Raw genomic sequence first — 47,212 nt, 5'->3', positions numbered from 1 at the left:
TGAACCAGGCGGTTCTGTCGTCTATGCGGTATTAGTCATCGTTTCCGATGGTTATCCCCCGCTGAAGGGTAGGTTTCCCACGTGTTACTCACCCGTGCGCCACTCACGTCAAGAGAACAAGTTCTCCGTCAGTGCGTTCGACTTGCATGTATTAGGCACGCCGCCAGCGTTCGTCCTGAGCCAGGATCAAACTCTCATAATTGATTGTTTGAGCTTTTGCTCATTACTATTCTAGCTTTGTTGACCTTTTTTAAACTGGTGGTCGTCCAGCGAAATTGTTTGGTTGTCTGTTCCGTAGAACAGATCCCCTTACACATTTGGTGTGTTTATCTTTGTTCAGTTTTCAATGAGCTTTCGTTGTCGTTTTGTTGAACAACAACTTTTATAGTTTATCACGTTCGCGTTGTGGTTGTCAACACTTTTTTAAAAAGTATTTTCAACTCCGTCTCGAAGTGATGTCGTTTGTTTTAACAACTTTTATAGAATATCACAGTTGTGACTCGAAGTCAACAACTTTTTTGAAGTTTTTTAAATAATTTTCAAAACTATTTAACACTTCGTTGTGATGTTGTCGCTGTTTGGCGACTTACATATCTTATCATGCGGGCTATATTGTGTCAACAATATTTTTTCACTTTTTATCAGTGCTGCCTCATTTAATCGTTGTCGCAAATGACAACTTTTAAATAGTAACATGTTTGATATGGTAGTGTCAATCACTTTTTTCACTTTTATTATTTCTTTTTTAAAGTGACGTGATCTCAAATGACAACTTTTATATCCTATCATGCTTCGAGTAATCTGTAAAGCATTTTTTGAAACAAATGTGTGATTCGCTCCAATAGTTGTAAGCGCTACACATGTTGTAGTAGCAACTTATGTTATATTATCATCGACGAATCATTTCGTCAATACTTTTTTCGCTTTTTTGTAAAGTTTATGTAAATTTTATGTAACCTTACAAAGTTATCGCCAAACATTGTTACAACGTCTCGTGACGACAAGTGATAATATACCATGGGTTGCTGTATAGTGTCAACACTATTTTGTACTTTATTCATAATTCTTTATTTCTATTGTAGCTTTTAACTTTTGGAATCACTTTCTACTATATAAAGTCTAATATTATTGTATAATGTATTATACTCTTAATTCAAAGGAGGATTATAGTGAAGATACAAGAGAGTTACTTTAAACTTGATCAAGTTCCTGGCTTGTGGCTTAGTACTGTTGGACTTGAGCGAGAATCTTTACGTGTTAACCATGTTGGGAACATATCTAATCACCTTCATTCTTCTGAATGGGGAACTCGTAAACAACAACCTTATATACAAACTGACTTTGCAGAAAGTCAATTAGAATTAATTACACCCCCTACTGTGTCAATCAGTAAACTACAAGATTGGTTAAGCTCCTTCCATCAGATCGTCGCAACGACGAATGAAAAGAACGGAGATTTATTATGGCCGTTTAGTACACCGGTAATTATCCCAGAGAATTCTGAGGATATTAAGATTGCTCAGTTAGAGAAGATTGAAGAGTATAATTACCGGGCATTTCTAGCCGAACTATACGGTAAGCATGTCCAATTAATTTCTGGAATTCATTATAACTTCCAGATTAATCCTGATATCGAACATGATTCATTTGAAGCTCAGTCTGATTATGACGATGAATTACAATTCAATAATATGATTTATATGCATTTAGCTAGAAATTATTTCCGCTATCGTTGGTTACTAACATATCTCATAGGCGCTTCACCTTATGTTGCTCCTAACTATGCGACAAACTTATATGGTAAACCTCATGCAGAAAGAATGCGTTCAATTAGACAAAGTCGTTATGGTTATCAGAATAAAGAATCTGTTGTGATGAACTATGATTCTTTAGAAGACTTTGTTACTTCTATAGAAGATGCCATTGATTCTGGTGCTCTTTCTTTAGAGAAGGAATTGTACCGTGATGTGCGTCTCCGTGGAGGAGCGAATGCCCGAGAACTTTTAGATAAAGGGATTAGTTACCTTGAATTTCGTAACATCGATTTGAATCCTTATCACCCTCATGGGATTGATGATGAAACAATCGCATTAGTTCGTCTTTTTTTAATTACACTTTTATTTATCCCAGATGTAAAATACGACACTGAGATCGTAAAAGGAACTAAGATGAATTATGCAACTTCAGAAGCGGACGCTTTAGATGCTCCAATGGACATAGATGAAGCTAAATGGTTAGTCACTGCTATGCGCGAAGTTGCCGATCAATTATCTAACACAGATAATGTCTCTTCTATAGTAGATAAAGTTGAAGCTTCACTTGAAGATCCTTCATTAACTTTAGCTGGACGCATTGTTGAAGAAGCAACTGACTATGATAGTTTCCTTGAGATGGGCTTACGCCTTGCCAAAGAACATCAAGAAGTTTACTTAGATAAACCCTACTTACTACATGGCTTTGAAAATCTCGAGTTATCAACACAAGATGTGCTTAAAGAAGCAATTAAAGCGGGTATTAAAGTAAGAATCATTGACAGTGAGGAAAATGTGATCGAATTATCGTTCCAAGGGCAAACTGAATACGTCAAAAGTGCAAATATGACTCGCCTTGATTCTTTAATCAGTTATTTCTTAATGGAAAATAAAGTCGCAACAAAAGTTTTACTCGATGAAGCGGGTCTTAATGTTCCATCCGGAACGTCATTCAGTCATATTGAAGAAGCAAAAGCATACTACACTTCCCTACCCGACAAAGCCATTGTTGTTAAACCTAAGAATACAAATTACGGTTTAGGTATTACTATCTTTAGAAGCAATCCAAGTGAAGATGATTATATTGATGCTTTGAACTTTGCCTATAAGGAAGATCATACAGTTTTAGTTGAGGAGTATATAGAAGGAACTGAATTACGCTTTTATATTCAAGATAATCAAACTATGGCAATTGTTGAACGTCGCCCAGCTCATATCATTGGAGACGGAATGTCTACCATTGGCGAGTTAATTGATGAAGTGAACAAAAACCCCCTACGTGGACGTGATCATAAAGCACCTTTAACAATCATTGAAAAAGGTGAAATCGAGACCCTTCAATTAAAAAACTATGGATATACTTTTGATTCTGTACCAGAAGATGGTAAGACAGTATATTTACGTGAGAACAGTAATGTGTCGACCGGTGGAGTTTCAATTGATCGTACCGATGATACGCATGAAGGTTATAAGAAGATTGCTGAAAAAGCTTCTCAATTACTTGAAGCAAGCTTCTGTGGTGTAGATATCATTATTGAAGACTACACTAAAGAACCTACTCAGGATAATTACGGTATTATCGAAGCAAACTTTAATCCGATGATTGCGATTCACCGCTTCCCAGGCGAAGGAACACCTCGTCTTTTAGGAAAAGCAATGTTAAATCAATTATTCCCTGACGTTTATAATAGAGGGTAATATTACAGTCGCACGTTTACATAAATTTTACAATTCCTTTATTAGAGCGTATGCTTCACTGACGTATAATAGCGTTAGTGAAGTATTTTTTATAAAGGAGCAGATTGGATGATGAAGTATTTGAAATATGTCGTAATCGTATCACTAAGTCTCACTGGCTTAAGTGGAGCTACACCTGTTTTTGCAGAGGACGTTAAGTCTTTAGCAGAAGAAGAGAATAGCGTTTTCGTTGATGCTATGCTTAACGAAGAAGTTTATTCAGTAGAAAAATTACATGAAACCTTTGGAGAGCCTAGCTCAGAAGAAGAACTTGATGATTCTACTTCGCGTCAATTTTTCATTTTAGAAAGAGAAGATGAAGCGACAAGTTTAGAAGTGATCGCGGATATCTCAACTGAAGATGCCGAAGAAGTGATTAATCTGACATTTAACATCGATTTCGAAGATGTCGTATATGAAGATGCGGATGCTTTTTCCGATACCTACTCTGAATTAGTTGATCATGCTTTAGTGTTGCACAATGAAGGAACCGTGATTGAAAGAGATCAAGTGGTTGAAACGTTGGGTGATCCAACTACAATTACCTTAGCTGGTTCTTATGAATTATTAGTTTATTCAGTTGGTGATAGTGATTCAAGTACTGATTACATCGTTGTGTTATTAGACGATAAAGTCTACGCTTTAAATGAACATTCGAATGCCGATGATAATCTCGAGAAAGACTTTGGCATTACACCATCTCAATTGAATCAGCTTTCATACACGAGTGGAGTGACTTATAACGAAATGGTTGATCAAATTGGACAACCAGATAGTATCTATCATGACTTCCCTAAATCTGTTATAACTTATGTTTGGTATTCAGATACCGATGAAGATTTCTCAGAAATCAGCTACATCACTGACTTCCGTGATATTATGGTTGGTATTGGACATCAATTACAAGATGAATAATTAAAAACAGCCCCGCTGATTTGTTTTAATGCAAATCAGCGGGGCTTTCTTTAAGTTTTATGCGAAAATTAAGTTGACAATCTCTTCTAAAGTCGTATTTCCAAAATATTTATTCACATCAACATCGGCTAAAGCTTCTGTCACTGCTTGGCGTTCATATCTTACGCCATTTAATTTCTCTTCAACATCTTTGATATTACCTAAACCAAAGAAGTCTCCATAAATACGTGCATCTTTAATGACACCTTGACTCACGTTAAAGCGAATATCAACAAAACCGAATGGGAATTTATGACTTTGTTCAAAATCAAAGTCCGGTGATTTACCATAATTCCATTCCCAATTACCCATACGTTCTTCACGCAGTTTATACACGCCTTCCCAAATCTCATCGGTTAATTTAAATTCTGGGACATCTTCACGTTTATCCACTCCGAAGATTTCTAAAAGAATTAAATCTCTAAACTCTTCTGTAGATAAATCGCGGTATTTTTCATCAACGTAAGGTTTGATATTTGTGACACGTGAGCGTACCGACTTGATTCCTTTTGATTCAATTTTAGCTTTTCTTGGTTTTAATACATTATTAGTCTCGTCTAAATCTGAATCAAATAAAATAGTTCCATGAGCAGTCATTCGACCGTCTTTAGCGTACATAGCATTTCCAGAGAATTTCTTCCCATCAATAAGTAGGTCATTACGCCCTTCTAAAGCTGCTTCCGTTGCTCCCATCTTATGTAGAGCTTCGATGATGGGTTCGGTCACACTCTTGAAGTCGCGGAAAGTTCCATCATCATCCTTAATAAAGCAGAAACAAAAGTTTCCCAGATCATGATACACGGACCCACCACCAGACATACGACGAACAACTTGCACATTATGTTCGTCAACATACGATTGGTTAATTTCTTCCGTCGTATTTTGATTACGTCCAACGATAATTGAAGGTTCATTAATATAGAATAGCAGAATCGGTTCGTCAACTAGACGATTTTCTACTAAATAAGTTTCTAGTGCAATATTTAAACTGGCATCATAATTATTACCATTATCCACAAAAATCATAGTTGTTATCCTCTTTCTCTAAACATTTTCTTTAATTGTCGCAACAGTTTCTGTATTTAACTCATCTAAAATTGCTGTCACTAGACGAACTGTATTCTTGAAGTCATCTTCATGAATCACTGAAGTAGTTGAATGTAAGTAGCGAACCGGAACAGTAATCGCGATTGAAGGAATTCCTGCTTGAGCTGTATGAATCGATCCAGCGTCTGTTCCTCCACCTGGAATAAATGTATATTGGAATGGAATGTCATGTTTTTCAGCAATGTTTACTACAAAGTCACGTAAACCTTTGTGAGAAATCATCGACGCGTCAAAGACAATAACTTGTGGCCCTTTTCCTAATTCACTATCCGCTTCTGCTTTAGTCATGCCTGGCGTATCACCTGCAGTACCTGTATCTAAGGCGATCGCGATATCTGGTTGAACTAAGTTCGCAGCTACTTTAGCACCGCGCAAGCCAACTTCCTCTTGAACATTCGCCCCAGAATAAAGTACTGTTTGATGGTTTTTTTCTTTGGCGTGTTTTAAGACTTCTACTGCTACCGCCACGCCAATTCGGTTGTCCCATGCTTTCCCTAGTAGGAATGGTGTGTCGTTTAGGCGACGAGTTTTAATTAACGGTGTAATCATGTCACCAGGACGGATGCCCATTTTTTCAATGTCTTCTTTTGATTGTCCTCCAACATCGATAAAGATATCTTTCATATCAATTGGTTTTTTACGCGCCTCTGCTGTCAATACGTGAGGTGGTTTTGATCCAGTAACCCCTTCGATTTCTTTACCTTCTCTTGTTGTAATAACAACTTCTTGTGCGAGTACAACTTGACTCCACCAGCCACCAATCGTAACGAATTTGATGAATCCTTTATCAGTGATTTCACTGACCATGAAACCAACTTCGTCCATGTGAGCTGCCATTAAGACTTTAGGTCCCTCTGCATCTCCGATATGTTTACCGAAGATCCCTCCTAAACCATCTTGAACGAATTCGTCCACATAAGATTCTGTTTCTTTCTTGAAAAGTTCACGGACTTGCGTTTCATTTCCTGCAATTCCATTAACTTCAGTTAAATTTACTAATAATTCTTTATTCAATTCCATACATTCATTTCCTTTCTGATTTTCCTTCATACTGAATATTTTAACACGTTTTCATTATAAATAGTGGTTATAACACTTAATAATTTGATGTTTTCTATATAAGTCATTACTCACTGATTTTGACGATTATTTTCCCGATATTTACGTTGTTTTCCATCATTTGATGCGCTTTTGGTAGTTCTGAGAAATCTAGTACTTCATGAATAATTGCTTTGATTGCTCCTGTTGCAAAATACGGCATAACGTTCTTCACGAACTCTTTCGTCAACTCTCCTTTATATGCATTACTTCTTGGCGTCAGGAGCGTTCCTTTTAGGTGAATTCGTTCTTGCATAATATCTAAAATATTAAATTGCTCTACTTCAGATCCGCCTAGTGTCCCAATCAATATCCATCTCGAATCAATTTTGGCACTTTTAAGATTTAAGTCGTAATATGATGCTCCAATAAAGTCTAAAATAACGTCAACACCTTCGTCATTTGTTTCTTCAAGCACCCGTTTGGCGATATCTTCTTCTTTATAATTAATCGGAAAGTCAGTTCCTAATTCTTTCATCTTATCTAATTTCTCTTTGCGACTGGATGTCGAGAAAATTTTGGCATCGCTCAATTGCTTAGCCATTTGGATTGCGGCTGTTCCTACTCCACTAGCTCCAGCATGAATTAAAATACTTTCATCTTTTTTCAAATCGCCTAACCAGTATATAGTTTGGTAAGCAGTTAAGAAAACTTCTGGTATCGCTGCGCCTTCTTCGTAAGTGAGATTCTCAGGTAAAATCATCGCGAACTCCGCAGGCATGACTGCGTATTCTTGATATGATCCTTGAATCACTAAGCCAGCTACACGTGTTCCCGGTTCTAAATCAGTTCGATTTGAGCGGTTTTCAATAATTTCCCCGGCAACTTCAATTCCTAAGACTGGATACGGCGCCTCTAATTGTTTGTTCTTACGCGTCAGAATCTCAGTTCGGTTAATACCGAAAGCCTTTACTTTAATTAACACTTCACCATTTGTGGGTAGTGGAGTTGGGCGTTCTTCTTGAATTAAATTATCTACGCCACCCGGTTCAGTTATTGACCATGCTTTCATGTTATTCCTCCTAAGTGATTGCCTTTTCATGGATAAGTTGTTCGTCCTCTCCCCTATGATATCAAAAGTACTAAGAAGAACAAAAATCTTAGCTCAAAATAAAAAACCGCTATAAAATAGCGGTTTGGGTTTGAATATATTATTTTGCTTTTAATGCAGCCATTGTGATGTAGTTGTAAGGTTGGTTGAAGTGAGGTAAGAAGAAAATATCTGTTAACTTCAACGTATCTATCGTTACTTTTTGTTGAATGGCTAATGAGAACATATGAATAGTTGCTGACATGTCATAATGTGAAGCAATTTGAGCTCCCACAATACGGCGAGTTCCTTTTTCAAAGACGATACGGATCTTAACTGTTTCATTATCGCTCATGTAAGGTGATTTTTGAACATCTTCATGCTCAACATAATCCACATCAATACCAAAACGTTGACAAGCTTTTACTGAGTATCCCGTTGATACTAAGTTTAAACCAAAGATTGAAATACCGTTTGATCCTTGAACACCCACGTGTTCTAAGTCAGTTCCAGCAACGTTATGTCCTCCAACGATTCCTGAACGAACAGCGTTACTTGCTAATGCGATGTAAGCTGTATCTTGTAATGCATTAGAGTAAACTGTCGCACAGTCACCAATTGCATAAACATCTGGATCACTTGTTTGTTGGTGACGGTCTACTAAGTAAGCTCCATTCGCAAATAATTCTAAATGGTCTTGACCTAAGTCATTGTTTGGACGGAAACCAATCGCGTTAACTACTAAATCAACGTCATAGTGACCTTTATTTGTTTTAATTGCTTTAACACGACCTTCTTCACCTTCATAAGCTTCAGCTAATTCGTCAAAATGTAAGTCTATGCCATTGTCAGCTAAGTTTTTATCCATTATTTGAGCAAACTCTTCATCATAGTAGTTTGATAATGATGTAGACATTGCATCAAATAATAATACTTGTTTACCTCGACGTTGAATTGCTTCTGCAATCTCAACACCAATATAACCAGCACCGATAACAGCAACTTTTTCAATCTTGTCACTATTTAACTCTTCATCAACCGCTTGTCCTTCTTGGAATAATTTAAGGAAGTGGATTCCGTCTAAGTCTTTACCTGGTACATTTGGTTCAATTGGTTTAGAACCAGTAGCTAAGATTAATTTGTCATATGACTCTTCAATCTCTTCACCATCTTTTGTTACAGCATGAACAACTTTATTATCGTAATCAACACGATCAACCGTTGTTTCCATTAAGATTCGAGCACCTTTATCTTCAAAATCTTTACTCTCTGTATAGAATAAATCATTACGATTTTCTACTTCGCGAGCAACCCATAAAGCAGTACCTGCTCCAACATAACTAATGTTATCATTTTTCTCAATTAATACTACTTCATGACCTTCGTACTCATCAAGTAAAACATTCGCTGCAGCAATCCCCGCATGGTTAGCACCAATAATTACAACTTTCATCAATTATTTCCCCCTAATATACCTTTTTAAATCTAATAAGTACATCATATCACAAAGTAATTTAAAATTTAAGTTAAAATATTATGAGTAACTTTGTGAAAACAGCTTGAATATTGGCTTAACGGAGTTTCCATCCTATTCAACATCCTTATAATAATTGCTTATAAGCTTGTGAAAATTGAATTTAAGTTTTTAACCGCTGTTCCAAAATCCTTTTATTCCAAAGTTTATAATCTTTTAATTCATTATTTATAGGCAATTCCAGAAATTCGGGTTTGTAAAAATTTGCAAGTTAGCGAACACAATCAATAGTTTGTGAAATAGATTATTATGAAATGTTAAACTCAATATGTAACAGAGTTGGCATTGGCTGTGAATTTTGGAATTATGGGGATTTAGGTCCTTGAGAATTTCTCAAAGATGGTTTTTCGCAATTTGGTGCCCTGAAATTTTCTCAGGGACACAATTATCATTCCAATTCAAAAAAGCGCCCAACATTGTTGAGCGCTTCCCTATTTAATCTGTCTGTTTTTTGTACCACCATGGTACATATAAGAATATCATCAACATCGCCACTGCGATCCAAGCCATAATAATATAGGCTAACTGAAGTGTTAGTGGCTGAGTCATTACAGCAATCACTGCATACACAAGCAATTGAATAAAGGCAATGACCAAAGATGTTCCTTGAAATGCCTTAACAATAGACCCTTCTCGGTTTGGATAAATAATTTGAAAAGGTTGATTACTATATAATTTCATCAATGGAACTAGCTGGATAAACGTGAGTACATGACTCAAGATACCCATTCCTAATAACATCCAAATATTACTTGTCATCATGATCAGTACTGAAATAAATAATGTTACGCGTAGCCAAACACCACTGTATGCATTATTTCTAAATATAGCTCTCAAGAATAAGAATGAATAGCGGTTATTATTCAAGTTCTTCATGAATGACAGTACCCCATCTAAATATGGACGGCGTTTAATCGATGGTCTCAAGTGAGGTACATCCGCAAAAATCGAAATCCACTTATATAAACTTGCCTCACGACGCGTCTCTTCTTCCACAATATGATCAAAAGCCACCCAGCGGTTACTTCTTTGAGTCATCGCCCAGGCGATATAAACAATCAAGAGTAAAAGTATCACCAAAGGTATGTATATATTAAATGTCACAGGTAAACTAAACGTTATGAATAACGCGACTGCAACTAATAAAGTATGATGCCATCTGGATAGAGGTCGCCCAATAATCTGAGCGAAGCCTAAATTAAAAATATCTAAATACAGTAACGAAAAGCTGACTGCTTTGAAGGCAAGCATATAAAGAATCAGCAACCAACTTTGGCTCAAACTCCAAACAGAAATCAAATCTAGAAACGGCATAATCATTGCTGTTCCGAGTGAAATAATAATCGCTGGTAAGACTAAAGATACTAAAGCACCTTTCAACCAATAACTATGCCACTCTTCTCCTCGAGCAAACAAATAACTTTTGTCAGGATCCTTCGTAAACCACATCGGCTGTCCAAATTGAAATATCGTTGCCAACCAAATGACAACACTCAGGATAATTACCCAACGAATAACACTTAAGTCTAAAGCTTGTAATTGAATCAGTAATTCACGGTAATACAATGCACCAAAAGCTAAGATCACTAGCATAATAATTGAAAAGTGATCATTCATGATTAGCCTTGCATACTTACCAATTTCCTTTAAATAATTTGAAAAGCGCTGTTGCCATAAGCTTTTGAAGTCACCCATTAAAGCGCCTCCTCTTGCTCAGTCATCGCGATATAAATATCGTCTAACGAAGCTTCCGGCATCATAAATTGCTCTCTCAACTGCGAGACATTACCTTGACCGATTAAAACTCCTGCTCTTAACATTAAGAAGTAATCGCACAACTCATCCGCAATACTCAACACATGCGTTGTGAATAAGATAGCTGTTCCATCAGCTGCACGCTCTTTTAATAAATTAGTAAAATCACGAATCGCAATGGGATCTAAGCCTAAGAATGGTTCGTCAATAATTAAGATTTTTGCATCTGTAATTAATGCACAGACTACCATCACTTTTTGTTTCATTCCTTTTGAAAAATGCGTTGGGAACCAGTTTAGGTTCTTGTCAAGTCTAAACATCTTCAATAAAGGTTCCGCACGCTGCATGGCGACATCAACAGGAATGTTATATCCAAGGGCCGTCATTTCAATATGCTCTCTTAAAGTCAATTCCTCATATAAAATCGGTGTTTCTGGAATGTAAGCAATATTTTGTGCATAATCTTTATGGCTATCAACAATTGATTGGCCGTTAATCTTCACTGACCCTTGTTGTGGTTCTATTAAACCAAGAATAGTCTTTAATAATGTTGATTTTCCGGCACCATTTAATCCGATTAAACCAACGATTTCTCCAAATTTAATTGAAAAATTAACATCTTTCAATACAGGCACTTGTCTGTACCCACTAAATAAATTATCTACTTGTAGTGTCATTATACTCTCCTTTATCGAAGTAAAGTTACTTAGTCATTATATCATATCCATCCGAACTTAAGATGAACTGACAGCGACTAATTAGTTGTATGGTTTGGGTCAAGAATAATGCGCCAAATTTTTAAAGAAACATTTAACTTAGAACGCACAGAAATTTCTTCATAAGTTCCATCTGCTCCAATCACTAATACTTCATTATGCGTCGAGTTAAAACCAATGCCTTTATTTGATACATCATTAGCAATAATCCAATTCGCATTTTTCTTTCTTAATTTACCTGAAGCATACTCAGATAAATTCTCAGTTTCAGCCGCAAAGCCAATTAAAACTTGATTCTTCTTCTCTTTACCAAGTGTTGCGAGGATATCTGGGTTCTCAGCGAAATCAAGTTGGAATGAATTATCATTACCTGCTTCTTTCTTAATCTTTTGATCCGCACGGTTAAGGACACGATAATCGCTTACTGCTGCAGCCATCACGACATAATTCGTATCCAAAAAGTATTTATTCAACTCTTGTTGCATCTCAACAGCAGAGTCCACATAAACTGCTGTAATATTATGAGGCACCTTTAAATCACGTTTAGTTGAGATTAAAGTAACGTCCGCTCCATAAAAACTTGCCGCTCTAGCCATCGCATACCCCATCTGACCAGATGAATCGTTTGAAATGTAGCGTACAGGGTCAATTCTTTCAACTGTTCCACCGGCAGTTACCACAACTTTTTGTCCTTCAAGCCATTGTGGAGAATTATGACACATATATTGGTACTCAACCATCTCAACAATGTCTTCTACAGACGGCATACGCCCTTTTCCACTATAACCTTCAGCTAAAAATCCTTCGTCAGGTTCCATAACGACATAACCAAAAGACTCTAAGCGACTAATATTCGCTTGAGTTGCTGGATTATCAAACATTTTAGTGTTCATTGCCGGAACGATCACACGTAAATTATTTACTGCCATTAATGTACTGGACACAGCGTCATCTGAAATACCATTAGCCATCTTTCCTATTATATTCGCTGTTGCTGGTGCAACTAAAGCAAGATCTAACCAATCAGCAATATTAATATGTTGAATCGATGCAGGATCATGTTCATCAAAAGTATCTGTTAGTACTGAATGTTTAGTTAATGTTTGTAAAGTCAGTGGCGTAATAAATTTCTGAGCACTTTCACTCATAACCACTCGAACGTTAGCTCCTTTTTTAATTAATTGGCGCGCTAACTCGCCCATCTTATAACTGGCAATTCCGCCGGTAATAAATAAACCTATATTTACTTGATTTAGCATTATCACTCACTCCTTGTCATTATATTAATTGTAAATGATATTGGACGGACTGACTAGTCATATATACTCTTTTTGCTTTATTCTATAAAAATGTGCACATAAAAAAGACCAAGCCGAAGCTTGGTCTTAAAGTCTAATTATTTAAAATTAGTTTTCTTTTTTGAATGAAGGTGCTACTAAACCAACACCAGCTAATACTGCTAATGCAGCTGCTCCAAAGATTGCGTATGATGAAGACTCACCAGTTTCTGGTAATTCTGCTTGTCCAGAACCGCTGTTAGATCCACCATTGTTAGATCCGTTTCCGTTGTTAGATCCACCGTTGTTGTTGTCATCTTCGTCATCTGATTCTGATTCGTCATCTGATTCTGATTCGTCATCTGATTCTGATTCGTCATCTGATTCTGTTTCGTCATCTGATTCTGATTCGTCATCTGATTCTTCTGGATCTACTGGGTTAGCGTCGTCATCTTCGTTTTCTCCACGTAATTCTTCAGCGTGTTTTTTAGCTTCTTCAGCTTTTTTAGCTGCTTCTTCTGCTGCAGCTTCTAATTCTTCACTTGATTTACCTGTGATTTCTTCAACTAAGTTTTGTTGCTCATCAGTTAAGTTTTCTAAACTTGGGTAATCATTTGTAGCTTGTTGTCCTACAACTAATTCGTGTAAGTTAACGTCTAAGTAAGCTTTTTCAGAGAATAAGTTTTCTAATGCTGCTTGTGCTGAAGCTAAAGCGATTTGTGCTTGTCTTAAAGCTGTTTGTGCAGTTGTATTAGCAGCTTGTGCATCAGCTAGTGCAGCTTGAGTTTCTTCAACAGCTGTAGCAGCTGCAGCAGCACGTGATTGTGCGTCTAATAATGCTTGTTCTGCTTCTTCGATAGTTGCGTACTCACCGTATGCATTGTTATTAACATATTCTTGCTCTAAATCAGCTAAAGTAGTTGTTAATTTAGCGTTTGAAGCTGAGATAGCAGCGTCACGAGTAGTTGCTGCAGTTGAGATTGCGTTATCACGAGTTGTAACAGCTGCATTACGTTCGTTAGTTGCAGTTGTTAATGCTGATTCAGCTACTGCTAATGCTTCACGTAATTGTGCTTGAGTATCTTCTGGTAATGTTGCAAAGTCTTCAGCGTTTACTAAAGCTGCTGCTTCTGCTTGAGCTGTAACAGCTGCGTCATAAGCGTTGATAGCAGCTTGAGCTGATCCTTCAGCTTCAGCTACTGCGTTAGCATAAGCATATTCAGCATTGTCAACTTCTTCGTCGTTTAATTGTTCTGCTGCTGCTACTTTACGAGTATATTCTCCGTAAGATTCAGTTAAAGCATCTACTGCTTTTTGAGCTTCAGTTACTGCTAAGTCAGCTGCTTTTTTCTCAGCGATAGCTGCATCGTTATTTGCTACTGCATCAGCGTATGCTGCTGCTGCGTCTTCAGCGTTTTTACGAGCTGTTGCTAAAGCTGCTTCTGCTGCTTCAACTTCTGCGATTTTTCCTGTTGCTGCAACGCCTGGACGAGATTCAACACCAATTTGTCCTTCTAAAGCAACAATTTTAGTTGTGATTTCGTCTAATAAACGGTAGAAGTCTGCATTAGATACGTTTACTAATGTTTGGTATTCTGTTCCGTTGTTATCTTGGTAATAAGCGTCTACTGCTGGTGCAGCTACTGTTGATAAAGTTAAAGCTGCTGCTGAAACTACTGTTAATTTTAATAATGATTTTTTCATTAAAATTTCCTCCTGTATTTTAGGTCTTTTTTGTAAGATAGTCCTAAGCGACATTACAACTGGCAAGTTAACATGCCTAATTGATAAACTTACCAAAACTGAAATTCTTTATAAGAGATAAAGAATTTCTTAAGTTCATCTTAAGGAAACTATACCAATTATTAATTTTATCGTCAATCGTTTTCAGAAGATGACATATTAATGTAACATTTCTGTCAAATTTGAGACTTAATATAAGTATTAGTAACTTTAAGACTTTGGCAATTCAATTGTAATCTGACACAGAATACGTACGTGCATTTCTTATGTCTTGTATACATTATAACTTACTCCTTAAGAAAATCAACAACTATTTAAGAAATTCTTAAACTTTCTAAATAATTTACTCTTGATCGTAGTAGTATAACTCTACTTCATTAGTTGATCCATCTTCAAAAGCTTCGATACTACGCATTTCTGGATCTTCAAAACTTGTCCAAACATATCTTATTTGATAGCTACCTGTGAATAGATGTTCCACAAGATCAGCTTTTTCTAAATGACTTTCTAAATTACTAATAGATAATTCTTCTCTAGCAACATCAAATAGTTCATCTATTGTAATCGGGAATGCTTCATCTAATTTAGGCGTTCTGTTTTCAAAACGCATAGTTGATACTTGTTCTGTTTCAGTATCTACTTCTAATTCTAGTAAAGTAACTCTTTCTTCTTCAATTGCATAATAATAGTAGAAATTATACGTACCAGCTTCTAGTAGCCGACTTGGTTCACCTAATAGTTCAGTTAATTGATTTGGATCGTAATTTAATTTACCTTCTTCTACCATAGATACTAGCTCTTCATATCCAGATACAATCATATCAGCTTCAATTAATGTGTTAGGATCATATGTTTCTGGTGCAAATCTTGAAACGAATGGACTGCTTGCTAGTTCATCTTCAACTTCAACTTCATCCTCAGTTGTCTGTGTTTCTTCACCTTCTATAGTAGATTCAGATTCTTCTGCAACTTCGGGTTCTGACTCTAAACCTTCTATATAATCTAATACTTCAAATTGTAGCTGATCGATTAACAATCCTTCAGTACGTTCAGTAGTATTATGTTGTAATACAAATCGGCTATCAACAGTAACTAACTCATCTGAGCCTTCTATTTCACTAGGTGTTGAAAAGGTAGTATATGTTACATCATTTGAAAGAATTTGATAGAATCCATTGACAAAAAAGTCTTTTGCGTATAGATCTTCTCTACTCTTATTAACCAACCCTTGAAAAACTTCTGATGTTACAACTGGAATATCACTTTCGTAAGCAGTTGATTGGAACATTCCAGCGCCTACTAAGTTACCATCTTCATCACCATATAAGATGATGTTTACCGGTGTCGTTTCTTCTTCTGATTCTGCTGTTTCATCCACATAACTTAAAACCACTATGATTTGTCCATTTACGTTTTCAGTTCTTATTGGCACAGCATTACCAGAGAAGTTTGCTGTAATATCATGTAATGAGCTTCCAACAGCTCCATCTTTATTAATATCAGTTAAATCATATTCGTTGATAAGTGCTTGATAGTCCTCCCATGCTAATACAAAATTAGGATCTTCAAGAGACGATGATAAAAGTGCCGTTAAATTTTCTAAGTTTGCTGCAACATCATACTGGCTTGCTAAACTATTTTCAGTTGGTTCAGCAGATTCATCTGCAGTCACTGAAGGCACTTCAGTTCTTGATTCAGTTCTTGGCGGAATGTATGGATTTGTCGGATAAGTAGGTGTAGGCGTTGGAGTTTCTTCTGAACCATCCCCGTCTGTTCCCTCTTCATTTTCTTCACCAGTACCGTCTCCATCCTCTTCTTTAGGGTTCTCTTCGGGGTCTGGCTCTGAGTCCGGGTCTGGCTCTGAGTCCGGATCCGGATCCGGCTCTGGATCTGGTTTTGGATCCGGATCCGGCTCTGGATCTGGATCTGGATCCGGCTCTGGATCTGGATCCGGCTCTGGATCTGGATCCGGCTCTGGATCTGGATCTGGATCTGGATCCGGCTCTGGCTCTGGATCCGGCTCTGGATCCGGCTCTGGATCCGGAACAGGTGTTTCCTCAGCCGCAGGGTCCGATACAACAGGTAGCCCTCCATCTTCTTCAGCTTGCACAACTGTTGCCATCGATCCAACAATTAAATTCGCACTTAGTAAACTTACGACAAGGGTCTTTAAAGATTTCTTCATCTATGTCACTCCTTCATATTGTATGTAACAATTATATCATCATTCTTAAGTTAATGTAGTCAAAGCAGAAGTTTCTTATAAATATTTCTATATATTTATATTTAAAGTTGTACACAGCAAAAAAAGGAGGCTTTTTCAAGCCTCCTTAAATAAATTTGATTAGTCATCGAATTCAACGTTTAGGATGTCTCCTGTTTCTGCATCGATTTCAATGTGTAATTTGTTATCATCATCGTCTCGATCTGGATTTTCTACACCATCAATTTCAATTTCCCAACGGACTCTTCCGTCATCGCTATCTAAGTCCCAATCAGTGATTGTTCCTTCGCCAGCTTCTTCTAAAGCAATTTCAGATGCTTCATCAATGGTGATTAAGTCTTCTAAGACTAATGCTTCACCATCGTTATCATTATCGTCTTCATTATCTTCATCGCGGTCAGTAATTTCTACTGGGTCTACACTAAAGTCCACTTCGTATTCAATATTATCTTCAAATCCATGAATCGTAATTCGGTATTCTTCATTTCTTAATTCAACTTCTAACTCTTCTATTTCTGCATTAGGGTATTCTTCTTGGAATAGTGCCACTGCATCATTAAGGGCTACTTGTAAGTCACTCTCTTCAGTTTGGGCTTCATCTGTACTTTCAGTACTTTCTTCTGAGCTAACTGATTCTTCAGAAGTAGATGCTTCTTGAGAATCATCTTGGGCAGACACGTGTGGCGCAACGGCAGTTAACATTAATCCGGCCATTCCTAACAATGCGAAACTTTTCAATGATTTCTTCATTATTGTATCACTCCTAATATTTTTTTGACTACAACTCTATTATATAACATTTCATTAGCAACTCAAATAAGACGCATATTATGTGCAAATTATATATTGCCATATATATGACATTTTAAAAATATTTACGAATGTTTTTCTGTCTACAGCTACTATTTTATATAAAAAAAGCCACCGGTATGGCTACGTTTCATAATTTCTGAATTAATTCTCTTCTTCTCCTACGATTTCAGCAATTTCTGCATCTGGCATGTCTTCAAATTTACCGAATAAGACAATTAAGAATGAAACTCCGAATGCCAGGATCATTACAATGATGCTGTTAATTAAGTTTTCAAATAATCCATCTGGAGAGATAAAGGCTGGAAGTGCAGCAATTTCTGGATTTACAAAGGCATAAGAATAGAATTCAACAATACCGGCATAAAATCCTCCGGCTAAACCGCCGATAATACTTGCGATCATTACGCGTTTATAAGGAATGGCGATACCATATAAAGCCGGTTGCGAAACTCCTAAAGCAGCTGTAACAACTGCTGTCACTGAGTATTGCTTGTAACTTGAATTGTTTGATTTAATCATGACTGCTAATGCTGCACCAGCTAAAGCTAAGTTGGACTTGTCGTTGGGTGTAACATGAATTAGGCCACACAGACTGCGAATACTTGGTTTGTATTAAATACTTTTGCCGCTGGATAAGCGAGTAGGACAGGCAAGAAGTAGAGCACTGCACCCTGAGATAGTTTCTAGGATAATATATTCTGCGCGACCTTCTTGAATTAATCCGTGTGAATGTAACAAGATTGTGAAGTCTTATAGAATACCAGCCGCACTTAAGGCTACTAAGTTTGGTGCGAATATATTTTTTAAAGCATCTAGTACTTTATTTAAGATGCTCCCTGTTTCACATCTTTCACGGTCGTCATAAATAATTCTCCATCAATCTTTGATAGCGAGTATATTATATATATTTCACTTTCAACATTCTACCGTTTTTCTATAGTAAATGACTCTCGCTGTAAAAAAGAACTCGTACTTGAATTGCCTCAAGTACGAGTTCTAAATTAAAATTCAATTATTTATCGTCCTCATATTGATCTGCGTTTACACCTTCTTCATCTGCTGGGGGATTATCGTCGTGTCGACGCATCTCATCTTCAAATTCACCCAATGGATGACCTTCTTCTTGGTCTGCATAGCCATTTGTGTCTTCTGGACTTAGTGTATTAAAGTTTTGAGGGCCTTTATCTTCTGCTCCATACTGTTCAGGGTTTACGCCCTCTTCATTTGCTGGGGGATTATCGTCATGTCGACGCATCTCATCTTCAAATTCTCCCATTCTCGGATCATTATTCGAACGGTTTGATACCGGACGTTTGCTGTCTCCTACTCCCATGAAATCACTGCGCCTCCCTTCAGACTCTCTTTCCAGGCTTGTTTCTTCACCTTTTAAATAATCATCTTCATCATGGTAGTCTGTGGATGAAGTCGGTGTAGCTGCTTCTTGATTTTTTTGGTAGTACTGTGAATAATCGGAAGAGTCACCTATATCTCCAGCAACGCCACCTTCTTTTCTATCCGCACGTAACTTTTCATCAGCTACTGGATCTTCTGTGTAAGTAACGTCATTTGACGATTTGTTTGCTACATCACGGTCAGTTTGCGGTTGCCTATTAAGATTTGTATAGTAGGCTTCTGCTTCTTCTGATTCTCGTGCAGTATCTCCTGCTACTTTGTTACTTTCATCGTATTGAACATTTTCGGTGACAGTATATTGACGGTCGTCTGGGTAAACTTGTGAGTCTACTTGAGTGCTATCTTTTTGATGCTCTTTAGAGTAGTCAGTTTCTGCACCCATATCACCTGCGATAACTGTTGCATTTTCTGAATCAGTTGTTTCATCTGGTGTTGGATAGTCATTCCTTTGTGTGAATGTCTCTACTTGGTTGGGATCATTTTCTTCCATAACATTTACATTCGTATCCACTGAAAGTGCTTCGCCTTCATAAGTCTTCTCTACGACGACTAATATCTTGTCGTCATCAAGTTCATTTTGATAACCTTTTAAATCAACTGGGAAATTCTCATCCTCACCGTCGTCAGATCCAAAGAAATCAGCGATTCGATTCCAAAATGATCTATGGTCATCGTCATCATCATATTCTTCTAACTCAACGACACTCGCGGATTGATTTGCTTCTTCCACAACATCATCGTCTGCATAGAGTGAGATTGCACTCACAGGTATTCCGGCATCTGTTAAATTTTGAACTGCTTTATTCGCTTCTTCGATTCTGTCATAGACTGCATATACAAATTTTTCATCCATGGTAGTTCCCCCTTAAATAGTCTCTTACTTATTATAAATATTATACCGTGGTATCGTTTTCTATACAAACAATACGACAGCAAGTCATGAAAAGTCTTATCATTTCTTGCTGTCAGAATTGTTATTATTCATTTGTCATTGCGTTTTTATTCTTTCATTAAATCATAAATTTCTTGTGGGTCAATGCCAATAGCATTTGCGTAATCTTCATTAACAACGAGTTCTAAGTAGTTAGCTAACTCTACAGGTGTTGTTGCTGGGTCAAGGTCTTCATCGATAATTCTAACTAACATCTCGGCCGTTTGAACACCAAGTTCATAGTAATCTAGTCCGTAAGTTGCTAGACCGTTTTCTAAAATCATATCATTCGATCCACCGACCATTGGAATACCCGCTTCTTTTCCGATTTCTCCGACAAGTGCCATCGATGCAGCGATATAGTTATCTGTTACTAAGTAAATTCCGTCCACTTCTTCATTAACTAAGGCGTTCATTGCTTGGCTAATATCATTTGTTGATGAGATTGTCTTAATGACTGGTTCAATGTCTTGCTCTTCTAAGATTGGTACCGCGATATCGACTTGGTATTGGGCATTAATTTCACTCGAATTATAAATTAAACCAATTTTTTCTGCTTCTGGTACTAATGGGAGTAAAATTTGATTGATTTGTTGTTCAATGGGTCCAATATTTGTTGTTCCAGTTAAATTGCGTCCTGGTTCTTCTAAGGAATCCACCACGCCGGCTCCAATTGGATCCGCTACAGATGAGAATAAAATGACCTTATCTTGAGTTGTATTTGCTAAAGCTTGTGCAGATGGTGTCGCAATAGCGAATAAATAGTCACTTTCTGCTTCAATACTGCTTGCGAGTGATGGAAGTTGGCTAACTTCTGCTGCAGCGTTCACATAATTGACCGTCAAGTTTTCTCCTTCAACATAACCTAATTCAGCTAAGCCTTCAATGAAGCCTCGGTAGTTTTCATCCAATGATCCGTGGGCATTAAATTGTAATATCCCAACGCTAATAGGTTCTCGTTCTTGTGCGCTGACTGTTGTTGATGAGCCGTATAGGATACTCACTAATGCTAAGCTGACAACTAATAATAGGTTAATAATTTTTTTCATGTTAATTTCTCCTTTTTGATTTGACTAAAAGCGACAAAAAAACCTAGCGAGAAATATAATCTCGCTAGGCAGGAAGAAATTAAATAGGTCCCTCAATGAAGAACGCATCTTATCTCACACTCGCAAAGATTATAATCTCTAGAATAATCTATGCGGGCTCCACACTTTTTTAGCACCTCATAGATACAAACAAACGCTTGTACGTGTTTGTATCCAATTAGGCAAGATACAAACACTATCTAAAGTTGCTAAAAAAGAAACGGTTATGTTGTGAAATAAGTTTTGAATTCATCTTTAGTCCTCCATTGATTTGTTAATTAGAATTATACAGCTTACATTAGAGTTTGTCAATCCATTTTAATCATTTTATCATTTTCATTATATTAAGTTACGCCTAATAGCGAGATACTGCTTTTTTAAGCATCTGGATCACCTTAACCTTTCTTTATAGTATCGGTCAAAAACAATCCTTTTCACTCCCTTCAGCATGCCGTATTCAATAAGCAACACCAACCACGACCTCTTTCTAAGCCTTTGAGACACATAAAAAGCCCCTACGCACTGCGTGCATAGAGACTCGTTTGGAATGTATGAATAAGTTTAGAAAGATCACAAATACTCTCAGTTCTAACTTTTCGCACTGAGGTTTTGTTTGTGTGTAATTGTGAAGTTAAATGAAGCGATAATGAATGAGTCACAAAATTCTTATGATTAGTCTTTATTAGTTTTAAAATCATCATGAAAATCATACCCACTCTCATTGTTTGCTCATCTTTCCTTCATAAATCTATTGTATTACAACGACCTATCCTTGTAAAATAAAACACACCCTATTTTAAGTTAATTTTCCAATATTTTCCGGCCATTCAATGATTGGATTTTTCTCTCTTTCTAGGTAATCAATGACTGTTTTGCCATCTCGATCAAATTGCAGCATGCAATAATACGCATCATGATAGAAGATTAGTTTATAGCCGTTCTCAAAGGCTTCGGGTAACCACTTTTGCTTTGCAGCGATAGTGTCCATAGGATAGTCATCGTAACTACTTACCCATGCTGGATTCATTGACGCTACGGTAAGAAGTAAATCTGACAGATGGAGTAGAACTTCGTCTTTTTGAGTCAATTTAACTATTGCTAAGCCATTTGAATGTCCACCTGTATGAAACATTTCTATACCTGGAATGATTTCAATCCTATCTTTGAACACTTTGACTTGTTCTTGAATGGGTTCCCAGTTTTCTTTGAGGTAGGTTCCTTTAGTACGAACGTTGGGATTTTGTACTTCTTTCCATTCGATCTCTGTCATATAAATCGTAGCATTTGGGAAGACTGATTCAAAACCCTCCTCAGTTGCGCGAGTTAAACCACTCGCATGGTCATTATGCATGTGTGTCATGAGGATGACGTCGATGTCTTTAGGTGTTAAATTTAGTTGAGACAAACTTTCAGTTAGTCTTGTTTCATTTTGAACACCGATATTACGCCAGTCTTTTTTATTGAACTTATTCGTTTCAAATCCAGCATCAATTAAGTAATTGGTGTTTTTAAATTGAATGAGGATAGGGTCTTCAACGGAATTCATTTGGTTATGATCATTGTTTGGATACTTTTTAGACCAGACGGCTTTAGGCACCGGTCCGAACATGTTCCCTGCATCATTCAGTGTTGAAGTTGATTCTAACCAAGTCAGCGTCATATCATGGAATTTTAATGTATTCATATATTCACCTTTCTATGTAACTGTTTTCATAATCATTGTAGCATAAGTTCTGTGGCCTCTCCTTAATTTTTACTTATAGTGGCTATTATTTACGTTAAACCTTTGTTGTCTTCAAAGGCTTTTTAATGTAAACTATATAACGCTGTTTAGATGATGACTGAATAGTACTATGGCACTTCAGCAGAATATGCTCCTGTCCTTTGGCCGTAGTTATTACTAGCATAGCAATGCTATGACTATAAAGGAGATTGATAAAAATGGGAAATAATCATCATGTCGATAGTTACTCTAGTTTTGATACACAAGGTTTAGTTAAGGCTGGATTAGTGACTGCATTATATGTTGTCATTACCATGTTCGTTGCTCCAGTGGCTTATGGACCCATTCAGTTTAGAATTTCAGAAGGTTTAAACTTTATGGGACTTTATAATAAACGCTACATCGCTTCAATTACTTTAGGGGTGCTCATCGTGAATGCGATGCAATCTACGATTGTTGATGTGGTTGTCGGTAGTTTTCACACACTGGTGTCATTAGTTTTAGCGCGTTATTTAGGTAATTTAGCGGTGAAAGCTTTTGGTAAGAAAGTTAAAGACCCAATGATTATTCGTTACGGTGTGATGACTCTTGTCTTTACATTTACAATGTTCATTATCGCGGCTATGTTAATGTATATGGGCTTTGCGGACTTCTTCTGGGAAACTTATGCCTTCTTAGCTTTATCAGAGTTTATCGTGATGACCATCGGTGGATTAATTATGTATTATTTAATTGCACCACGCATAGATTTTCATAAATAATTTATAATAAAAAGCTCCCTGTCATTTTAATGTCCTGGGAGCTTATTTTTTGTTGCTTAATGAATACTTTTAAAAATGGAATCGCGTCTTTTACATATGTGGCAGGTTCTTCTGCATCTTGGTCATCAAACCATTCTTGTGATAGCGAGAATAATCCTGATGCGAATAAGGTTGCTATTTTGTGAATTTCTTCTTCATCGAGTGATTCAAAGTGTTTCTTCAATTGTTGTGAGTGAATGACTTTAAGTTGATCCACGACTAATTGGTTGATTGTCACAATGTATGAGCGTTGGCATTGTGTGGCCAAGCGCATGTGGAAGGAACATAACTTTTCAAAAAGAGAGACAATGTAGTCTTCATTTAATTGAACTTCACTATACTCTTCACGATTCAATTTCAGTTGGACATCTTCAAATAAAGCTTTCTCCATTAAATCATATTTGTCTAAGAAATGATTATAAAAAGTTGCTCGGTTTATTAAAGCTTCTTCAGTAATATCTTTGACTGAAATATTTTCGAAAGGTTTTCTTTCTGATAATTGTATAAATGACTCGATGATGGCTTTGCGTGTTCTAGCGACACGTGGATCTATTTTGGTTTCCATATCTATCCCTCACTAACTAGTACTTTGTAGTCATTTTATCATAAGTGTGATAAAAACAACACTAGGCGAGTATTATCAAATAATAAAAGACGAGTCCTTGCGGATTCGTCTTTTTGTGTTTAATTTAGAATTCTTGATACTCTGCTGGATTTTGATCTTTCTGACGGCCATCTTCATGAGACATAGAATTGATCTTAGCTACTTCACCTTCAGATAAATTGAAATCAAAGATATCAATGTTCTGACGCTGTCTTTGATAATTTCCTGATTTTGGAATAGGTAAAAATCCTCTTTGGATGTGCCAACGTAAGATGACTTGATATTCCGTTTTATTATGTGCTTGAGCGATAGCTGAAATTAAATCATTCGACATCATGTCAGCCGCTCTTCCGATTGGGCTCCAAGCTTCTGTAATGATACCTTTAGATGCTTCATACTCACGTTGTGCTTCTTGATTGAAGTTTGGATGCGTTTCTACTTGGTTTACTGCTGGTAAAACGCCCGTTTCTTTTTCCAGGCGGTCAATATGTTCAGGTAAGAAGTTTGATGTCCCAATTGAGCGAATAAGGCCAAGTTTTTGTGCATCAATGAGTGCTTGCCAAGCTTTGACATATTTATCTTCTTTTGGATTTGGCCAGTGGATTAAGTATAAGTCAATATAGTCTAAGCCAGTTCGAGCAATCGATTCCTGAATCGCAATCATTGCTTTATCATACTCATGGTAACGGCCGGGCAATTTAGACGTCAGTGTGATTTGATCACGTGACACCCCACTATTACGAATCGCTTTACCTACAATTCCTTCGTTTTCGTAATTATAAGCAGAGTCAATTAAACGGTAACCAGATTGAATCGCCGTTTCAATTTGACGCACTCCTAATTCGCCTCGTAAACCGTAAGTTCCTAAGCCAACTTTAGGAATCGCAAACCCATCATTTAAAATATAATTTTCCATCAATTACAATCACTCCTTTAACCATAATAGTATCACGAAAGCGCTGCTGTGACTAACTTTATGCGCTACTGGGAAGGGATGGTGTGTTTGCGGGACGTCGCGGGTGAGCACCACACTCTGTATTTTCAATTGCGGGACGTCGCGGGTGAGCACGACACTCCGCATTCGCATTTGCGGGACGTCGTGGGGGAGTACGACACTCCGTATTTTCAATTGCGGGACGTCGTAAGTGAGCACGACACTCCGTATTTTCAATTGCGGGACGTCGTGAGGGAGCACGACACTCCGCATTCGCATTTGCGGTACGTCGCGACACTCCACGACGCCCCGCGACCCATAAATCCCTCATAAAACAAGAAAAAACCCACCGATCTGGTGGGTTTCCTCTTTTATAACTAATCTTCTTGATCGAAATCTTTGATTTTCATCAGACGTGTAATTTCTGCCCGTTCGTTTTCGTCAAGTTTCATTTGAATAGTTTTGATTGTTTCTTCCAAGTCTGGAATTGTTCGTTCGTGTAAGGCATTTACTCGGCGTCGCGTTCTTTCGATTTCATTCGCCAATAATTGACTCGTCTTTTCAAGTTCAGCGAGTTTTAACATTTTAGGTAGAACATCACTGAATTCTTGTAAAGTTTCATCTAAGTCTGCGTTCGAGTTGATGTAACCATAGTTCAGTGACTGATCATCTTGGTCATCTGAACTGAAGTGCATTTTAGGCACCTTTACACTCATCATATTTTCCTTACGAACATCTACCGTTACATCGTATTGAGGGACTAAAGAAATCTGTTCTAAATATTCCTCATGCAGTAAAGCTTTTGCCAAGGAAAAGTTTTGCATTCCTTTTTTCAGGTGGCCCTCAACTTCTTGACGATAGGCATTGTTCTCACGAATTAATTCGATAAAACTACGCATTAACCCGTCTTGTTTGTCTTTTAAGACATCATGCCCGCGTGTTGCTAATGCTAAACGGTCTTTCAGACGAGCAAGTTCCATTCTTGTCGGATTAACGTTTAGTTGTGCCATCGCTTATCACCCTTCCTCAGTCTTTGGTAAGTACTGATCCAAGTGTTCCTCACTAATACGAGTTAATTCTGTACGTGGCAAGATACCTAATAAGTCCCAACCAATTGCTAATGTATCTTCAATTGTTCGGTTTGTGTAGTAACCTTGGTTCACGTAACGTTGTTCAAATTCATCTGCAAACTCTAAGTATTTCAAGTCACTGTCCGTTAAGGCAGAGTCCCCTAATACAGAAGCTAAACTTTTCGCTTCTTTACCTTGAGCATACGCAGAGAAAATTTGGTTCATAGTAGATGCGTGGTCCGCACGTGTCTTACCTTCCCCAATCCCGTTATCTTTCAGACGTGATAATGATGGCAAAACATCTACTGGTGGTTCAATACCTTGGTTATACAACTCACGAGATAATAAAATTTGTCCCTCAGTAATATAACCGGTTAAGTCAGGGATCGGGTGAGTGATATCATCTTCCGGCATGGTAACAATTGGAATTTGAGTCACTGATCCGTTAGAACCTTCGATACGACCTGCACGCTCATAAAGTGTCGCTAAGTTTGTGTATAAGTAACCTGGGTAACCACGACGTCCCGGCACTTCACGTCGTGCTGCTGATACTTCACGTAATGCGTTCGCGTAGTTAGTCATATCTGACATAATTACAAGCACGTGCATGTCTTTTTCAAACGCTAAATATTCAGCGGCTGTCAGAGCCATACGTGGTGTTGCGATACGTTCAATAGCTGGGTCATCCGCTAAGTTGATAAATACAACTGAACGGTCGATCGCACCAGTTTCAGTAAAGTCATTAATGAAGAATTCTGCCTCTTCGAAAGTAACCCCGATAGCTGCGAAAACAACCGCGAACTTCTCATCTGAATTGACTACCGACGCTTGACGTGCAATTTGTGCAGCCAAGTCTTGGTGAGGAAGTCCAGATCCAGAGAAGATTGGTAATTTTTGACCACGAACTAATGTGTTTAAATGGTCAATCGTTGATACTCCTGTTTGAACAAATTCGTTTGGATACAGACGTTTAACCGGGTTAATTGCTTGCCCGTTAATATCTAATGATTTCTCAGGAATTAAATCTGGTCCACCATCAGCAATTCGTCCCATACCGTCAAAACGGCGTCCAATAATATCTTCAGACACATCTAATGTTAATGGGTGTCCTAAGAAACGGATTTTTGTATCCATTTTGTTGATTCCTGCTGAACCTTCGAATAATTGAACGACAGCTTTATCGTCTTTAACTTCTAGTACTTGGCCTCGACGTGTTTCGCCGCTACCTAATTGAACATCTACAAGTTCGTCGAATTTTACTCCTTCAACGTCTTGAACCGTAATTAACGGATCGACTATTTCAGTAATACCTCTATAATCTTTTAACACGTTAGACCTCACCTCCATCTTGCATCACTTGTCTTAACGTATCATCAATCGCTTTACGAATTTCTGCGTAAGGCGCTTCTGTGTTATCTTCGATATATTTCATACGTCCGATACGCTCTCTTAAGTTAACTGTTCCATTTAAGATACTGTTAATTGAAGCTCCAAGCTCTAAAGTCTCGCGACCTTTCTCTTCAAAATAAAGAATTGTTTGTAACATTTGAGCTTGTTTCTCTAAGTCCGTAAATGTATCCACATCATCATAAGCGTTTTGTTGTAAGTAGTCTGTACGAATCATTGCGGCTGTTTGTAATTTCAAGCGGTCTGTATCTGATAAAGATTCAACCCCTACTAAACGAACAATTTCTTCTAATTCAGACTCATCTTGTAGTAAAGCACGCGTATGTTTAACCATTGAATCCCAATCGATTCCTAAACGGTTACCCATAATAATATTCATATCTGAAGAATATAATGAGTATGATGTTAACCAGTTTACTGATGGGAAGTGACGACGGCGAGCAAGCGTTGCATCTAGTCCCCAGAACACTTTCGCTACACGCATTGTGTTTTGTGTTACTGGTTCAGATGTATCTCCTCCGGGAGGTGATACCGCTCCAATCGCTGTGATGTCCCCTGTACGTTCTGGTTTACCTAAAGTTTCTACTTTACCAGCACGCTCGTAGTATTCTGCAAGTCGACTACCTAAGTAAGCTGGGTAACCTTCGTCCCCTGGCATCTCTTCTAAACGACCTGAGATTTCACGTAATGCCTCTGCCCAACGAGAAGTTGAATCCGCCATAACGGCAACAGAGTAACCCATATCACGGAAATATTCTGCGATTGTAATCCCTGTATAGATTGACGCTTCACGAGCCGCAACCGGCATATCTGATGTATTGGCAATTAAGATTGTACGGTCCATAATTGATTTACCAGTATGTGGGTCAACTAGTTCTGGGAATTCGTTAATAACCTCTGTCATCTCGTTTCCACGCTCACCACAACCGATATAAACAACGATGTCCACGTCTGCCCATTTAGCAATCTGATGTTGTACAACAGTCTTCCCTGCACCGAATGGTCCAGGAACGGTTGCTGCTCCACCTTTAACTACTGGAAATAATGTATCAATGACACGTTGTCCAGTAATTAATGGCTCATCAGGTGTACGTTTACGTGCAGTTTTACGTCCTTCACGGATTGGTGAAGATTGAATCATGTTAAATTCTTTCACTTCACCATTTTCTAATTCAACAGTGTATAAAGTATCTTCTACTTTGAATTCACCATCTTGAATTGATTTAATTGTTCCTTTTGTACCTACAGGTACCATAATTTTATGTGAGATAACATCAGTTTCAGGAACTTCACCGATGATATCTCCTGATTCGACCATGTCTCCAACTTCAACATTTTTTGTAAAATTCCAAATTGTTTCACGATCTAAAGCTGGTAAGTGAACTCCACGGTCTAAGAATGAATTATTTGATAATTCTGCTAGTTTTTGTAGTGGTCTTTGAATACCATCAAACATTCCAGCAATTAATCCAGGTCCTAATTCAACTGATAATGGTTTTCCTGTAGGTTTTACAGGCTCTCCAGGACCGACCATTGAAGTCTCTTCATAAACTTGTACGTAAACATTTTCGTTACGAATTTGGATAATTTCACCAACTAAGTTAGCGTCACCAACGTAACAAATGTCACGAATTTTTGCGTTATCTAAGCCCTTTGCGACTACCAAAGGACCAGATACTGATACGATTGTTCCAGAATCCAATAATAATACCTCCTATAGAATATTTTGACCGACGGCTTTTTGCACATTTTCTTGAACGCGCTGTAAACCGATACTTTCAGAATCACAATCACTTGGGATTAGAATGAAGGCCGGCATGAATTCATCATCATATTTTTTAATAATATCTGGTATTTGTTGTGCCAGATTTTCAGTAATAAAAATCACACCGTAATCATCTTTTATGATATCTTTGACAACTTGACGTCCTTGTTTTGCGTCTGTTGTATAAAATACATTCATTCCTAACATCCCGAAAGCGTAAACTGTATCTTTCTCTCCTACGATAGCGATTTTATACTGCATAATCTAATCTCATCCTATCTCTAACAATATCTGATTCAATGTTATTAATTTTACCTGTTAAAACCAATCGGATATTCTTCACTTCAATCTCTTTCGCACTAATGAACGCTAAGACAGGTAACGGACCAAAAACAAGGAATCTTGCTTGTTGTAAATACGTTTCCGTTGCATTATCTATTGCTTGTTCAAAGCGTCTTAAGGAGAATTTTCCTTGATCATCCATTGCTTCAGCTACAATATCACGGTAATCAGGTGAGTCTGAAAAGACACGAATCGCATTCTCCATCCCGCCTTCAGCCACTTCAACAAAGTAATCTGTTGAAATCGCTCCTTCGTTAGTGATTGTTGCTTGTAAGTGTGTTCGACCACGATCATTAGCCATCGCTCTAAAGAATATCGACATATTTGTATTATCAATTAACTTTTCAATATAACGTGTTACGTCATGATCGGCAATCTCTTCCGATAATCGCTTCAAATGATGGACGTAAGCACGGTCTACGAAAATATCAATATCATTCAACCGAGGTGTCTCCGCAAATTCAATTCTTAGATTGTTGATGTTTTGCATATACCATTTTGGTAAAACATCCGATTGTCCTTGAGAAACCGCACGGCGAAATTCATAAATGGGATATAGCCCGATATCAATTAATGTTTGGTCAAAGTCTTTACCCGTAAGTTCTTCTTTGAATAACACTTTGATATTGTGATAAGCATAGCTTAAAGTCATTAATTCTGAAAGTACGGGACTTGGCGATTGATCCATAATCCATTGGTAAGTTTCTTTCAACTCATCCATTAACATATCGTCATACTCTCTCGTTTGAATCGCTTCTTCCATACCATCACGGTAACCGGTGTCGGCTAATACTCGAACAGCATCCTCATAGGTTTTGGCTGATAACATTCGGTCATAGTCACTTTGCTTTAGGAGATTAGTCTCTTGTACGCGAACCGTTGTATTCAACGGTCCATATGAACTATCTTGCATGTAATCCACCTCCTATGATTTTTTGAAAATTTTATCAACGATAAGTGTTTGTAAAGAACTCGCCTTCTCTTCCACTAAGTTATCGAATAAATAATTGTATTCTATACTTCCTTGGCGTAGGACAAAGCCTGCTTTGTCAGCGACTGTCTCATTAGAAACTGTCGCATTCACTTGAAGCGAGTTATTTAATAAGTCACGTGTTTTTTCACCTAAAACAATTTCGTATTGTTCAGGATTTGAATAGTCATTTAGAACACTTTTGATGAATTTTGTTGTTGTTTCAGCATCAAGTTGTTCAAATGAGTGCTTCACTTGAGCAATATAATCGCTTATAATTGCTTGCTTTGTCTCTAATATTTGGTCCCGTTTCTTTAAACTTTCACTGTTAAGCGAAATGTCTAATTGATGTTTGCTCTCTTGTTCAAGATTAAATTTACGTTTAACAAATGTTTGTTTTAGATTTTCTTTTTTAGTTTCCGTTTCGGCCGCTTGCTCTTGTTCGTAAGCGTGGACCGCTTGGTCAACCTTGGCTTGTTCTCGTTCGATAACACTCTTGGTTAATCCATTAATGTCAGCCATCTACTCACTCCTCTCTTGTCTACTTGTAAAAGCAGTAATTAAACTAATAAGAACATAAGTAGAGAAATTACGAATCCTAGAATAGCGTATGTCTCAACCATCGCTGAGAATACAATCCCTTGTGTAGAGTTTTCTGGTCTTTGTGCAATGATTTGCATACCTGCAACTGAAACGCGCCCTTGTGCTGGTCCTGAAGTCAGACCTGTGATTGCTACTGGTAAAGCACACATAACATAGTGCCATCCTGTTGAAGTATCCATTCCAGCATCTAATTGTAATAACATTAATAAACCAATTACGAATCCGTATAAACCTTGTGTCGCTGGTAATAGTTGTAAAACTAATGCTTGTCCAAATAATTCAGGTTTTTCTTTAACTAAAGCTGCAGCAGACTCCCCTGCGATACCTACACCACGTGCTGATCCAATCCCTCCAAAGACTGTCGCAATTGCTGCTCCTAATCCTCCAAATACTAGACCAATGTTTTCTCCGAATAATGTTTGTAGAAATTCCATTTTATTAATTCCTCCTATTTATTGTTATAATTTTTTTGAATCCAAACTTCTTTTTCAAGTGGGCTTAAAGGCTTGAATGCTTTTCCACCTGTTTCATAAAACTTACCAAAGAACTCAACGAATTGCAGACGCATTGAATGCACGTAAGCTCCTAAATAAGTAATGAAGATATTTAGGGCATGTAATGCCAAGAATAATAATATTCCGACTGTGAAACGTACAAACGGCGGTAACAGTCCTACGATAAGATTAAATGCCATACCTATATTCGCTCCCGCAACGGCTAAGGCTGTTAAACGTGTATAACTGACGATATCACCAATCATCCCCGCTAAATCAATTAAACCAAAAGCCCCTTGTCCGAGACCAATCAGTGGGTTTTTCGCTACAATCATATTGACAACAATCATTCCAATCACATTCCCAAGTAATAGTACTAAACCAATAGTATTTAAAAGAGGAATTTCAAGAATGAAGTTGATCGCTAGTATTGCCCCACCAATGAGCATCAAAATTTGTTGTAGTGCATCTAAATAAGAACTACCATAATCTTTTTCTTTCAATGTTAGATAGAACTTTAATGAATAACCCACTAACAAATGAACTAAACCTAACGCAACAGAGAATATCATCACTTCAATAACTTGTGATGATAAATTCATCACACCAAATGGTAGTGAGAATCCAAAGAAACTTCCAAAAAATAAGCCAACTAGAATTGTTCCAACTGACATATAGTTAAATGATTTCAAGGTTTTTCTCATACCTGGGTTTAATTCGAAAAACATAATGGGTATGAATGTTGCGATAAACAGTAATAATCCGTACCCTACATCTGCACTCATTAATCCAAAGAATAACACTTGAGAAAATGAGAAAAACGGTGTTGGGTCGATTGAGTTATACTTCGGTGTTCCATATTGAAGAGTTAAAGTTTCAAAGGGTGTACTAAACGCACTATTCTTCAACTTCACTGGAACTTCATCTAAGTTATCTTCTTCAGGATCAACATCATATGTAAAGATTGCAAGGTTGTCTTCACCAATTACATGATTAATATTCACGATATTATCTGATACTTCGTCTGCATCCATCCACCCTTTAAGAATAAATAAATGAGAACTATCTAGTAATAATTGACTCGCTTTCTCACGTTCGATTAAGTTCGCATAATATTCTTGAGCTAATTTTAAATTACTCAATAATTGACGATTAGATTTGAAACGCTTCACAAGTTCGGATTGCTCTTCGATCATTCTTTTACGTGTACTTAGTACCTCTTGAAGTTCTTCTTTTGGTAACTTATCGTACTCGTAATCTAATTCAGTGAAATTCGAACGTCTGACGACTTCTTGAACATCCTCTTGATGTTCTTTAGAAAACACAATCGTGTAACCGCTTGTATCTTCAGTGTAGTATACCTCTTGAACCAATACTTCATCAGTAACGTTCATTAAGTTGTCTATGAATTCAGTTGAATCTTCAGTATCAATCGAACCAACAACGACATCAAAATGCTTAAAGTCATCAGACTGCTTAAGTGAGAAGTCTAAGTTAGTCCATTTTCTAAGAAAACGTTCCTTCTCTTCAAGTTCTGTAATCGCTTGCCTTAACTGTTCCAACTCGGAACGTTTTTCGCTAACCAGTCTTAGCAGTGACTCAAGATTCATTGAATTTACTTCTGTTTCAAGTTCTTGCAGCGAGTAAACTTTACGTTTCTCTCGCATTCGTTTGATAAAAGACGGTTGTGATCCGTATTGTTTCAGAAATTCTATTGCGTCTTCAATCTTATTTAGAGTGTAACGATTCAGTTTTGAATCTTCTGAATTCAATGACGCACCGTCAAAGAAGATATCAAGATCTGCTTCCTCCACTTCTTCAAAAGGGACGATTTCAATTCCTTTTAATTCTTGAAGGGATTCGAGTAATAATTCTTTATTCGCTTGCTCCGCGATGATTGTTACCCGCTTCATGACTGAAATTGCCATATTGACTCATAACCTCCTTTATTCCAGCTTGAATGAGTTCTCCTTTATGAGTTTGATAATCATCTTGGGCATGTCGCCGATAATTATCCACTTCATAATTCACTCTTTCACGGACTTCGGCTAATTCTTGATTTCTTTCTTGCTCCAATTCAGAAGCAACGCCATCAAGCGACTGCTCTAATTCTTTGCGATAAGTTTCAATTTTTTCTTTTTCATTTTCACGAATCGCTTCTTTTTTATCCGCTAATTCTACTTTCATAGAATCAATTAAATTTTCAGCTTCTCTTACTTTTCCAATTATATCCTTGCTCAATTTTTACTCACCCCTAACATTTTTAAGTATATCATAAAAAATGTTCACACCCTAGCCCTATGCGGAAAGTTACCCCTTTTTTCTGAAAAAAGTCGCGTTCCTTCCTATTTAAATATTATTTAATTTTACTTGCTAATTTCTGTCCATTATGTGAATTATTCTGACATAGCTCTCTGAATCGACGTCATTTTGTATTTTTTAATTATACTTTTATATTTAACTAAAAATTTAATCGTATATCAGATGAATTTTCATTCATAAAAAAAGAAGCATTCTTACATGCTTCTTCAACTTCATAACTTATCTTGAATATGGAACGTCGGTTCTCATCACTACTTGTTGGCGTTCATTGTGGATTTCTGCACCAAATGGGAAGAGTGCGAGTTTCACTAATTTGAACTGTTGTAAGCCAAATGGAATCCCAATAATGGTCACACATAATATTAAGCCACTAAATAAATGCATAGCTGCGATTTCAATTCCGCCAAAAATAATCCATAAAATATTCATAAGGAAACTTCCCCCACTATTACTGTGGTAAACTTCACGTCCCATGGGCCATGCAGATAGACTCGCAATCTTAAAACATTGAATCCCAACTGGAATTCCAATAATTGTTATACACCAGAGCAAACCAATGAAGCCCCAGGTGATAAAATTAATAAAGCCTCCAAAGATAAACCAAATTAAATTACCTAAAAATTTCATATATAATCAATTCCTTTCAACTTGTACTTCCTTACAATACTAAGTATATACGAAATTCTGCCTTCTGTTATCATCCTTGAGACGTAATTTTGAAAGAATTGTTAAACAATTCCTAAATCTTCTAATGTTGAAAAGAAGTAATATATTTGCTGACGCCAGTCATGCCAATCATGGGCAACATCATGTCCCCAATAGTCAAACCAGCCTGGAATTCCTTTAGCATTGAATACTTCATCTAATTTACGTGTTGCTGTGACGTGCGGTCCTTCCCAATCGCCTTGACCAACTGAGACAATGAATTGATTCTGTCGGTATTGATCTAAGAACCATGGATCAGACATATTCCACAAGAAATCAATCGGAGAATTCTCATAAGTAGCAATATCGCTACCAAATTCGCCGGTAAAGTATCTCGCATCATAAACACCACTTTGTGAGATGGTTAGTCCAATAATATCCGGATGTCTTAAGGCAAACAGCATTGAGTGGAAGCCACCCATACTGCAACCAGTCGCAATCATCTTCCCGTCCCATTGTGATTCATGTCGGACTAAGGGAATGAACTCATGCACTAAATACTTATCATACTGATTATGTGCTTTTGCCTTATCGTGTGCTGATTTACCAGTGTCATTCCAAGATTCTGAATCGATACTGCTCACAGTATAAAGATGAATTTGTCCTGATTCGATGAAACCACTTAAAGTTTCTACCATCTTAAAGTCAGCATACTCATCCTTACTCCCACCACTTGATGGGAATACAATCACTGGCGTACCGCCATGCCCATAACGGTTAAAATACATTTCACGGCCTAAATGCCCACTATAATGACTTCTTGCTTCAAAATGCATTGTTTACGCCTCCTGTCTTTGAGCGATGGTTTTAAGCATTTCATTAATTTTCTTTTCTGATGGCGACTTCATAATAAATCCTATATCTCCCATTGCTTTAGCAAAGACGCCTGGAATGTGTACAATGTTTACTAATTCTTTACTGTACTTATCTTTAATTTCTTCATTCGTAAACTTATAATTTAAATGATTTTTTCGTGAGACATAAATCACATGATATGGTCGTGTAATTTCTGCTTCAAATCGATTATCTTTAACAAAATTTGCATATTCTTTAAAAATATCAAAATCATTCGCATAGTTGAACATATCGATTGTAGCGCCTCCGGGTGGTCGGCAGTTCACTTCTAATCCATATAAAGAACCATCTTTTAATCTAAAGAATTCAAAGTGGAAGAAACGCTCTTTTATTTCAAAGGCTTTTACACATTTTTTACCGAATTCAGCAAGATCCGTAGGTATCTCTCGCTTAATATGGTAATACATATCTGTATCTTGGGTAACAATATCTAAGATAGGTTTATCATTGATTAAAGTAGATGAGAAGACGATATTTCCATCCCGGTCTGTTAAACCATCAAAGGTTACAATTTGTCCATCAATGAATTCTTCCATAATGTAAGGCACCTCTGGTTGTTTAACCTTAAAGAATTCATCTAGTTCTTTTTCGTTTTTGACTTTAAACGTATCGTTTGCACCAACACCAGTATCTGGTTTAATAATGACTGGATACTTTAGACTTTTAATTAGTTTTTTCGCATCGGCTTTATCTGATATGACACGGCCTTTAGCTACAGGTATCTTTAGTTCACGAAAGACTTCTTTCATCGTTGATTTATATTTAATCAAGCGAATATTGCGATTATTATAACCGAAGACATTGAAATCTGTCCGCAACTTTGCATCAAGTTCTAACCAGTGCTCGTTATGCGATTCGATGCGGTCAATTTTACCGTATTTAAACGCAAAGTAAGCAACAGCTCTATACATTTGATCATAATCATCCATATTATCGACGCGATAATATTCTGTTAAACTATCTCTCAACGATTGACTCAAATTCTCATAAGGTTCATCTGCAATACCTAAGGTATTAATGCCTTTTACCTTTAAACGAACTGCGAATGTTTCAAAGTTCGATGGAAAATGAGGTGAAATCATGACAAAATTTATTTTCTCGTTCATACCAATGCCTCTTTTCTAAAGTTGATTTCTCATCATTGTTATTGATTTTACTTATAAAAATTATACCATATTAATGAGAATAACTCTAATTCATTTTTAATCTTCTTGCTATATTATTTTACTGGATCGAAAGTATTGACCGTATTAAATTTAGGTGTATACTTTAGATAAATATAATATTTGGGAATGAAGGGCTCCCTTGCCTACGGGCAAAACCGTCTTAAAGACTAATGACTTCTGCATGCTTATTTGAGTGTGTAGAAGTCTTTTTTATATTATTGGAGGGATAAAATGTTAGTAAGTGTAGCGTTGATATTAGTGAGTGGCGTTGTCTTGGAGTATACTTTAAAGAAGCTAAAACTCCCTGCTTTATTAGGTTATTTAATAGCCGGAATATTATTAGGCCCTTTTGGTTTAAATCTTGTTGATTCAGATTTATTACGATTAAGTCCTGACATTCGTCAAGTCGCGTTGATTGTTATCTTAACTCGCGCAGGTTTGTCATTGGATATTAAGCGACTGTTAGAGGTGGGTCGCCCAGCTATCATGATGTGTTTTGTGCCGGCAACCGTTGAGATTATGACTTCGATGATCTTTGGACCTTTGTTTTTTGGCTTTTCTTTAATCCAATCTTTATTGATTGGTGCAATATTAGCAGCGGTCTCTCCAGCGGTAGTCGTCCCACGCATGGTAGATTTAATTCAAACGCATCGGGGTACGAAAAAGCAAGTGCCGCAAATGATATTAGCGGGTGCTTCTTTAGATGATGTCTTTGTTTTAGTTTTATTTTCAGCCTTTTTAACGATTGCTTTAGGAGGTTCTGTCTCAGCTTGGACATTTATGCAAGTGCCTGTTTCAATTATTGCAGGAATTTTTGGCGGGGCAGTCCTAGGTTATTTATTGAATGTCTTATTTGTTTACATTCAATTGAAGCGTGTATTTCAAGTTATGATCCTCTTAGCAAGTGGGATGGTATTGATGCGTTTGGAAACAGTTTTTACAGGTTTATTTTCAGGAATTCTTGCGGTCATCGCAATGAATATTATGATTCGGACTCAATCTGAAAAGTTATCTAATGACTTATCAGGTTCTTTTAACCAAATTTGGTTTGTCGCTGAGATTTTTCTATTCTTTTTAGTCGGTGTGAGTGTCAATCCGGCAAATGCTTTGTCTTATGGATTCTTACCGATACTCTTTATCATTCTTCTCTCTCTGTGTCGCTTATTTATTGGTGTGAGACTTTGTTTGCTTAATACACCTTTTAATAAGAAAGAGAAGAGATTTGTACTCATGAGTTATTTACCTAAAGCAACGGTTCAAGCTGCTATTGGGAGTGTGCCTTTAGCAAACGGAATGGCTGGTGGAGAATTGATGTTAACTCTCGCAGTCTTGTCAATCTTAATTACAGCGCCCATTGGAGCCATCGGGATGGATTATTTCGCACCGAGATTATTGACAAATGACAGTGAATAAACAGTTTCGGTCGTCTGTTTTAGGATAGAGAACATTTTCACAATATATTCCGCGATAATAGGGCTTTATTCTGTTTCAATTTAAATATAAATCTGTTACAATGAAAACAATTACAAGAATCAAAGGTGGTGGATAATTTTTGATTGAACTCGTGAATACAACGAAGCGATTTGAAGGAAAATCTGGCTCGTTTCTCGCAGTAGACAATATAAGTTTAAGCATTAAAGACCAAGAAGTTTTTGGTGTGGTCGGAGAAAGTGGTGCAGGAAAATCAACCCTTGTGCGTTTTATTAATGCTTTAGAACGCCCAGATAGTGGACATGTTTTGGTCGATAATGTTGAGGTGCTGTCTTTAAGTAAAGGAGAACTTCAATATTTCCGTAAAGATATTGGTATGATTTTCCAGCAATTTAATCTATTAAATAATAAGACCGTCGCTGAAAATGTACATTTAGCGCTTGAGATACATCCTTACGATGACCCTTTGTCGGTGGATGAAGTTCTAAGTTTTGTAGGACTCAGTGATAAAAAGGATCACTACCCTAGCCAATTATCGGGTGGTCAAAAACAACGGGTTGGTATCGCGCGTGCTTTAGTGACGCGTCCGAAAATATTATTATGTGATGAGCCAACGTCTGCTTTAGATGCGAAGATGACGGATGAGATTGTGTCGGTATTAAAACGTGCGCACGCTAAATTCAATATGACCATTGTGATTGTGACCCATGAACTTGATGTGATAAAAGCGATGTGTCACCGCACGGCTATCTTAGAGCATGGAAAATTGGTTGATGTGCTAGATATTAAAGAATCTGATTATATACCAGAAGCTAAAAGTTATCACGACCGAGTGTTGGAGGTGCTAACAGATGACTGAGTCGATTCAAATATATTTAGATCGGGTGATTGAGTTCGCACCGAGACTGATTGAGAGTTTGCAAGAATCGGGTATTATGCTGAGCTTGGCATCAGTGGCTGCTATCTTTATTGGTATTCCTTTAGGTACCTTGCTTTATTTAACCGCTCCTGGTAAGCCGAGTGAGAACCTTTGGATTTATCAGATTTGTAATATTTTCGTGAATATTGTTCGTTCGTTTCCGTTCCTACTACTTGTCGTTGCAATGCAACCCGCTATTCGTGCCTTGTATGGCCGAGCAACTGGCGATCCCATCGCAGCGTCCTTTCCAATGATGTTAATTGCAATCGCACTTTATGCTCGCTTTGTGGAGCAGTCGTTATTAGAGATTCCTAAAGGTGTCATCGAAGTGGCTGACGCTATGGGCGCTTCTACGAATCAACTCGTAACCAAATTCTTATTTGTCGAGTCGAGAAGCTCACTCATTATCGGTTTTACGACCGCCTTTGTTAGTTTTATCTCTTACTCAACGATTATGGGTGTTGTAGGAGGAGGTGGAATCGGCGACTTTGCGATCCGATACGGTTATCAGCGTTACGAGACTGATATTATGTATACGGCCATCGTAGTGATTATCATTTTTGTACAAATTATTCAATGGTTAGGTTTAAAATTAGCTAAGAAATTAGATAAACGCTAGAAGGCGTATTAAATTTAAAGGAGAATGTAAATGTTTAAAAAAAGTTTATTAGTTAGCGCGTTAGCATTATTAGTTGGAGGTTTTGCTCCAGCAGCCGAGAATGTGTCAGCTCAAGAAGAGGAAAATGTATTAAAAGTTGCTTCTCACTTACCTCCAATGACTGATGTCGTTGAAATCGCTAGTGAAGTTATTGCAGAACCATATTCAATCGAATTAGTTGAGGTTTCTGACAACATTCAATATAACGAAGCTTTATTAAATGATGAAGTCTACGCAAACTTTGCTCAACACGAGCCATTCGCTGAAATTTTTAACGAAGAGCGCGATGGAGACTTAGTTGCAATCCAACCGGTTTATAATGCAGTGGTTGGTTTCTACTCATCGGTTTACGATTCAATTGACCAAATTGAAGATGGTGCTGAAGTAGCAATTCCTTCAGATATTACAAACGAAGGTCGTGCATTATTAATTTTAGAAGATCATGATTTAATTTCTTTAAATGATGAGGCTGGTTTATTCCCAACTGTTGAAGATATTGAAGAGAATCCTCATAACTTAGAATTCACTCACATTGACTTATTAAATTTAACAGGTGCTTATGAAGATGGGATTGAATTAGTATTCAACTACCCTACTTACATCGCAAGTATTGATTTAACAACTGATGACGCATTAATCTTAGAAGACGAAGATGATAATACTTATGCAATTCAACTAGTTATTCGTGAAGGAAATCTTGATACTGACGCTACAGAAGCACTTCAAGCCGCTTTTACTTCTCCAGAAGTATTAGAATTCCTAGATGAATTAGCTGCTGAAAAACACCTTGCGCCAGCGTTTAGCTTAGATGGCGAAGAAGATGCGGATGAAGATGATGCAGAAGACGCAGATGAGGATAGTTCTGAGTCTGAAGAAGAGTCTGCTGAATAATTTGATATTTTTTACACAAGCAGTGCTTATTGAAAAATAAGTGCTGTTTTTTTGTGGTGTGGTGAGGTTGGTGTGTCCCTGACTTTTTCTCAGGGCCATATTTTTCTCATTTTTTTGAAATATAAGTCTCTGGGCTGATAGTTTTATGGTATATTTACTGTAAAATAATTATGATAACATTGAAAGGACTGATCTTATGACAGATTGGTGGAAAGATATTAAGCGCGTCCTAATGGGGCTTGCCGCTGTATTAGGTTTACTATTCATCGTATTCGTTATTAATCAATTTATATTACTTTATCAATTTCTATCCTTACTTCATCCGATACTTGCTATTATTGTATTGAGTGTCATTGGAATTGGCATTCTATATTTCATCTATTCGATGACAAAACAATTAATGAAAAGTCCGAAAGTATTAGAATTGGAAGATGATGCGACGGAAGAAAAGTATGAGGAGTACATTGACAAGACGCTCGATTTATTAAAGAAAAATCCTCGTCTGGTCAATCTTGAAGTCGATGAGGAATTGCCGAAACAAGAACAAGTAGAGTTGTATTTTAAAGAATTAGATGAATTATCGATGCCTCTTATCAAGCAAAATGCAAATGCGATTTTCCTAAGTACGGCGATTTCACAAAATGGTTCCCTAGACAGCCTCGTTGTTCTATTCTCATTACTGAGAATGGTTTGGCAAATTGCGCGAATTTATGAAACACGCCCGTCCCTTGCCAGCTTAGCCAAGTTATATATGCAAGTGGCGAGTGTTGTGTTAATGGCGCGCACCATTGAAGATGCAGATTTAATTGAGTATCAATTAGAACCACTGATTACAACCATCGTTGGTGAAAGTATTGCCTCAGCCATCCCTGGTATGGTACCCATCGCTAATCTGGTTGTGAGTTCATTAATGGAAGGTGCTGTAAACTCATTCCTGACTATGCGTGTTGGTATTATTACCCAAGATTTCCTCGGACATATTCGCCCTACCGACAAACATAATATTCGTCGCTCTGCTTCATTGCAGTCAATGAAATTTATGGGATCAATTATTAAAGACAATAGTAAAGTGGTCGTTAAGACTGTTGGCAATGCTGTTCGTAAAGCAAGTGTTGGAACAGCTAAACGTTGGTTTAACTTTGGTGAAAGTAAATAGTGTTTCAAAATAAAAAGGATTGTTGCCAACGCATAGGCAACAATCCTTTTTTAACTAATCTTGTTTCATTCCATCTTTTGTATAACTAATCACGTTTTCATCACGATTCTCGGCGATTTCTTTGGCGCGCTCTATCGCGTCTGATTTTTTATCAAAGGTGTCACTCGCTCTTTCGGCGTCAACCGTCTTCACTTTCCACTGTTCATCTTCGTAAAAGACTTCAACATCATTATCTAACAAATCCGGATCGGCGCTACTTGTATCGTGGTCATCGTCTTTTTGTGGATTTGCTTCTTTCTCAAAGGCGTCGCGTTCGCTTTGGCTTGCATTGTTGTACCAATCTTTTCCCTCATTAATCGCAATCGGGATGGCACGGTCGTCTTCATAACCACTCTCTTCGAGGGCATTCGCAATGTCGATAATTTTCTTTCTCAACAACTGTTCAAAGTTTTTCAATGAGTCTGGGTAATCTTGCATATTCCAAGGCATTGTCACCACTCCTTCTCTTTTACCCCATTATACAACTCAAAATCGCACAATCCTATTAATTGCATTTGAATGTATTTCCCAACTATAATATATAGTAAAGGGGAGATTTATATGAAAATAGCTATTATTGGTGCAACAGGGAAAGCTGGAACAGAGTTATTCAAAGAAGCAACAGGACGTGACCACGAAGTCACTGCTGTAGTTCGAAACGCTGAAAAAGCCGCAGACCTTTTAGGTTCAGATGCGAATACAATTGTGAAAGATGCCTTTGATTTGACTCGTGATGATTTACAAGGCTTTGATGTGATTGTCAATGCGTTTGCGACTGCTCCTCAAACTGCATATTTACACGTTGATTTAGCTGCAAAATTGGTTCACTTATTCCGTGAAACAACGACCACTCGCCTGTTCTTTATTCTAGGTGCTGGTAGCTTACTTGATGAAAATGATGAGTTGTTTGTCGAAACGATTCGTCAAGATCCTAATTCATCTGCCTTTATTAATGTCCCAGAAGCGCAACTTCAAGAGTTAAACTTCTTACGTGATGTAAACGATGTAAAATGGGTTGGTGTATCTCCAGGGGCTCGACTTATTGAAGGTGAGCAAACAAATTACACGTCAGGAATCGACCATATCTTACAAAATGATAATGGCGAATCAATCACAACTTACAGTACGCTTGCGAAAGCAATTATAGATGAGGTTGAAGCACCTAAGTATCATAAACAACGATTCACAGTTATTAATAAATAAATATAGAAATAACCGCCTTGAGGCTAGACCACAAGGCGGTTTTTAATTTGTGTTATAAAGCTTCTAACTTCTCCATCAGTAACAAACTTCCGAGTAAATTTGACGGAATTCCTTGATTCATCGCAACATTGGATAGAACGACAACACCAACACCTTCCGCTTTATTAAAGCCAATGTAAGAGGTGTAACCACCGGTTCCTCCGTCATGCCAAATAATATCCTCCTCTTGATTGAGCATCCATTGATAAGCAACGGCATCAATTCGAATTCCTAAATCGCCATTGTCACCTGAAGTGGCATTCACTTCTCTGAGTGGATCATGAGACGCTTGAATTTCAGCATTCGCTTCTGAAAGTTGCAAGTCCAAGTAACTTAACATGTCCTCGATGTTTGATATTAAAGCCCCTGCCGGGACATATGCTTCCGTGTCTTTTGACCAGCACCAGTTATTTCCTAATGTCGTTTCTTCCTCAAATAAATACGTCTCTTCTAGTCTTAAGTCTTCACTTAGATAATTTTCCAGTAACACAGCATAATTTTCCTCGTAAATACTTTCCAAGACCAGTCCTAATACACCGGCATTAAAATTCGAATATTGAAAAGCTTGCTCGCCTACTTTTGTCGTATTTTCAGCAACTTCTTCAAGCATCATCTCGCGGGTCACACCATGATATGGGTTAGCGCCTTGTGTTAAATTATCAATGATGATTTCATTTTCAAAGAAAGTGGGGTATCCGGATGTATGAGTCAGTAATTGTCGGATGGTTGGGTAGTCAGTATCTTCCGGTAGGTTTAAATACTCACTGATTGAGTCGTCGATGTTTAATAAACCCTCTTCAACCGCGCGAGCAACTAAAGTACCGGTAAAAGTTTTAGTGATCGAGCCGACTTCATAAGCATGTATTGGCTTTGACTCATCTATACCCTCCTTTGTATAAACTTGAAAGTCTGTTTGACCCTTTTCTATATAACCGATGGTAATAATAGCGTCGTCACTGGCATTTACGGCTTCTTCAATCACACTATCAAAGCTCGGTCGGTCTTGAGAAAGGCTAGGCACTGTTATTAATGCAGAAAGCAGAACGATAGTGGCTAGTCCCCATTTGATGAACCGTCGGTTTAATTTCATTATAATAAACTCCTCTAATTTAAGTCATTGAATCTGTCATCTATTATACTGAAACATCTTAGTATTATAACCCTTTTTGCATAAAAAAAGATTCCTGTACTGTGACAGAAATCTGAGTATTTATATTAGTCTAAGTAATTAGTTTTCGTTGAATCTAACCAAGCATAACCTAAGCCCATGATGAGTCCTCCGCCGATATAGTTAGCAACAAAGACGAGTAACCAATGCATGATAACATTACCGAATGTGAAACTGTCAATAACACCTGGATTTGTGAACATAACTAATGAGAATCCACCAAAGTTTGCAATCACGTGTTCGAAGCCAAAATAACAAAAGATAAAAATAATTGCTACGACAAATAAAATTTTAGCGCTTGTTTCCTTAATTCGAACCGATCCAATAATGGCAATATTCACTAGAATATTCGCGATGATTCCGTCGAAAAACATGGCTCCGTATGGTTTGGCTAGCTTTTTTTCAATCGCATTATACATATAATGTGTTGCCTCTAAATTGCTAAATAAAGTGGTGCGACTCAACATAAAAGCAATTGCCATACTCCCCAGTAAATTAAATAACGTACACACTAGCAAAATACCCACTGCAGACCGCGCTGGAATCGCTTTGCGGTATGTGGCATTTGTTAAAAACATCATATTAGATGTGGCTAATTCTCCATTGAGTAAGATAATCGTCACTAAGCCCCATGGGAAAAGAAGCGCATAAATGGCCCGACCAATGACTGGATCAATGCCACTAAAGTGGTTGGCAGCAATAAAGGCCACCGCTGATCCTAAGGTCAAATACATTCCTGCATACATCGCCCTCACAGCATATCTTAGAAATTCTGAACGATATAAAACCTCTTTTTTCTTAGCAACGTCATCGATATAATTATTCATCCTAATCTATCTCCCCCATAAATTTTACACTACTACTATAGCACATTTTTTATGAGATAGAAGCAATTCCATAAAAATTATTTATGAAAATTTCGAAATATTAAAAGCCACTGAGGACTTAATCACAGTTTCATATCCGTGATTCAAGTACCTAAATGACTTTCATAATATATATTAAACAATTGCAGCAACTGATTCTTCAACTTCTAAGTAGCCCATTTCAATGGCTTGTTGACGTAATTCATCTCTAAATTTTGGATGAGCAATATTAATTAATGCTTCTGTACGTTCAAAAACTGTCTTCCCTTTCAATTGTACTGCTCCATATTCTGTTACGACTGTATCAATATCATTTTTTGTCGTTGATACGGGTGATCCTGCGTGGAGAACTGGCACTATCGTTGAGATTGAATCATTCTTGGCTGTTGAATAAAGGCATATAATTCCTTTACCTGCCTTAGATAAGCGAACCCCTTTTGTAAAGTCAGATTGGCCACCTGTAGAAGAATAATAAGTATCTTGAACACGTTGAGAGTTACATTGTCCTAAGAAATCAACTTGAACACTTGAGTTAATAAAATACTTGCCAGTGACGGAAATTGTTTAGAAACGATTTGAATTACTTTTATAAAGGTGTAAAAATCCTCTGTCTCTGATTCTTGAGAAAGTAATAATCGAAAGATGTCACGCTTAAAGAAGTAATCAACATACTCTGTAGGAAATTCTTCCGTCGCATCATAATGCTTTGTTACTCGAGCTAACTCATCATTCGTGTATTGGGTAATTTCTTCTAATAAAGCATGAGACTCTTTCGACATTACACATTCTCCTTTTTTATGGTCGTTTAACGATTAAGGCAATCCCTTGCCCGCCACCGATACATAATGTAGCGAGCCCTGTTTTAGAATCACGTTTTATCATTTCGTGTAATAATGTCACAGTAATTCGTGCACCACTTGCCCCAATTGGGTGTCCTAGAGCGATTGAACCACCATTGACGTTGACAATATCTGTATCTAATTCTAATTCTTTAATCACACTTAATGCTTGTGCCGCGAAAGCTTCATTCGCTTCAATTAACTCAATGTCCTCTAAGCTCATATTTGCTTTAGCTAATACTCGGCGTGTAGCTGGGATTGGACCTGTCCCCATAATTTTTGGATCTACCCCGCCACTTGCGTAAGCGACGATTGAAGCTATTGGTGTTAAACCTAATGCTTCTGCTTTTTCTTTTGACATCAAAATAAGTATCGCAGCACCATCGTTGATTCCAGATGAATTACCTGCAGTAACAGATCCGTCTTTTGCGAAGGCTGGACGTAATTTCCCTAAAGATTCCATCGTTGATCCAAAACGTGGGAATTCATCAGTATCAACCATCACTGGTTCACCTTTACGTTGTGGAACGGCAATTGGAACGATTTCGTCTTTGAAACGTCCAGCTTTGATTGCTGCTTCTGCACGGTTTTGACTTGACACGGCTAACTCGTCTTCCATTTCACGAGTTAATCCAAATTTTTCTGCGACATTCTCAGCTGTCACACCCATATGGATATCATCAAAAGCGTCTATTAAACCATCTTTTAAGATAGTATCAACAATTTGACCGTCTCCCATACGTTTACCCCAACGTTGGTCGTTTAATACGTAGGGTGCTTGACTCATACTTTCTGTTCCACCCGCAATAACAACTTCATTGTCTCCGGCTAGGATTGATTGTGCTGCTAAAGCAACAGTTTTAAGTCCTGATCCGCACACTTTGTTCACTGTAAATGCAGGAACTTCTTTTGGAATACCTGATTTAATAGCGATTTGGCGCGCAACGTTTTGTCCTAATCCTCCACTAAGTACATTTCCTAAGATCACTTCGTTAATCTCTTGAGGGTCTAAGTTGATGTCTTTAATACTTTCTTTCACTACTTGTGTTGCTAAATCCACAGCAGAAACATT

General features: G+C 37.4%; 43 protein-coding genes, 1 rRNA gene and 1 riboswitch (1 of these 45 running past the window's edge). Of the genes, 9 read left to right on the top strand and 35 right to left on the bottom strand.

The window, feature by feature from the left end; translation table 11 throughout:
- A 16S ribosomal RNA gene (locus ACEN3Z_RS01880) occupies positions 1-202 on the bottom strand; the annotation flags it as partial.
- A gap of 967 nt (positions 203-1,169) precedes the next feature.
- Between ACEN3Z_RS01880 and gshAB the strand changes: the two genes are divergently transcribed.
- Together gshAB and ACEN3Z_RS01870 are read left to right on the top strand one after the other, a co-directional pair.
- Entirely contained in the window at positions 1,170-3,449 is a 2,280-nt protein-coding gene (gshAB, locus tag ACEN3Z_RS01875; RefSeq protein ID WP_407089352.1) for a bifunctional glutamate--cysteine ligase GshA/glutathione synthetase GshB, read from the top strand.
- A 108-nt stretch (positions 3,450-3,557) separates the two neighbouring features.
- Positions 3,558-4,403, top strand: coding sequence for a hypothetical protein (locus tag ACEN3Z_RS01870; protein ID WP_407089351.1), 846 nt, complete (start codon positions 3,558-3,560; stop codon positions 4,401-4,403).
- Between the two features lie 57 nt (positions 4,404-4,460).
- Here ACEN3Z_RS01870 and ACEN3Z_RS01865 read toward each other — a convergent pair whose 3' ends face one another.
- From ACEN3Z_RS01865 to ACEN3Z_RS01800, 14 genes are all read right to left on the bottom strand, one after another.
- Positions 4,461-5,468 carry a lipoate--protein ligase gene (locus tag ACEN3Z_RS01865; protein ID WP_407089350.1) on the bottom strand — a complete coding sequence of 336 codons (1,008 nt, stop codon included), beginning with the start codon at positions 5,466-5,468 and terminating at the stop codon, positions 4,461-4,463.
- Between the two features lie 18 nt (positions 5,469-5,486).
- Entirely contained in the window at positions 5,487-6,569 is a 1,083-nt protein-coding gene (locus ACEN3Z_RS01860) for a M42 family metallopeptidase (protein WP_407089349.1), read from the bottom strand.
- Positions 6,570-6,675: 106 nt separating this feature from the next.
- Positions 6,676-7,659: an NAD(P)H-quinone oxidoreductase gene (locus ACEN3Z_RS01855; protein WP_407089348.1), complete on the bottom strand. Its 984-nt coding sequence runs from the start codon at positions 7,657-7,659 to the stop codon at positions 6,676-6,678.
- A gap of 139 nt (positions 7,660-7,798) precedes the next feature.
- Complete coding sequence (gene nox, locus ACEN3Z_RS01850) at positions 7,799-9,130, bottom strand: H2O-forming NADH oxidase (RefSeq protein WP_407089347.1); 1,332 nt, start codon at positions 9,128-9,130, stop codon at positions 7,799-7,801.
- Between the two features lie 516 nt (positions 9,131-9,646).
- On the bottom strand, positions 9,647-10,906 hold the full coding sequence (locus tag ACEN3Z_RS01845) for an ABC transporter permease (RefSeq protein ID WP_407089346.1): 1,260 nt from the start codon (positions 10,904-10,906) through the stop codon (positions 9,647-9,649).
- Entirely contained in the window at positions 10,906-11,643 is a 738-nt protein-coding gene (locus ACEN3Z_RS01840; protein WP_197105233.1) for an ABC transporter ATP-binding protein, read from the bottom strand. The genes ACEN3Z_RS01845 and ACEN3Z_RS01840 overlap by 1 nt, the downstream gene beginning before the upstream one ends.
- A gap of 77 nt (positions 11,644-11,720) precedes the next feature.
- A complete protein-coding gene (coaBC, locus tag ACEN3Z_RS01835; protein ID WP_407089345.1) occupies positions 11,721-12,941 on the bottom strand; it encodes a bifunctional phosphopantothenoylcysteine decarboxylase/phosphopantothenate--cysteine ligase CoaBC in 1,221 nt (406 codons plus the stop codon).
- 147 nt (positions 12,942-13,088) lie between these two features.
- Positions 13,089-14,663 (bottom strand): LPXTG cell wall anchor domain-containing protein, encoded by a 1,575-nt coding sequence (locus ACEN3Z_RS01830; RefSeq protein ID WP_407089344.1) that lies wholly within the window; start codon positions 14,661-14,663, stop codon positions 13,089-13,091.
- A gap of 382 nt (positions 14,664-15,045) precedes the next feature.
- Entirely contained in the window at positions 15,046-16,887 is a 1,842-nt protein-coding gene (locus tag ACEN3Z_RS01825; protein ID WP_407089343.1) for a hypothetical protein, read from the bottom strand.
- A gap of 159 nt (positions 16,888-17,046) precedes the next feature.
- Positions 17,047-17,676 (bottom strand): PepSY domain-containing protein, encoded by a 630-nt coding sequence (locus ACEN3Z_RS01820; protein WP_407089342.1) that lies wholly within the window; start codon positions 17,674-17,676, stop codon positions 17,047-17,049.
- 204 nt (positions 17,677-17,880) lie between these two features.
- On the bottom strand, positions 17,881-18,258 hold the full coding sequence (locus ACEN3Z_RS01815; RefSeq protein WP_407089341.1) for a hypothetical protein: 378 nt from the start codon (positions 18,256-18,258) through the stop codon (positions 17,881-17,883).
- A gap of 493 nt (positions 18,259-18,751) precedes the next feature.
- Complete coding sequence (locus ACEN3Z_RS01810; RefSeq protein WP_407089340.1) at positions 18,752-20,005, bottom strand: hypothetical protein; 1,254 nt, start codon at positions 20,003-20,005, stop codon at positions 18,752-18,754.
- Positions 20,006-20,151: 146 nt separating this feature from the next.
- Positions 20,152-21,132, bottom strand: a complete 981-nt coding sequence (locus tag ACEN3Z_RS01805; protein ID WP_407089339.1) for an ABC transporter substrate-binding protein — start codon at positions 21,130-21,132, stop codon at positions 20,152-20,154.
- Positions 21,133-21,967: 835 nt separating this feature from the next.
- Positions 21,968-22,855 carry an MBL fold metallo-hydrolase gene (locus ACEN3Z_RS01800; RefSeq protein ID WP_407089338.1) on the bottom strand — a complete coding sequence of 296 codons (888 nt, stop codon included), beginning with the start codon at positions 22,853-22,855 and terminating at the stop codon, positions 21,968-21,970.
- Positions 22,856-23,112: 257 nt separating this feature from the next.
- Between ACEN3Z_RS01800 and ACEN3Z_RS01795 the strand changes: the two genes are divergently transcribed.
- Positions 23,113-23,655, top strand: a complete 543-nt coding sequence (locus tag ACEN3Z_RS01795) for a QueT transporter family protein (RefSeq protein ID WP_138404707.1) — start codon at positions 23,113-23,115, stop codon at positions 23,653-23,655.
- A 1-nt stretch (position 23,656) separates the two neighbouring features.
- Here the strand turns inward: ACEN3Z_RS01795 and ACEN3Z_RS01790 are convergent, their stop codons facing one another.
- The 14 genes from ACEN3Z_RS01790 to ACEN3Z_RS01725 form a co-directional block, all read right to left on the bottom strand.
- Positions 23,657-24,259, bottom strand: a complete 603-nt coding sequence (locus ACEN3Z_RS01790; protein ID WP_407089337.1) for a TetR/AcrR family transcriptional regulator — start codon at positions 24,257-24,259, stop codon at positions 23,657-23,659.
- A 124-nt stretch (positions 24,260-24,383) separates the two neighbouring features.
- The gene (locus ACEN3Z_RS01785) at positions 24,384-25,214 is read right to left on the bottom strand and encodes an aldo/keto reductase (RefSeq protein WP_407089336.1); all 831 of its coding nucleotides are present in this window, start codon (positions 25,212-25,214) and stop codon (positions 24,384-24,386) included.
- A gap of 395 nt (positions 25,215-25,609) precedes the next feature.
- Positions 25,610-26,242, bottom strand: coding sequence for a V-type ATP synthase subunit D (locus ACEN3Z_RS01780; RefSeq protein ID WP_407089335.1), 633 nt, complete (start codon positions 26,240-26,242; stop codon positions 25,610-25,612).
- A gap of 6 nt (positions 26,243-26,248) precedes the next feature.
- Positions 26,249-27,649, bottom strand: a complete 1,401-nt coding sequence (locus ACEN3Z_RS01775; protein WP_138404713.1) for a V-type ATP synthase subunit B — start codon at positions 27,647-27,649, stop codon at positions 26,249-26,251.
- A complete protein-coding gene (locus ACEN3Z_RS01770) occupies positions 27,633-29,411 on the bottom strand; it encodes a V-type ATP synthase subunit A (RefSeq protein ID WP_138404714.1) in 1,779 nt (592 codons plus the stop codon). Before ACEN3Z_RS01770 ends, ACEN3Z_RS01775 begins: the two co-directional genes overlap by 17 nt.
- Before the next feature lie 12 nt (positions 29,412-29,423).
- Positions 29,424-29,735: a V-type ATP synthase subunit F gene (locus ACEN3Z_RS01765; RefSeq protein ID WP_138404715.1), complete on the bottom strand. Its 312-nt coding sequence runs from the start codon at positions 29,733-29,735 to the stop codon at positions 29,424-29,426.
- On the bottom strand, positions 29,725-30,729 hold the full coding sequence (locus tag ACEN3Z_RS01760) for a V-type ATPase subunit (protein WP_138404716.1): 1,005 nt from the start codon (positions 30,727-30,729) through the stop codon (positions 29,725-29,727). The genes ACEN3Z_RS01765 and ACEN3Z_RS01760 overlap by 11 nt, the downstream gene beginning before the upstream one ends.
- Before the next feature lie 12 nt (positions 30,730-30,741).
- Positions 30,742-31,308, bottom strand: a complete 567-nt coding sequence (locus ACEN3Z_RS01755) for a hypothetical protein (RefSeq protein WP_138404717.1) — start codon at positions 31,306-31,308, stop codon at positions 30,742-30,744.
- A gap of 38 nt (positions 31,309-31,346) precedes the next feature.
- Entirely contained in the window at positions 31,347-31,823 is a 477-nt protein-coding gene (locus ACEN3Z_RS01750) for a V-type ATP synthase subunit K (protein WP_138404718.1), read from the bottom strand.
- A gap of 14 nt (positions 31,824-31,837) precedes the next feature.
- Positions 31,838-33,811: a V-type ATP synthase subunit I gene (locus tag ACEN3Z_RS01745; RefSeq protein WP_407089334.1), complete on the bottom strand. Its 1,974-nt coding sequence runs from the start codon at positions 33,809-33,811 to the stop codon at positions 31,838-31,840.
- Positions 33,759-34,124 carry a hypothetical protein gene (locus ACEN3Z_RS01740; protein ID WP_407089333.1) on the bottom strand — a complete coding sequence of 122 codons (366 nt, stop codon included), beginning with the start codon at positions 34,122-34,124 and terminating at the stop codon, positions 33,759-33,761. The genes ACEN3Z_RS01745 and ACEN3Z_RS01740 overlap by 53 nt, the downstream gene beginning before the upstream one ends.
- A 300-nt stretch (positions 34,125-34,424) precedes the next feature.
- Positions 34,425-34,832, bottom strand: a complete 408-nt coding sequence (locus ACEN3Z_RS01735; protein WP_138405451.1) for a YccF domain-containing protein — start codon at positions 34,830-34,832, stop codon at positions 34,425-34,427.
- A gap of 101 nt (positions 34,833-34,933) precedes the next feature.
- Positions 34,934-35,686, bottom strand: a complete 753-nt coding sequence (locus ACEN3Z_RS01730; protein WP_197104277.1) for an esterase family protein — start codon at positions 35,684-35,686, stop codon at positions 34,934-34,936.
- Positions 35,687-35,689: 3 nt separating this feature from the next.
- Entirely contained in the window at positions 35,690-36,871 is a 1,182-nt protein-coding gene (locus ACEN3Z_RS01725; RefSeq protein WP_407089332.1) for an acetyl-CoA carboxylase biotin carboxylase subunit family protein, read from the bottom strand.
- A gap of 173 nt (positions 36,872-37,044) precedes the next feature.
- Positions 37,045-37,118: riboswitch (Fluoride riboswitch) on the top strand.
- 44 nt (positions 37,119-37,162) lie between these two features.
- Here ACEN3Z_RS01725 and ACEN3Z_RS01720 point away from each other — a divergent pair.
- The 5 genes from ACEN3Z_RS01720 (at position 37,163) to ACEN3Z_RS01700 (ending at position 41,986) form a co-directional block, all read left to right on the top strand.
- Positions 37,163-38,344 carry a cation:proton antiporter gene (locus ACEN3Z_RS01720; RefSeq protein ID WP_407089331.1) on the top strand — a complete coding sequence of 394 codons (1,182 nt, stop codon included), beginning with the start codon at positions 37,163-37,165 and terminating at the stop codon, positions 38,342-38,344.
- 139 nt (positions 38,345-38,483) lie between these two features.
- Complete coding sequence (locus tag ACEN3Z_RS01715) at positions 38,484-39,221, top strand: methionine ABC transporter ATP-binding protein (protein ID WP_407089330.1); 738 nt, start codon at positions 38,484-38,486, stop codon at positions 39,219-39,221.
- Positions 39,214-39,900, top strand: coding sequence for an ABC transporter permease subunit (locus tag ACEN3Z_RS01710; RefSeq protein ID WP_338487782.1), 687 nt, complete (start codon positions 39,214-39,216; stop codon positions 39,898-39,900). The genes ACEN3Z_RS01715 and ACEN3Z_RS01710 overlap by 8 nt, the downstream gene beginning before the upstream one ends.
- 30 nt (positions 39,901-39,930) lie before the next feature.
- Complete coding sequence (locus ACEN3Z_RS01705) at positions 39,931-40,830, top strand: MetQ/NlpA family ABC transporter substrate-binding protein (RefSeq protein WP_407089329.1); 900 nt, start codon at positions 39,931-39,933, stop codon at positions 40,828-40,830.
- 196 nt (positions 40,831-41,026) lie between these two features.
- Positions 41,027-41,986, top strand: coding sequence for a DUF697 domain-containing protein (locus tag ACEN3Z_RS01700; RefSeq protein ID WP_407089328.1), 960 nt, complete (start codon positions 41,027-41,029; stop codon positions 41,984-41,986).
- Positions 41,987-42,040: 54 nt separating this feature from the next.
- On the opposite strand, the gene ACEN3Z_RS01695 is transcribed toward ACEN3Z_RS01700, so the two are convergent.
- On the bottom strand, positions 42,041-42,475 hold the full coding sequence (locus ACEN3Z_RS01695; RefSeq protein ID WP_407089327.1) for a DUF2188 domain-containing protein: 435 nt from the start codon (positions 42,473-42,475) through the stop codon (positions 42,041-42,043).
- A 111-nt stretch (positions 42,476-42,586) separates the two neighbouring features.
- On the opposite strand from ACEN3Z_RS01695, the gene ACEN3Z_RS01690 reads away from it, so the two are divergent.
- Positions 42,587-43,228: an NAD(P)-dependent oxidoreductase gene (locus ACEN3Z_RS01690; RefSeq protein WP_407089326.1), complete on the top strand. Its 642-nt coding sequence runs from the start codon at positions 42,587-42,589 to the stop codon at positions 43,226-43,228.
- Between the two features lie 52 nt (positions 43,229-43,280).
- Here the strand turns inward: ACEN3Z_RS01690 and ACEN3Z_RS01685 are convergent, their stop codons facing one another.
- From ACEN3Z_RS01685 to ACEN3Z_RS01665, 5 genes are all read right to left on the bottom strand, one after another.
- On the bottom strand, positions 43,281-44,357 hold the full coding sequence (locus ACEN3Z_RS01685) for a serine hydrolase domain-containing protein (RefSeq protein ID WP_407089325.1): 1,077 nt from the start codon (positions 44,355-44,357) through the stop codon (positions 43,281-43,283).
- A 125-nt stretch (positions 44,358-44,482) separates the two neighbouring features.
- Complete coding sequence (locus ACEN3Z_RS01680; RefSeq protein ID WP_407089324.1) at positions 44,483-45,262, bottom strand: formate/nitrite transporter family protein; 780 nt, start codon at positions 45,260-45,262, stop codon at positions 44,483-44,485.
- 174 nt (positions 45,263-45,436) lie between these two features.
- Positions 45,437-45,838 carry an acetyl-CoA hydrolase/transferase C-terminal domain-containing protein gene (locus ACEN3Z_RS01675; RefSeq protein WP_407089355.1) on the bottom strand — a complete coding sequence of 134 codons (402 nt, stop codon included), beginning with the start codon at positions 45,836-45,838 and terminating at the stop codon, positions 45,437-45,439.
- Positions 45,808-46,080 (bottom strand): hypothetical protein, encoded by a 273-nt coding sequence (locus ACEN3Z_RS01670; RefSeq protein WP_407089323.1) that lies wholly within the window; start codon positions 46,078-46,080, stop codon positions 45,808-45,810. Before ACEN3Z_RS01670 ends, ACEN3Z_RS01675 begins: the two co-directional genes overlap by 31 nt.
- A gap of 16 nt (positions 46,081-46,096) precedes the next feature.
- Positions 46,097-47,212 carry the 3' portion of an acetyl-CoA C-acetyltransferase gene (locus tag ACEN3Z_RS01665; RefSeq protein ID WP_407089322.1) on the bottom strand. Its footprint extends 66 nt past the window's final position, so 1,116 of the gene's 1,182 nt are visible here — the last part of the coding sequence; the start codon falls outside the window, past its right edge; the stop codon is at positions 46,097-46,099.

The organism is Ruoffia sp. FAM 26254 (assembly GCF_045528545.1).
Classification (GTDB): Bacteria; Bacillota; Bacilli; order Lactobacillales; family Aerococcaceae; genus Ruoffia; species Ruoffia halotolerans.
This window is presented reverse-complemented; position numbering and strand designations above follow the sequence as displayed.

What these genes read in the sequence shown, in the direction of transcription:
- ACEN3Z_RS01870 (WP_407089351.1), top strand. Translation starts at nt 3,558, where the DNA reads ATGATGAAGTATTTGAAATATGTCGTAATCGTATCACTAAGTCTCACT.
- ACEN3Z_RS01865 (WP_407089350.1), bottom strand. Translation starts at nt 5,468, where the DNA reads ATGATTTTTGTGGATAATGGTAATAATTATGATGCCAGTTTAAATATT.
- ACEN3Z_RS01860 (WP_407089349.1), bottom strand. Translation starts at nt 6,569, where the DNA reads ATGGAATTGAATAAAGAATTATTAGTAAATTTAACTGAAGTTAATGGA.
- ACEN3Z_RS01855 (WP_407089348.1), bottom strand. Translation starts at nt 7,659, where the DNA reads ATGAAAGCATGGTCAATAACTGAACCGGGTGGCGTAGATAATTTAATT.
- nox (WP_407089347.1), bottom strand. Translation starts at nt 9,130, where the DNA reads ATGAAAGTTGTAATTATTGGTGCTAACCATGCGGGGATTGCTGCAGCG.
- ACEN3Z_RS01845 (WP_407089346.1), bottom strand. Translation starts at nt 10,906, where the DNA reads ATGGGTGACTTCAAAAGCTTATGGCAACAGCGCTTTTCAAATTATTTA.
- ACEN3Z_RS01840 (WP_197105233.1), bottom strand. Translation starts at nt 11,643, where the DNA reads ATGACACTACAAGTAGATAATTTATTTAGTGGGTACAGACAAGTGCCT.
- coaBC (WP_407089345.1), bottom strand. Translation starts at nt 12,941, where the DNA reads ATGCTAAATCAAGTAAATATAGGTTTATTTATTACCGGCGGAATTGCC.
- ACEN3Z_RS01830 (WP_407089344.1), bottom strand. Translation starts at nt 14,663, where the DNA reads ATGAAAAAATCATTATTAAAATTAACAGTAGTTTCAGCAGCAGCTTTA.
- ACEN3Z_RS01825 (WP_407089343.1), bottom strand. Translation starts at nt 16,887, where the DNA reads ATGAAGAAATCTTTAAAGACCCTTGTCGTAAGTTTACTAAGTGCGAAT.
- ACEN3Z_RS01820 (WP_407089342.1), bottom strand. Translation starts at nt 17,676, where the DNA reads ATGAAGAAATCATTGAAAAGTTTCGCATTGTTAGGAATGGCCGGATTA.
- ACEN3Z_RS01815 (WP_407089341.1), bottom strand. Translation starts at nt 18,258, where the DNA reads ATGATTAAATCAAACAATTCAAGTTACAAGCAATACTCAGTGACAGCA.
- ACEN3Z_RS01810 (WP_407089340.1), bottom strand. Translation starts at nt 20,005, where the DNA reads ATGGATGAAAAATTTGTATATGCAGTCTATGACAGAATCGAAGAAGCG.
- ACEN3Z_RS01805 (WP_407089339.1), bottom strand. Translation starts at nt 21,132, where the DNA reads ATGAAAAAAATTATTAACCTATTATTAGTTGTCAGCTTAGCATTAGTG.
- ACEN3Z_RS01800 (WP_407089338.1), bottom strand. Translation starts at nt 22,855, where the DNA reads ATGAATACATTAAAATTCCATGATATGACGCTGACTTGGTTAGAATCA.
- ACEN3Z_RS01795 (WP_138404707.1), top strand. Translation starts at nt 23,113, where the DNA reads ATGGGAAATAATCATCATGTCGATAGTTACTCTAGTTTTGATACACAA.
- ACEN3Z_RS01790 (WP_407089337.1), bottom strand. Translation starts at nt 24,259, where the DNA reads ATGGAAACCAAAATAGATCCACGTGTCGCTAGAACACGCAAAGCCATC.
- ACEN3Z_RS01785 (WP_407089336.1), bottom strand. Translation starts at nt 25,214, where the DNA reads ATGGAAAATTATATTTTAAATGATGGGTTTGCGATTCCTAAAGTTGGC.
- ACEN3Z_RS01780 (WP_407089335.1), bottom strand. Translation starts at nt 26,242, where the DNA reads ATGGCACAACTAAACGTTAATCCGACAAGAATGGAACTTGCTCGTCTG.
- ACEN3Z_RS01775 (WP_138404713.1), bottom strand. Translation starts at nt 27,649, where the DNA reads ATGGAGGTGAGGTCTAACGTGTTAAAAGATTATAGAGGTATTACTGAA.
- ACEN3Z_RS01765 (WP_138404715.1), bottom strand. Translation starts at nt 29,735, where the DNA reads ATGCAGTATAAAATCGCTATCGTAGGAGAGAAAGATACAGTTTACGCT.
- ACEN3Z_RS01760 (WP_138404716.1), bottom strand. Translation starts at nt 30,729, where the DNA reads ATGCAAGATAGTTCATATGGACCGTTGAATACAACGGTTCGCGTACAA.
- ACEN3Z_RS01755 (WP_138404717.1), bottom strand. Translation starts at nt 31,308, where the DNA reads ATGGCTGACATTAATGGATTAACCAAGAGTGTTATCGAACGAGAACAA.
- ACEN3Z_RS01750 (WP_138404718.1), bottom strand. Translation starts at nt 31,823, where the DNA reads ATGGAATTTCTACAAACATTATTCGGAGAAAACATTGGTCTAGTATTT.
- ACEN3Z_RS01745 (WP_407089334.1), bottom strand. Translation starts at nt 33,811, where the DNA reads ATGGCAATTTCAGTCATGAAGCGGGTAACAATCATCGCGGAGCAAGCG.
- ACEN3Z_RS01735 (WP_138405451.1), bottom strand. Translation starts at nt 34,832, where the DNA reads ATGAAATTTTTAGGTAATTTAATTTGGTTTATCTTTGGAGGCTTTATT.
- ACEN3Z_RS01730 (WP_197104277.1), bottom strand. Translation starts at nt 35,686, where the DNA reads ATGCATTTTGAAGCAAGAAGTCATTATAGTGGGCATTTAGGCCGTGAA.
- ACEN3Z_RS01725 (WP_407089332.1), bottom strand. Translation starts at nt 36,871, where the DNA reads ATGAACGAGAAAATAAATTTTGTCATGATTTCACCTCATTTTCCATCG.
- ACEN3Z_RS01720 (WP_407089331.1), top strand. Translation starts at nt 37,163, where the DNA reads ATGTTAGTAAGTGTAGCGTTGATATTAGTGAGTGGCGTTGTCTTGGAG.
- ACEN3Z_RS01710 (WP_338487782.1), top strand. Translation starts at nt 39,214, where the DNA reads ATGACTGAGTCGATTCAAATATATTTAGATCGGGTGATTGAGTTCGCA.
- ACEN3Z_RS01705 (WP_407089329.1), top strand. Translation starts at nt 39,931, where the DNA reads ATGTTTAAAAAAAGTTTATTAGTTAGCGCGTTAGCATTATTAGTTGGA.
- ACEN3Z_RS01700 (WP_407089328.1), top strand. Translation starts at nt 41,027, where the DNA reads ATGACAGATTGGTGGAAAGATATTAAGCGCGTCCTAATGGGGCTTGCC.
- ACEN3Z_RS01695 (WP_407089327.1), bottom strand. Translation starts at nt 42,475, where the DNA reads ATGCCTTGGAATATGCAAGATTACCCAGACTCATTGAAAAACTTTGAA.
- ACEN3Z_RS01690 (WP_407089326.1), top strand. Translation starts at nt 42,587, where the DNA reads ATGAAAATAGCTATTATTGGTGCAACAGGGAAAGCTGGAACAGAGTTA.
- ACEN3Z_RS01685 (WP_407089325.1), bottom strand. Translation starts at nt 44,357, where the DNA reads ATGAAATTAAACCGACGGTTCATCAAATGGGGACTAGCCACTATCGTT.
- ACEN3Z_RS01680 (WP_407089324.1), bottom strand. Translation starts at nt 45,262, where the DNA reads ATGAATAATTATATCGATGACGTTGCTAAGAAAAAAGAGGTTTTATAT.
- ACEN3Z_RS01670 (WP_407089323.1), bottom strand. Translation starts at nt 46,080, where the DNA reads ATGTCGAAAGAGTCTCATGCTTTATTAGAAGAAATTACCCAATACACG.